General features: G+C 33.5%; 49 protein-coding genes and 1 pseudogene (1 of these 50 running past the window's edge). 35 read left to right on the top strand and 15 right to left on the bottom strand.

Features of this window, described 5'->3' with window-relative positions; translation table 11 throughout:
- The 5 genes from H3S73_RS12805 to H3S73_RS12785 form a co-directional block, all read left to right on the top strand.
- Positions 1–663, top strand: the 3' portion of a protein-coding gene (locus tag H3S73_RS12805) for a hypothetical protein (RefSeq protein ID WP_198236867.1). 318 nt of this gene lie to the left of the window's left edge; only the last 663 of its 981 coding nucleotides appear in the window; its start codon lies beyond the left edge, outside the window; its stop codon occupies positions 661–663.
- Between the two features lie 143 nt (positions 664–806).
- A complete protein-coding gene (locus H3S73_RS12800) occupies positions 807–1,814 on the top strand; it encodes a hypothetical protein (RefSeq protein ID WP_198236866.1) in 1,008 nt (335 codons plus the stop codon).
- Positions 1,815–1,900: 86 nt separating this feature from the next.
- Positions 1,901–3,052: a sel1 repeat family protein gene (locus H3S73_RS12795; protein WP_198236865.1), complete on the top strand. Its 1,152-nt coding sequence runs from the start codon at positions 1,901–1,903 to the stop codon at positions 3,050–3,052.
- A gap of 87 nt (positions 3,053–3,139) precedes the next feature.
- On the top strand, positions 3,140–4,291 hold the full coding sequence (locus H3S73_RS12790) for a hypothetical protein (protein WP_198236864.1): 1,152 nt from the start codon (positions 3,140–3,142) through the stop codon (positions 4,289–4,291).
- A gap of 413 nt (positions 4,292–4,704) precedes the next feature.
- Positions 4,705–6,237, top strand: a complete 1,533-nt coding sequence (locus H3S73_RS12785) for a tannase/feruloyl esterase family alpha/beta hydrolase (protein ID WP_198236863.1) — start codon at positions 4,705–4,707, stop codon at positions 6,235–6,237.
- Between the two features lie 285 nt (positions 6,238–6,522).
- Here the strand turns inward: H3S73_RS12785 and H3S73_RS14085 are convergent.
- Positions 6,523–6,738 (bottom strand): annotated as a pseudogene (locus H3S73_RS14085) (DUF4865 family protein); the annotation flags it as partial.
- Between the two features lie 266 nt (positions 6,739–7,004).
- Between H3S73_RS14085 and H3S73_RS12775 the strand changes: the two are divergent.
- Positions 7,005–7,241, top strand: a complete 237-nt coding sequence (locus H3S73_RS12775) for a hypothetical protein (protein ID WP_198236861.1) — start codon at positions 7,005–7,007, stop codon at positions 7,239–7,241.
- A gap of 17 nt (positions 7,242–7,258) precedes the next feature.
- On the opposite strand, the gene H3S73_RS12770 is transcribed toward H3S73_RS12775, so the two are convergent.
- The gene (locus tag H3S73_RS12770; protein ID WP_198228719.1) at positions 7,259–8,125 is read right to left on the bottom strand and encodes a helix-turn-helix transcriptional regulator; all 867 of its coding nucleotides are present in this window, start codon (positions 8,123–8,125) and stop codon (positions 7,259–7,261) included.
- A gap of 516 nt (positions 8,126–8,641) precedes the next feature.
- Here H3S73_RS12770 and fsa point away from each other — a divergent pair.
- From fsa to H3S73_RS12755, 3 genes are all read left to right on the top strand, one after another.
- Positions 8,642–9,304, top strand: coding sequence for a fructose-6-phosphate aldolase (gene fsa, locus H3S73_RS12765; protein WP_086327077.1), 663 nt, complete (start codon positions 8,642–8,644; stop codon positions 9,302–9,304).
- A 195-nt stretch (positions 9,305–9,499) separates the two neighbouring features.
- A complete protein-coding gene (locus tag H3S73_RS12760; protein WP_198236860.1) occupies positions 9,500–10,297 on the top strand; it encodes a siderophore-interacting protein in 798 nt (265 codons plus the stop codon).
- A gap of 18 nt (positions 10,298–10,315) precedes the next feature.
- Positions 10,316–10,903 (top strand): ACP phosphodiesterase, encoded by a 588-nt coding sequence (locus tag H3S73_RS12755; protein ID WP_198236859.1) that lies wholly within the window; start codon positions 10,316–10,318, stop codon positions 10,901–10,903.
- Positions 10,904–10,972: 69 nt separating this feature from the next.
- Here the strand turns inward: H3S73_RS12755 and H3S73_RS12750 are convergent, their stop codons facing one another.
- Together H3S73_RS12750 and ilvY are read right to left on the bottom strand one after the other, a co-directional pair.
- Positions 10,973–13,060, bottom strand: a complete 2,088-nt coding sequence (locus H3S73_RS12750; RefSeq protein WP_198236858.1) for a 3-hydroxybutyrate oligomer hydrolase family protein — start codon at positions 13,058–13,060, stop codon at positions 10,973–10,975.
- A 110-nt stretch (positions 13,061–13,170) separates the two neighbouring features.
- Complete coding sequence (gene ilvY / locus H3S73_RS12745) at positions 13,171–14,085, bottom strand: HTH-type transcriptional activator IlvY (protein ID WP_198236857.1); 915 nt, start codon at positions 14,083–14,085, stop codon at positions 13,171–13,173.
- Positions 14,086–14,291: 206 nt separating this feature from the next.
- On the opposite strand from ilvY, the gene prfC reads away from it, so the two are divergent.
- Positions 14,292–15,884: a peptide chain release factor 3 gene (gene prfC / locus H3S73_RS12740; RefSeq protein WP_086308798.1), complete on the top strand. Its 1,593-nt coding sequence runs from the start codon at positions 14,292–14,294 to the stop codon at positions 15,882–15,884.
- A gap of 83 nt (positions 15,885–15,967) precedes the next feature.
- Here the strand turns inward: prfC and H3S73_RS12735 are convergent, their stop codons facing one another.
- Genes H3S73_RS12735 through H3S73_RS12720 form a run of 4 tightly spaced genes read right to left on the bottom strand, consistent with a single transcriptional unit; the run spans position 15,968 to position 20,802 of the window.
- A complete protein-coding gene (locus H3S73_RS12735) occupies positions 15,968–17,269 on the bottom strand; it encodes a hypothetical protein (protein WP_198236856.1) in 1,302 nt (433 codons plus the stop codon).
- Positions 17,259–18,686, bottom strand: a complete 1,428-nt coding sequence (locus tag H3S73_RS12730; protein WP_198236855.1) for a glycosyltransferase — start codon at positions 18,684–18,686, stop codon at positions 17,259–17,261. Before H3S73_RS12730 ends, H3S73_RS12735 begins: the two co-directional genes overlap by 11 nt.
- A complete protein-coding gene (locus H3S73_RS12725) occupies positions 18,683–19,624 on the bottom strand; it encodes a hypothetical protein (protein ID WP_198236854.1) in 942 nt (313 codons plus the stop codon). Before H3S73_RS12725 ends, H3S73_RS12730 begins: the two co-directional genes overlap by 4 nt.
- Entirely contained in the window at positions 19,612–20,802 is a 1,191-nt protein-coding gene (locus H3S73_RS12720) for a YaiO family outer membrane beta-barrel protein (RefSeq protein WP_198236853.1), read from the bottom strand. Before H3S73_RS12720 ends, H3S73_RS12725 begins: the two co-directional genes overlap by 13 nt.
- 489 nt (positions 20,803–21,291) lie before the next feature.
- On the opposite strand from H3S73_RS12720, the gene ptrA reads away from it, so the two are divergent.
- From ptrA to H3S73_RS12665, 11 genes are all read left to right on the top strand, one after another.
- Positions 21,292–24,165: a pitrilysin gene (gene ptrA, locus H3S73_RS12715; RefSeq protein WP_198236852.1), complete on the top strand. Its 2,874-nt coding sequence runs from the start codon at positions 21,292–21,294 to the stop codon at positions 24,163–24,165.
- A 114-nt stretch (positions 24,166–24,279) separates the two neighbouring features.
- Complete coding sequence (locus tag H3S73_RS12710; protein ID WP_198236851.1) at positions 24,280–25,152, top strand: helix-turn-helix transcriptional regulator; 873 nt, start codon at positions 24,280–24,282, stop codon at positions 25,150–25,152.
- 29 nt (positions 25,153–25,181) lie between these two features.
- Positions 25,182–26,462: a 3-phosphoshikimate 1-carboxyvinyltransferase gene (aroA, locus tag H3S73_RS12705; RefSeq protein WP_198236850.1), complete on the top strand. Its 1,281-nt coding sequence runs from the start codon at positions 25,182–25,184 to the stop codon at positions 26,460–26,462.
- 1 nt (position 26,463) lies between these two features.
- On the top strand, positions 26,464–27,144 hold the full coding sequence (cmk, locus tag H3S73_RS12700) for a (d)CMP kinase (protein ID WP_198236849.1): 681 nt from the start codon (positions 26,464–26,466) through the stop codon (positions 27,142–27,144).
- A 112-nt stretch (positions 27,145–27,256) separates the two neighbouring features.
- Positions 27,257–28,939, top strand: coding sequence for a 30S ribosomal protein S1 (gene rpsA, locus H3S73_RS12695; RefSeq protein ID WP_086326142.1), 1,683 nt, complete (start codon positions 27,257–27,259; stop codon positions 28,937–28,939).
- A 100-nt stretch (positions 28,940–29,039) separates the two neighbouring features.
- Positions 29,040–29,330, top strand: coding sequence for an integration host factor subunit beta (gene ihfB / locus H3S73_RS12690; protein WP_025315113.1), 291 nt, complete (start codon positions 29,040–29,042; stop codon positions 29,328–29,330).
- Positions 29,331–29,660: 330 nt separating this feature from the next.
- Positions 29,661–31,967 (top strand): DNA internalization-related competence protein ComEC/Rec2, encoded by a 2,307-nt coding sequence (locus H3S73_RS12685; RefSeq protein WP_198236848.1) that lies wholly within the window; start codon positions 29,661–29,663, stop codon positions 31,965–31,967.
- A 96-nt stretch (positions 31,968–32,063) separates the two neighbouring features.
- Positions 32,064–33,071, top strand: a complete 1,008-nt coding sequence (lpxK, locus tag H3S73_RS12680; protein ID WP_198236847.1) for a tetraacyldisaccharide 4'-kinase — start codon at positions 32,064–32,066, stop codon at positions 33,069–33,071.
- A 3-nt stretch (positions 33,072–33,074) separates the two neighbouring features.
- Positions 33,075–33,260, top strand: coding sequence for a Trm112 family protein (locus H3S73_RS12675; protein WP_198236846.1), 186 nt, complete (start codon positions 33,075–33,077; stop codon positions 33,258–33,260).
- 21 nt (positions 33,261–33,281) lie between these two features.
- Positions 33,282–34,046, top strand: coding sequence for a 3-deoxy-manno-octulosonate cytidylyltransferase (kdsB, locus tag H3S73_RS12670; protein ID WP_198236845.1), 765 nt, complete (start codon positions 33,282–33,284; stop codon positions 34,044–34,046).
- A gap of 3 nt (positions 34,047–34,049) precedes the next feature.
- Complete coding sequence (locus H3S73_RS12665) at positions 34,050–34,742, top strand: DUF2461 domain-containing protein (RefSeq protein WP_198236844.1); 693 nt, start codon at positions 34,050–34,052, stop codon at positions 34,740–34,742.
- 18 nt (positions 34,743–34,760) lie between these two features.
- Here the strand turns inward: H3S73_RS12665 and H3S73_RS12660 are convergent, their stop codons facing one another.
- Positions 34,761–35,423: a MarC family NAAT transporter gene (locus H3S73_RS12660; RefSeq protein WP_039127685.1), complete on the bottom strand. Its 663-nt coding sequence runs from the start codon at positions 35,421–35,423 to the stop codon at positions 34,761–34,763.
- A gap of 105 nt (positions 35,424–35,528) precedes the next feature.
- On the bottom strand, positions 35,529–36,050 hold the full coding sequence (locus H3S73_RS12655) for a single-stranded DNA-binding protein (RefSeq protein ID WP_039127675.1): 522 nt from the start codon (positions 36,048–36,050) through the stop codon (positions 35,529–35,531).
- A 218-nt stretch (positions 36,051–36,268) separates the two neighbouring features.
- Here H3S73_RS12655 and corA point away from each other — a divergent pair, with 218 nt between their 5' ends.
- The 4 genes from corA to H3S73_RS12635 all read left to right on the top strand — a co-directional run bounded on the left by corA (position 36,269) and on the right by H3S73_RS12635 (position 39,052).
- On the top strand, positions 36,269–37,210 hold the full coding sequence (corA, locus tag H3S73_RS12650; protein ID WP_086308788.1) for a magnesium/cobalt transporter CorA: 942 nt from the start codon (positions 36,269–36,271) through the stop codon (positions 37,208–37,210).
- A 195-nt stretch (positions 37,211–37,405) separates the two neighbouring features.
- Positions 37,406–38,365, top strand: a complete 960-nt coding sequence (locus H3S73_RS12645) for a glucokinase (RefSeq protein ID WP_198236843.1) — start codon at positions 37,406–37,408, stop codon at positions 38,363–38,365.
- A gap of 19 nt (positions 38,366–38,384) precedes the next feature.
- A complete protein-coding gene (locus H3S73_RS12640) occupies positions 38,385–38,633 on the top strand; it encodes a YcgL domain-containing protein (protein ID WP_198236842.1) in 249 nt (82 codons plus the stop codon).
- Positions 38,630–39,052, top strand: a complete 423-nt coding sequence (locus H3S73_RS12635) for a YcgN family cysteine cluster protein (protein ID WP_065737359.1) — start codon at positions 38,630–38,632, stop codon at positions 39,050–39,052. The genes H3S73_RS12640 and H3S73_RS12635 overlap by 4 nt, the downstream gene beginning before the upstream one ends.
- 38 nt (positions 39,053–39,090) lie before the next feature.
- Here H3S73_RS12635 and H3S73_RS12630 read toward each other — a convergent pair whose 3' ends face one another.
- Both H3S73_RS12630 and H3S73_RS12625 read right to left on the bottom strand, forming a co-directional pair.
- Entirely contained in the window at positions 39,091–39,648 is a 558-nt protein-coding gene (locus tag H3S73_RS12630; RefSeq protein ID WP_198236841.1) for a YggT family protein, read from the bottom strand.
- Positions 39,649–39,685: 37 nt separating this feature from the next.
- The gene (locus H3S73_RS12625; protein WP_198236840.1) at positions 39,686–40,387 is read right to left on the bottom strand and encodes a YggS family pyridoxal phosphate-dependent enzyme; all 702 of its coding nucleotides are present in this window, start codon (positions 40,385–40,387) and stop codon (positions 39,686–39,688) included.
- Between the two features lie 36 nt (positions 40,388–40,423).
- Between H3S73_RS12625 and H3S73_RS12620 the strand changes: the two genes are divergently transcribed.
- The 4 genes from H3S73_RS12620 to H3S73_RS12605 all read left to right on the top strand — a co-directional run bounded on the left by H3S73_RS12620 (position 40,424) and on the right by H3S73_RS12605 (position 43,241).
- Positions 40,424–41,368, top strand: coding sequence for a type IV pilus twitching motility protein PilT (locus H3S73_RS12620; protein WP_198236839.1), 945 nt, complete (start codon positions 40,424–40,426; stop codon positions 41,366–41,368).
- Positions 41,369–41,494: 126 nt separating this feature from the next.
- Positions 41,495–42,298, top strand: coding sequence for a pyrroline-5-carboxylate reductase (proC, locus tag H3S73_RS12615; protein ID WP_198236838.1), 804 nt, complete (start codon positions 41,495–41,497; stop codon positions 42,296–42,298).
- A gap of 311 nt (positions 42,299–42,609) precedes the next feature.
- Positions 42,610–42,819: a cold shock domain-containing protein gene (locus H3S73_RS12610; RefSeq protein WP_039127656.1), complete on the top strand. Its 210-nt coding sequence runs from the start codon at positions 42,610–42,612 to the stop codon at positions 42,817–42,819.
- A gap of 158 nt (positions 42,820–42,977) precedes the next feature.
- Positions 42,978–43,241 carry a DUF5339 domain-containing protein gene (locus tag H3S73_RS12605; RefSeq protein WP_144093162.1) on the top strand — a complete coding sequence of 88 codons (264 nt, stop codon included), beginning with the start codon at positions 42,978–42,980 and terminating at the stop codon, positions 43,239–43,241.
- A 17-nt stretch (positions 43,242–43,258) separates the two neighbouring features.
- Here H3S73_RS12605 and H3S73_RS12600 read toward each other — a convergent pair whose 3' ends face one another.
- The 3 genes from H3S73_RS12600 to H3S73_RS12590 all read right to left on the bottom strand — a co-directional run bounded on the left by H3S73_RS12600 (position 43,259) and on the right by H3S73_RS12590 (position 46,276).
- Positions 43,259–43,657, bottom strand: coding sequence for a thermonuclease family protein (locus tag H3S73_RS12600; RefSeq protein ID WP_198228699.1), 399 nt, complete (start codon positions 43,655–43,657; stop codon positions 43,259–43,261).
- 363 nt (positions 43,658–44,020) lie between these two features.
- Positions 44,021–44,542 carry a bifunctional 3-hydroxydecanoyl-ACP dehydratase/trans-2-decenoyl-ACP isomerase gene (fabA, locus tag H3S73_RS12595; protein ID WP_039127647.1) on the bottom strand — a complete coding sequence of 174 codons (522 nt, stop codon included), beginning with the start codon at positions 44,540–44,542 and terminating at the stop codon, positions 44,021–44,023.
- Positions 44,543–44,695: 153 nt separating this feature from the next.
- Complete coding sequence (locus H3S73_RS12590) at positions 44,696–46,276, bottom strand: AAA family ATPase (RefSeq protein WP_370528809.1); 1,581 nt, start codon at positions 46,274–46,276, stop codon at positions 44,696–44,698.
- A 327-nt stretch (positions 46,277–46,603) separates the two neighbouring features.
- Here H3S73_RS12590 and H3S73_RS12585 point away from each other — a divergent pair, with 327 nt between their 5' ends.
- The 6 genes from H3S73_RS12585 (at position 46,604) to H3S73_RS12560 (ending at position 57,603) form a co-directional block, all read left to right on the top strand.
- Positions 46,604–48,430, top strand: coding sequence for a DUF3413 domain-containing protein (locus tag H3S73_RS12585; protein WP_198228697.1), 1,827 nt, complete (start codon positions 46,604–46,606; stop codon positions 48,428–48,430).
- 635 nt (positions 48,431–49,065) lie between these two features.
- Positions 49,066–51,432, top strand: coding sequence for a type VI secretion system Vgr family protein (locus H3S73_RS12580; RefSeq protein WP_198236836.1), 2,367 nt, complete (start codon positions 49,066–49,068; stop codon positions 51,430–51,432).
- On the top strand, positions 51,432–52,331 hold the full coding sequence (locus H3S73_RS12575) for a hypothetical protein (protein WP_198228695.1): 900 nt from the start codon (positions 51,432–51,434) through the stop codon (positions 52,329–52,331). The genes H3S73_RS12580 and H3S73_RS12575 overlap by 1 nt, the downstream gene beginning before the upstream one ends.
- 40 nt (positions 52,332–52,371) lie before the next feature.
- The gene (locus H3S73_RS12570) at positions 52,372–56,661 is read left to right on the top strand and encodes a toxin VasX (RefSeq protein ID WP_198248906.1); all 4,290 of its coding nucleotides are present in this window, start codon (positions 52,372–52,374) and stop codon (positions 56,659–56,661) included.
- Entirely contained in the window at positions 56,658–57,368 is a 711-nt protein-coding gene (locus H3S73_RS12565) for a hypothetical protein (RefSeq protein ID WP_198236973.1), read from the top strand. Before H3S73_RS12570 ends, H3S73_RS12565 begins: the two co-directional genes overlap by 4 nt.
- A gap of 58 nt (positions 57,369–57,426) precedes the next feature.
- Positions 57,427–57,603 (top strand): hypothetical protein, encoded by a 177-nt coding sequence (locus H3S73_RS12560; RefSeq protein ID WP_198236974.1) that lies wholly within the window; start codon positions 57,427–57,429, stop codon positions 57,601–57,603.
- Positions 57,604–57,671: the final 68 nt, after the last annotated feature.

Here is a 57,671-nt window from a genome sequence, read left to right as displayed (position 1 = left end):
GAAGTTCACTATTTTGGTCATGGAGGACCAGAAGCGCTTTATTTAAAAAAACAAAATGGAAAAAGTGAAATTTCTTTTAATAATGAGGATAATATGGAATGTTTACCTTGGCATCCGGAAAAAGGCATTTTTGTCTTGCACTCTTGCCGAGGAGCTGCTTATGAAGATACTTTCAATAAAAATAAGATTTCTGCAAAAAGTTGTTTAGCTAAAACTATCTCTCAGCAACAAAAAACACGTTGCTTAGGGCAAACTATCTATGCCAATTATGCTATTGATTTGATAAAAAGGAGTAATTTTTATCGTGAAGGATTTTCTTTTGAACAAAAAACAACTGCAGCAGAAGATGTGGAAAGACATAAATATCGACCCGCTCGTTTTTTTAATTTCATGGCTTCTCTAGATCCAATTGATCGTGTTTTGTGGGGGTATGCTTTATTGTCTGGTGATACATACGATAAAATGTTGATAAATAGAAACGATTATAAAAAAAATCTAAGTACACAAGGTGTTAAATCTCCTATCTACCCTATTTATAATGAAATAATGAAACTGGGGCCTAAAAATCAAATTATGCCTTGTCGAGTATTCAATAACGGAGACTTAGAAAATCGCATTGTAAAAGTTGACGTTTTTAATCAAAATGATTTGAAGTATATCTAATGAATAAGTCAACTAAAACAAAAAAGACAATACAAGAAAAATTAATAATTTTTAGTATTTGTTTGATTATCTGCATTTTGCTCTTTTATTTTTATAATTTAATAAATTCAGATAATAATTCAATTCAGCAGGACAATATAATTATGGACTATACTATTTACCCTTCAACCATTCCTGAAAACCAATTATTACGCATAGAAGAAGCTGAAAAACTATATCGTGGTGCATTTAACGATCAAGTATTTTATGCCGTTGTAGATCCCGATGACTTAGTTAAATTTATTAAACATGCCTGGCAGTGGGATAAAAATGCGATGCCCTATTATTATAATCTTCTTAATCGACATAACTTTTATAATGAATATGCAAAAGAAGAAGGTATGATGTCATTTACTGAGTTTATGAAAAAATATCGTGATCAGTTAGTTGATAATACTGGCAAACCGTTAGTTGAACCGGTGGTATTTAAAAATCCAGATATGGATATTTATTTATGGGATAAATTTGCTGATTTAAAATATCCAAAATTTGCTTTCCAAAAGGGATGGAAATTTAGTCCGTGTGAAAGTGATAATAATGAGAAATATCTTCCATGTTCTGATGAACAATTAGAAGAGAGTATTAAATATTTCAATTATGCTATGGAGGGAGGTTATCACTGTTATGAGGATTTAACAGCACGAATGCTGTTTCAACAAGGTGCTCATTATAAAGATAAAGAATTTAAAAAAATTAATAAATTAACTGAATATCGTAAATCATCAAAGCCAGAAAGATTAAAACTGGCAATTGATTATGCCGAAATAATGGCTGAGCACAGCTCAATTATTGGTATATTGAGAGTGACTGAAGCCTATTTATATAGTTTAGGGCGTGAGCAAGATCCTGTAAAAGCCTATGCATGGTCACTATTAAGTGATTACGCAAAACAAAAAATTATTGAAATCGATAATAATTTAGCATGGGATTATTATCAGCTTTCTCCAGTTTGGGAATATAATAAGCAAATTCAAACTCGTTTAGAACAAATTCTTACCCCAGTACAAAAACAAGCCGCTCAAAATGAGTTAGCAGAGTTAAAAACTAAAATTATTGATTGGAATTATAATCGTTGGCAAGAGCAAATTGATGATTTTCATCCTAAACCTTAATTTTTTGAAATATGCTCGTTATAAACTTAAAGCTAGCTAATTATAGCCTATTAAGATATTGCAAATTTAAGTGAATGGAATTGAACGTGAATAATAAAGTGAAACAATCAAAGTTCAAAATATTATTGGTAATCAGCATTATTATGGCTATTGGTGGTTATTTTTTATATTTTCATCATTTATCTAAGCAAGACAGAGATTTTGGTTTTGTTGATACAGAAAATATAACCATGGACTATACTATTTACCCTTCAACCATTCCTGAAAACCAACTATTACGCATAGAAGAAGCTGAGAAGCTATATAGTCGTGCATTTGACGATCAAGTATTTTATGCTGTCGTTAATCCAGAAGCGTTAGTGAAATTTATCAGACATGCTTGGCAATGGGATAAAAATGCAATGCCCTATTACTATGATCTTATTGTTTGGCAAAAGTATTATGATGATAACAAAAAAGAAAAAGGTATGATTTCATTTTCTGAGTTTATGAAAAAATATCGCGATCAATTAGTTGATAATACCGGTAAACCGCTAGTTGAACCGGTAGTATTTAAAGATCGTAAAATGCTTAGTTATTTATGGGATAAATTTGCTGATTTAAAATACCCAAAATTCGCTTACCATAAGGGTTGGAGATTTAGTCCTTGTGAAAGTGATAATAATGAGGAATATATTTCATGCTCTGATGAACAATTAGAAGAGAGTATTAAATATTTCAATTATGCTCTGGACGGAGGTTATCACTGTTATGAGGATTTAACAGCACGAATGCTGTTCCAACAAGGCGATCATTATAAAGATAATGAATTTAAAAAAATTAATAAATTAACCGAATATCGTAAATCATTAACACCAGAAGATTTAAAACTGGCAATTGATTATGCCGAAATAATGGCTGAGCACAGCTCAATTATTGGTATATTAAGGGTGACTGAAGCCTATTTATATGGTTTAGGGCGTGAGCAAGATCCTGTAAAAGCCTATGCATGGTTGCTATTAAGTGATTATGCAAAACAAAAAATTATTGAGATCGGTAATAATTTAGCATGGGATTATTATCAGCTTTCTCCAGTTTGGGAATATAATAAGGAAATTCAAACTCGTTTGGAACAAATTCTTACCCCAGAACAAAAACAAGCCGCACAAAATGAGTTAGCTGAGTTAAAAACCAAAATTATTGTTTGGGATTACAACGAATGGAAAGTGCAAATTGATGATTTTCATCCTAAACCTTAATTTTTTGAAATATGCTAGGTAATAAACTTAGAGCTAGCTAATTATAGCCTATTAGGATATTGCAAATTTAAGTGAATGGAATTGAGGGTGAATAATAAAGTGAAACAATCAAAGTTCAAAATATTATTGGTAATTAGCATTATTATGGCTATTGGTGGTTATTTTTTATATTTTCATCATTTATCTAAGCAAGACAGAGATTTTGGTTTTGTTGATACAGAAAATATAACTATGGACTATACTATTTACCCTTCAACCATTCCTGAAAACCAATTATTACGCATAGAAGAAGCTGAAAAACTATATCGTGGTGCATTTAACGATCAAGTATTTTATGCTGTTGTAGATCCTGAAGACTTAGTTAAATTTATTAAACATGCTTGGCAGTGGGATAAAAATGCAATGCCTTATTATTATGACCTTCTTTATTGGCATGAATTTTATAATGAATATGCGAAAGAAGAAGGTATGATGTCTTTTAAAGAATTTATGAAAAAATATCGCGATCAGTTGGTTGATAATACCGGAAAACCGTTAATTGAACCGGTGGTATTTAAAAATCCGGATATGGATATTTATTTATGGAATGAGTTTGCTGATTTAAAATATCCAAAATTTGCTTACCGAAAGGGTAGGAATTTTAGTCCTTGTGAAAGTGATAATAATGAGAAATATCTTCCATGCTCTGATGAACAATTAGAAGAGAGTATTAAATATTACAATTATGCTTTGGAAGGTGGTTATCACTGTTATGAGGATTTAACAGCACGAATGTTGTTTCAACAAGGATCTCATTATAAAGATAAAAAATATCTAAAAATTAATAAATTAACCGAATATCGTAAATCATTAATACCAGAAAGATTAGAACTGGCAATTGATTATGCCGAAATAATGGCTGAGCACAGCTCAATTATTGGTATATTAAGGGTGACTGAAGCCTATTTATATGGTTTAGGACGTGAGCAAGATCCAGTAAAAGCCTATGCATGGTCACTATTAAGTGATTATGCAAAACAAAAAATTATTGAAATCGATAATAATTTAGCATGGGATTATTATCAGCTTCCCCCAGTTTGGGAATATAATAAGCAAATTCAAACTCGTTTAGAACAAATTCTTACTCCAGAACAAAAACAAGCCGCACAAAATGAGTTAGCAGAGTTAAAAACCAAAATTATTGATTGGAATTATAATCGTTGGCAAAAGCAAATTGATGATTTTCATCCTAAACCTTAATTTTTTGAAATTTTTTATGGAACATTATAATACGTACTAATGTAAGCCCGATCTGGCTGTCATCTATTTCTTTAAATGATGGTCAGATTAAATAGTTTACTTTTTCTTTCCAAGTCATCTTATCAAATAAATTTTTATTACAATTCTATTAAAGCACATTACAATTTACAACCATCGGAAATATTTATAAATTTTTACAATAATTTAGATATTCAATGTCATGTTTTGATGGTAATTATCGTTTATAGACATTGTCATTTTTTATTTCTTAAGATTTCGAAGCAAAAAATACGATAGTGTGACATTTGCTGGTAGAAATTAATTATTATTTATGTTGTTATTTATGTAAGTAATGCATAATATTAATCTAAATAGTTTTAGAAAAGATATTTTTTGATGATAGGAATAGAGATATGATGAAATATAGTTTATTGTTTTTATCGGTTTTAAGTTGTCTGAGCGCTTCTGCTTATGCAAAACCACCTTCAATGTGGGATTCAGCCGAAAGCTGCAAAAGATTAAGTGATTTGACGTTAGATAATGCAAAAGTAGTAAATACTGAGTTAATTGAAGGAAATTTTACGCCACTTTCCAATTTAGCTGATACTCTACGGGGCGCTAAAGCAAAAGAAATCATTGGTTTACCACAGATTTGTCGAGTTGAATTAACTATTGAACCTGCTATTAATGTTGAAGTATGGTTGCCAAGCCAATGGAATCATCGTTTACAATCAATTGGTGGTGGTGGATATGCAGGGTTTATACCATTTGATAAGTTAGCTGTAGCGGCTAAAAATGGTTATGTCACAGCGGCGACCGATACTGGACATGTAGGGAATCTGGTTGATGGTAAATTTGTCTTTAAAGATGGCAAATTACAAACTGATGCGGTAAGAGATTTTGCACATCGTAGTGTACATGAAATGACGATAAAAACTAAACAAGTTATTGAATCATATTACGGTCAAGCTGCAGATTATTCATATTGGAATGGTTGTTCTACAGGTGGGCGTCAAGGACTAATGGAAGCGCAATGGTACCCAACTGATTATGATGGTTTATATATTGCAGCACCAGCAATCTATTGGGATAAATTTGTACCTGCAGAAATATGGCCACAAGTTGTAATGCAAGAAGAGTTAGGTAGACCTATTGGAAGTGATAAGCTAGATAAAGTTAGAAAAGCGATCATTGAATTTGCGGATGAAAAAGATGGCATTAAAGATGGAATAATTAATGACCCAACAACATTAGAAATCAGTGATGATCTACTCAATCAAGCAGGCCTAAATAAAGATGAGATTCGAACATTAAGAAAAATCTGGCAAGGTCCAACAGATCAAAATGGAAAGTCTTTATGGTTTAGTATTGAACCATCCGCGCCACTTGATGTATTAGCTGGTAATGAAGGACCTTTTCCTATACCAGTTGATTATTTGAAGTATTGGATTAAACAAGATCCTAATTTTGATTGGAAAAGTTTAGGATATAAAGGTTATGAAAAGTATTTCAATCAATCAGTCAAAATGTTTGCTCCAATAATGGGAACTGATGATACAGATTTAAGTCAGTTCAAAAAATTAGGTGGAAAAATGATTATTTGGCATGGTTTGGATGATCGTCTTATAGCACCAAAAGGATCAATTCAATACTATAACGATGTATTGAAAACCATGGGCGGCAAAGAGTATGTAGATAATTTTGCGAAACTTTATTTAGCACCTGGTGTTGATCATTGTAATGGTGGTGATGGCCCAGATAAAATTAATGGTTTTGAAACATTAGTTAATTGGGTTGAGAAAAAACAAACACCAACGACTCTAATAGCTAAAAAAATAAAAAATGGTCAAGTCACCATGCAACGACCTTTATGTCAATATCCTCAACAAACAATATATACAGGTAACGGTGATACCAATAACCCTGAAAATTTTGTATGTAAATAATTCAGTAACTAGCTAACCTAAATATTGGGTTAGCTAGCATTTTTAATGCTTAAAGCACACATTAGTTTCTTTTTTGCTGAAATTAGCCTTTTATATATGCGTAAGTAAAACTTTTGGCATCTTTCTATCTTTTATTTTAACCATTGGATTTACAATGAAATGATATAGACTTCTGAATATTTTTTACATGATATAGCAGTTATAAATTTAAAAATGCATATAATCTAAAAATTTTTGAAATACTTTAAGGCAAAATCAATCTATAAAATTAGCTCTAAAAAATTTTCAATAAATCCCTGGTACAATACCTTTTGCTAGATACAAAATTTGATAGATATTTTTTTGTTGGCTAGCGGGTTTTTCCTTGAAAAAAGTAAACGAAGTATATTGCCATTTGTCGGGATTATAGATGACGACATTGCCTACCTGACCTTGGTGTTTAGTCGTTTTGAAACTAAAATTTTTCAGTTTAGCTTGCACAGGTATAGCGTGATGTTCTTCTAATACATACTTTTAAAGGTAAACTTACATTATTAATTTCGGAACTTTTATTTCAGTTTCTGGTTATTGAAACGAAAAAATATTGCCTAGAATCCACAGAAATTATTATTAAACGAACCAGTGATATATCTAATGCAATTCATCATCATTATTATGATGAAGTAATTACTTTTGAAAAATTTAAACATCCTGATTATCTTTTAACAAAAACCGAAAATTTACCGATTGCTTTTTTACAAAGTCAATCAGTTGTGGTGTCCGATCTTTTGCCAATATTTATCAATAATGATGAACATTGCCCATTAAGAGCCAAAACACTTGCTTTAAATTATCCATCCGAAAATCTTATTACGGTTGATTCTTTAAGCCAAATATTAAATCTTGTCGAGAAAGGACAAGGTATAGCATTGTTGCCAATTTTTTTAATGAAAGATAAATTCAAAACCATTAATAATCATTGCGACTTTGTTAAATATTATGGTTATCAACATAATGGCGTTTAATTTTTACTAAAATCGCATTATTTTTGAGATAACTTACTGTGATATTGTCGGCGGTATTCGCTAGGTGAACGTTCGGTTTTTTTTCTAAAAATTCGACAAAAATAGTTACTGTCTTTAAAGCCTGAAGCATGGGCGATCTCTTTTACATTTAAATCATAGTTTTTAAGTAATGATTTGGCATATTCTAAACGGATTTGATTCAAATATTCATTCAGTCCAATCTTTCCTTCACGTTGGAAAAGATGTGATAAGTAATTAGGAGAGATGTAGAACATTTTCGCTAAAAAGTCGCGGGTCACATCTTCCCGAAAATGCGTATCAATATACTGGCGAATCGCTTCAAATAAACTGGTGGTTTTTGAGGCGGTTTCGATATCGGCGTTGAGCAAATCAAGCGTACTACTCAGCAAGCTATGAATAAGAAAATAAGCGGTTTGATTTTGTTCTGACGGTTGATTATGCCAAGTAAGTTCTGCAATTGCTTGAATAATAAAGGCACCAATACGAGGCCCACGTCTTGCAATATTGAGTTGACCTTTAGGAATTATCTGCGTGCCATCCCAATGTAATAAACTTAGACCAATTTGTTGTTTGCCAAATAAAATACTCAAAATGGTAACAGGTTTATGCCACAAAGGTTTATTCCAACTATTAGAGGTCACATAGAGAATATCATTGGCATACAGAGTATTACTGATTTGTTCACCTCTATCATTTGCCCATAATATTTCTTGTTGACCATTGATAATGATCTCTATACGAGGAAAATTAACTTGGTAAGCAAGAACAGGGGCGAGTAGAGCATTATTGGCAAAATATATTTTATTGATACTGTTAATCTTGCTTGTAAATTGTCTCAGTATTTGTTCAATAGATAAATCCATAAAAACGCTCCAACTAAATTAATTTATACTTGCCAAAATTTTTTATATAACCAGTGATTAAACTGCATAATTTGGATTGAGCACATGATGCGCAATAAAAAGTAAGTGTATAGTAGGGGAAAGTAACAATTTATTAGATTAATAATGGAAAAATTATCCTGATTCAATCGCTGTTTTACCATTAGTTTTATAGATGAAATAAAACCACAATTTATCATGTTTTATTTCTATTTTATAGTGTTAATGTTTTCACTATTTAATCGAAAATATACACAACATTACAATTAATGACATTTAAAAATATAAACTTAGCATTGTTTTGATATCTATAGTAATTAACTCTCTTATTTTCTGATTATGTGATCAGACTCTCATTTTTATTTACAGCATACAAAAATCCAGTAAATGACAGATTCGTCTTCTAGGTTTTTGCTTAAATATTCTTTATTATCAAACTATTATTTATGTACTACTTTTTTTATATAAAGATTAATTATCCAAGTTAGGGGGTTCAATATGGAACTATATTTAGATACAGCCGATATTGCGGCAATTAAGCGTTTAGCGCCCGTGTTGCCAATTAATGGGGTAACAACCAACCCAAGTATTGTGGCAAAGTCAGGTAAAAACATTTTTGAGTTGTTAGATGAACTGCAAAATGTGTTAGGTCCCGATAAGTTGCTCTTTGCACAAGTGCTGGCAAGTGATGCAAAAGGGATGATTAAAGAAGCCGAACAACTTAGAGAGGTCGTACCGTCAATTGTGACTAAAATTCCCGTTAATGCACAAGGTTTAATGGCTATTAAAGAGTTAACTCAACAGGGAATTACAACGTTAGGAACAGCAGTCTATGGTGCTGGGCAGGGATTTTTGGCAGCACTTGCTGGAGCAAAATATATAGCTCCCTATGTGAATCGTATTGATGCACAAGGTGGCAACAGCAAAGAAACGGTTTTAGAATTACAAAAATTGCTTGATTTGCATTGCCCTGAATCAGTGGTGTTAGCAGCAAGTTTTAGAACGCCAAGACAAGCATTAGATTGTATGTTAGCGGGTTGTAAAGCCATTACCTTGCCAGTTGATGTGGCCGAATTATTTATCTCTGACCCCGCAGTCGATGCGGCAGTAGCTAAGTTTGATCAAGATTGGTGTAGCGCATTTGGTTCATTAAAATATTAATTTTATCTTCTAGGCTATTTTTTAGGTTAAGTAATATTTTTATTTACATCGGTGAAATCTGTTCCATTAAATTTAAATGGAACAAGTGAGTTTTATTTTTGGACTAAAAAATAGCGTTTTTTTTTGATGTTTTGCTGTATGATAATCCAACATCCAAAGGCAATAATATCCATAAAAAATTTAAGGAGTTAACTAATGATAGATAAACCCCAAAAATCAAAAAAACTTATTGTTAATGCGCTATTGACAGTATTAAAAGTTGAGAAGATTTCACCGAGCTTTATACGTGTGCAGTTTAGTAGTAATAAACCGTTTGATGTTGATTCTGCGTGGGTTTGTCCTCATGTTAAATTGCTTTTTCCTGAGCCTATTACTGGTGAAATTTTATTTCCTAAACTAGACGAAGATAATAAGATTGTGGTAAGTGATAAAGTTCGTCAATTGGCGCGCAGTTATAGTGTACGTGAATTTGATAGTGTGACTAATCAGTTGTTTATTGATTTTGCGATTCATGAAAATGGGTTGGCTACAGTTTGGTCAAGACACGCTAAAGTTGGTGATCAGATTGGTTTAGTCGGTTCTGCCGGTAAACTGTCGTTCACCGATAATTGTTTGGTGTTGATGGGGGATATTTCAGCTGCACCAGCAATCTGTTATACGCTTGAACATTTACCTGAAAAACAAAAAGTTTATGCGTTTATTCTGGTTAATCATCCTAAAGATATTGTGCCACTACCAGATAATGAAAATGTGCAAGTTAGTTGGTTAATTCAAGATAATACAAAACCTAATCAATTGGTCGATGTAGTAATAAATACTGAATTTGCCGAACAAGATAAACTTATGTTTTGGGGCGGAATGGAAAGTTCATTAGCTCAACAATTACGACGAGCACTGAAAGATAAATATACTCAGCTCGCACCAGAAGCGATTCATATTACGAGCTATTGGCGTGAGGGGTTTGCTGAAGGTGAGTTTAAACATCGTGACTAATCAGTTATACTTGATTTTATGAATATTTTAGCGCATCTACATTTAGCTTCGCTAGTTAGTAGTTCATTAATTGGCAATACGGTAGCGGATTTTGTTAAAGGTGATCCTTATTTAACTTATCCTAACGATATTGCTGATGGAATTATGCTACATCGCAAAATCGATAGCATGACCGATAATCTGCCAGAAGTGAAACAAGCGAAATTATTGTTTCGCCAAACACATCGGCGTGTGGCGTCAATTGCATTGGATATCGTGTGGGATCACTTTTTATCAAAACAGTGGTTGACCTTTGGCGTTATGGGAACGGTTAGCGAATTTAATCAATATACCAAACAGCAAATTCAACCTTTTATTACTCAATATCCTATTGATTATCAAAATTTTATGCAAGCTATGTGGCAAGGTGAGTGGCTAGAAAACTATGCCTCAATTGATTTTGTTGAAAAGGTATTAAATGGTATGGCAAAAAGGAGACCTAAACTCTTTTTATTAAAAGAAAACATCATCGATATTCGGCAAAATTATTCTGAGTTAAAAGCATTATTTGCTGTTTTATATCCTAAAATACGCACAGCAGTGCTCTTGTCCAAATTTACTTTATAAAGATTTTAACTACCGGTATTAAGTCAGTTTAGAAACTTAACCCGATAGTTAAAGATGATTTCTTAATGATTAATTAGGAATAATCAGTTCGCCATTTTCTTTCTTGATGATATTGTTACTGTTAGGCGATTGTAATATAGGTACTAAATTTTGGGCTGTAGCATCGGGTGTAAATGCAATTTTTCCTGCACGGGGCTTAGCATCAATGACTTGGCTTTCTGGTAACGTTGCATTATTGGTCAAATTAGCCCATAACCATTCCATCGCATCTTCACCATAATAATCAATTGAGACGAGCGAATTATCAAATGGAGGTTTTCCTTCTAAATAACTACTATTTTTTACCTCAATGTAACGTAATTGTGAATTGTTACCTTCTACTTGACTGTTTAAGGCCACATAAGCGCGGGAAGTATAATCTGGTAGTTGTTTTACATTGTTGCGACCATGGATGATAAATGTCTTAATTCCATTTAAATTGGCTGAAGCGATAACTTGTTTCATACCTAACTCAACTCGAGGATCTTTTAATTTGTTATATAAACAAATTGCTCCTTTGCTGTTATAGTCAATTTGATCTTTATTATCGGAACTTGAATAGAAATCTCTTCTTGGCGAATAGATGTCTTTATTATTTACGAGAGCCAACATGGTTGATTCATCTCCTAGCCATATCGGTAGTTGTCCATTTGCCAATCCCCATAGTTTCTGGAAATCTGTCTCTGATAAAGGTTCAACTTTACCCATATAAAGTACAGGATTTTTTTGAGTGCTCGCGACCGAATAATTACACATTTTTTCCGTAACGTCATAATGGCCATAGGCACTAATATATTGATAAGGTAAACCTATTGTTTCTTTAAAATAAAAATAAGGGAGCTGCCTTTCCATTTCTTGAGTCCAGCCATATTGTCGTAATTTTTCAAGTGCTTCTTTTGGAGTTCCATAAATTAATAATTTTGCCTTTTTTAATGCATTACAACGATTTTGTGCATAAGTATAATTATCAGCAAAAGGTATATTGATATCTTTATTATTTCTAATAATCGCTGGAACGGCGCAAGGTATATATAGTGATGCATAAGTACTATATTCCGCTATTGAAAGATATTCAATTTTTGCTAGTGGTTTTTCACCGACTTTTACAGTTACAGGAATTGTTTCAGAGTAAGGTGCGATTTGTGGGTTAACTGCAACAATCCCTTTTATTATATTATTTTTATCTAACTCTCCAGCTTTTAGAGCGGCTCCTCCACCATCAGTTGCACCATAAACCAATACTAACGTATTATCTTTATCAAATATAACCTCTTTAGTAGGAGAAAATTGAGTGTTGATTTGGTAAAAAGCAAACTCAATGGATTTTAAAACAAATTCGCCCCAACGCTCTTCAGAATTCTGTTTTGAGTGCAGTTGTTTTATTGCATAGCGATTAGGGTAGTTTTTTACATAGCGTTTTCTATTTTCTATTTTTGGTTTAAAAAGTAAATTGTCTGTTTGAACCTTGCCATTGATCGCATAACCACGTTGATTGGTTATATCATAAATACCATTCCCTAAACCCTTATCATTATAAACGACTGCACAGTTATGACGAAGTCCCCATAGTCCTCGAATTTGTACATCATATGCATTAAATAATCCATCAGAATCAGTTGATGGTACTGCAACAATACATGGTTTATTTTTATCAAAATCCAATGGAATTTGTACTAATAACCCCACACTTTCATCGTTATTTTTAAAGGTTGCTAATATTTCAGTACCTGCTATTTTGCCATCAAACAGCGGTGTAAGATTTTTTCTTTGAAAACCAAAAAGTGATCCTTCTCCTGTCTTGATATCAATAAAACGATTCAATTTTAGTTGTCTAAGTTCTTGTGGGGTTGGTTTGGCAGGGTCAGCAATGGTTGGTTTAATCATGAGTGTTGATAAAGGTGAGAATCCCAAACCTGCTGTTACTAGGTCATCGGTATCACCGTTATAGTAAATCGAACTTTCTATTGTTATTCCGGCTGGATACTGGATGAGATTCATCTCTTCGCGAGATATACTTAATCTTGAATCACTTTTAGCTTGAACTGCAAAAGGAATGATAGCGGTGGTAAAACATATTAACGATACCAATGCTTTTATTTTTATATTTTTAATTCTCATTGTACGTATTTCCTTTCTTAACAACCAAATTATTTTAGATAGAACGATCAAGATATTATTTTGGTTATTTTAAACAAAATAATCTAAATTTTTAACTTGATGAATAAATATTATATTTTATTTTTTTGATTATTGGGTAGATTAAGAACACAAAGTGTCCAAAATGCCGCAATGATCCTTTCGGACAATCGTCTTTTTTGCACGCAAATGCCTACATCAAAGGGTTCCATTAAATTGGTTGACCATTCGGTTATTCGCTCTCTGATTCTTTCAGGACTGTTTTCCATTACAACTTTAGGTAACAATGCTACGCCACATCCTAATGCGACCATAGATACGATTGCTTCGTGCCCAGCTACAGTGGCATAAATTTTTGGACTGGTTATTTTTTGTTGTTTAAACCAAAGATCAATTCGGTGTCGACTTGGTCCATGTTCAGGTAAAATAAAAGGGATATTATGCCAATCAGGCTGTTTTTGATGAAGTTTATCACTAAATGAACTGTTAAGTTTTGGTATTAATAGTACCATTTCAATTTCACCAAATTTTAAGAATTCAACGCTGGCTGGTAACTGTTTAGGTTTACCGGCAATGGCTAAATCAGCAAGGTTTGATTGTACTTTCTCAACGGCATCGGCCGCATCGCCTGTGGAGAGCTTAATTTCAATCTGAGGATAATTTATACGGAATCTATCAAGTATTTCGGGTAGATGGCTATAAGCAGCGGTAACCGAGCAAAAAAGGGTAAGTTCACCGACTAATTGCTGATCTGATTGATCTAAATCTTGTCTTACTTGTTGATGTAGATTCACAACTTGTTGAGCAAAGCGCTTTACTTTTTCACCTTCCGATGTAATTTGTACTTGGCGATTATCTCGAATAAATAGAGTATGGCCAAAATGCTCTTCCATACGTTGGATCTGTCTGGATAACGTTGATGGACTTACGTGCATGGCATCGGCTGTCATTCCAAAATGACAAGTTTCACATAAATGTAAATACAACTTTAGATCACGGATATTCATAACAAGTTCCATTTTTATACTGAAACGTTAGTGTAATCTGAAATTTCTTGTCAAAAAGACAAATAACAGCTAACAATATTTAATGTAAACATTATGCATAGATACACAAATAAGGCAAATAGCATCGTTTATAACTTCAATGGCAAAACAGTTAGATACCTGTTAAAATACGCGATTATTTTGTATAGATTAAAACAGTTAATTTTATGACAGAACAAGCTTATTTAGATGAAGTGAATGCACGTCGCACTTTTGCTATCATCTCGCATCCCGATGCTGGTAAAACAACCATTACTGAAAAAGTACTATTATTTGGACAGGCGATTCAAACAGCGGGTACCGTTAAAGGTCGTGGTGCCAATGCCCAACATGCAAAATCTGACTGGATGGAGATGGAAAAACAGCGTGGTATTTCGATCACCACTTCGGTTATGCAGTTTCCTTATAACAATTGTTTAGTTAACTTACTCGATACTCCTGGGCATGAAGACTTCTCAGAAGATACTTACCGTACTTTAACCGCAGTAGATAGTTGCTTGATGGTTATTGACGCGGCAAAAGGGGTCGAAGATCGTACTCGCAAATTGATGGAAGTTACCCGTTTGCGTACGACGCCAATATTAACCTTTATGAATAAACTTGACCGTGATATTCGTGATCCAATGGAGTTGCTTGATGAAGTTGAAAATGAGCTCAATATCATGTGTGCGCCTATCACATGGCCAATTGGTTGCGGTAAGCTGTTTAAAGGTGTTTATCATTTAGCTAAGGACGAAACGTACTTATATCAATCAGGCAAAGGTCATACCATTCAAGAAGTGCGAATAATTAAAGGCCTAACAAATCCTGATTTAGATGCTGCTGTGGGAGATGATTTAGCACAACAACTGCGTGAAGAATTAGAATTAGTGCAAGGTGCATCAAATGAATTTGATTTAGAAGCGTTCTTATCAGGTGATTTAACCCCAGTGTTTTTTGGTACTGCATTAGGCAATTTTGGCGTTGATCATATGCTGGATGGTTTAACTGCTTGGGCTCCGACTCCGCAACCTCGTCAAACTGATAAACGTCAAGTTGAATCATCAGAAGAGAAATTCAGTGGCTTTGTATTTAAAATCCAAGCCAATATGGATCCAAAACATCGTGACCGTGTGGCATTTATGCGCATTGTTTCGGGTAAATACGAAAAAGGGATGAAGTTGCGTCATGTTCGTTTGGCAAAAGATGTAAATATTTCTGATGCATTAACCTTTATGGCTGGCGATCGGGAGCAAGTTGAAGAAGCTTACGCTGGCGATATTATTGGTTTACACAATCATGGCACAATTCAAATTGGTGATACTTTTACCCAAGGTGAAGATTTTAAATTTACAGGTATTCCTAACTTTGCACCAGAACTGTTCCGTCGCATTCGTTTAAAAGATCCTCTTAAGCAAAAACAGCTATTAAAAGGGTTAGTTCAGTTGTCAGAAGAGGGGGCTGTACAAGTATTTCGCCCAATCACCAACAACGATTTAATTGTCGGAGCGGTTGGGGTACTTCAGTTTGATGTGGTGGTGGCTCGATTGAAATCGGAATATAACGTCGAGGCAATTTATGAGCCAGTTAATGTCACTACAGCGCGTTGGGTTGAGTGCAATGATGTGAAAAAACTTGAAGAGTTCAAACGCAAATGCGAGCAAAATTTAGCATTAGATGGCGGTGATAACCTATCTTATATTGCGCCAAGTATGGTGAATTTGAATTTAACCCAAGAGCGATATCCCGATGTTGAATTTAGAAAGACACGTGAACATTAATCATTTTTTATGAGTACGTGTTGTGCTGATAATTAAAGAGCTGGTTTGTCAGCTCTTTTGCCTTGTTTTAAAGGGATTTATAGTTATAAAGTAAGACCATGTAGGGCAATACCGTCAAAAAAACGCCATTGAGTTAAGTCATTTTCCAACAAACTTACCGTTTCAAATAACTTTTCTTCATCCCCCATAAAACTAATTTCATTATTTCCTATTCTTGCTGATAAGTGTGAAGAGTTACTGTAAACATCATTATCGCCACGTGGGTTATTTTTATGGTGTAAAATAACATTGTTATCATTGGAGCCGAATTTTTCTATCTCGTCATTAGTCATAATCGGAATGTAAAAACTCTGAACTTCTTCATCAAGTAGACTATTTTCAAGCGCAATAATAATTTTTTTTTCGTTTTGATCACCCCAAGTTAACCAATCCTTGCTAATATTATAAATGTCTTCGTAATTAGTACGGTAAGCCATAATAATATATTTTGAGATATAGAAGGATTCAATGTTTTTTATAATTTGTTCGTCAATATCTTTATTGAGTAACCAAAAAGGGATAACGACATCAATTTTATCGCCCCATGACTGACTAAGCATTTCTATGGCATTATTCCAAAGTTGCCAAAAATGATTAGCATCTTGATTGTATTCTTTTAACACATAAGGTTCGATATCATATTGAATACCAGCAAGACAAGGTTTGTCTTCACGCATAGAACAGAACTGTTTAATTATTTTATTGCGCCTAATGGCATTTTTTAAACCTGAGCCTATGACCATATCGGGTGAACCTTCTACCGCAAAGATCTTTATCTGATTTTCATAGGCAATATCAAGGAGTTGATTTAACTGTTCTTTAAATTTTATTGTTTCATTTTCAATTGCTAATTGTAGATATATCTGATTGATCCCTTTAGACTTAATTTTTGTTATAAATTGTTCTGGAGAAGTATCCCAAGTACGAGTTTCCCAGTTCCACATTCCAAGATTAATCAATTTTTTTGTAACTTGTTGATTATTAATGACAGGAGGTTGGGTAGTAATTATTTGATTCTCAGAGATAGTATTATCATTTTGTATCGAAGCAACCATTTCAGTCGCAGTGGTGGATTTAACTTTATCGTTGTCAACGTAGCTAGATGAAATTAAATTGTTATTTTGTTCTTTTTCCGAGGAAATTGAGGTAAAGATCAGGTTTTGGGTTTTACTTGAAAATGCTTTTTTTTTATACTGATATGAATCTTCATTTGATTGCTCCTCTAACACATTATAAGTACCGTTTGGAGTTTTACATAAAAAAAGATCGACAGCAAAAGAAGGAGTTATAGTAAAAGCTAGTATAAGTAATAGGATAAATCGTATTGTAATCACATTATTTGTCAAATTTGACTCTCTCCATTTTTCCCCAAGATATTTTACCTTTTTTCAATCGAAGAAAACCTTTAAGTTTCCAGAACAAACAAATTTGCCGATAACCAAAATTTTCCAACAAAGATATTAAAAAAAGTGATAATAAATATTTTACTTTATCAAGTCCCTTTAGCAATAATCCATCTATAGCAATGGCTACTGAAGTAATTAATATATTGTAACAAATGACTAGCAAAAAATAGGATAAGACTAGATTACCATTCACAATCTCAAGAGACCAAAAGAGCGGTAGTAATATGTAACCTAAAAATTCAGACAACGGCCCTATAATATCGGTTAATATTGAAAAGGGTAAAATTAAAAAACTAATTCTGCGGTATTTTATATCAAAAGTTAAATTTTGGAAATGAAAAAATGTTTGTAATGCGCCAATATGCCAGCGAATACGTTGATTTCGTAAAACACTCCATTTTTCAGGAACCTGTGTCCAGCAAATGGCTGTTGGGACATATTTAATTTTATAATCAACCTTTGAATCATAAATATATTTATGTAATTTAACTGTAAAGTCATAATCTTCACCTACCGAACCAACGGAAAATCCACCAATGCGAATAGCAAAATCACGACGAAACAAGCCAAAAGCTCCTGATATAATTGGTAACGCGCTAATATGATTCCAAGCAACTTTTGCCATTAAAAAAGAACGCATATATTCGACAATTTGTAATTGAACAATGTATTTTTTAGATAACTTGATTTTTTTCACTACCCCATTTTTGATCAAACAACTATTGGCAACGCGTACTGTTCCGCCAACTGCAATCGTTTTTGGATCGTCAATGAAAGGAACCATAGCATTTGTGAGAGCATTAGGTGCTAAAATTGAATCAGCATCTAAAAGACAAATAATCGGTGAACGACTTAAATTAATTGCAGCGTTATGTGCATCAGCTTTGCCACCATTCACTTTATCGATAACACGTAATCGGTTATCTTTACGTGAAACATAAACCCCTTTTATTTGAGCATGTGAAAGATGATTTGGATTATTAGTATTGAGATTGTGTAAACTTTTTTCTAAATTAAAAAATTGATTAATTAACTCAAAAGTGTCATCAGTTGAGCCATCATTGACAACTATCACATCTGCATTAGGATATTCAGTAGCAAGAATAGACTTGATACTTTCAATTATGGTTACACTTTCATTATAAGCAGGCATAATAATTGTAATTGGATGTAACATACCGTCATTTTTTTGTATACTTTGTATTTTTCTTTCTTTATGTGGATTATCAAAAAACACATATAACGCTATGATAAGTTGTATAAAGTAAATGAAAATTTGTAACAGACCAATAAACATAATAATAAAAACGGTTGCTTGCATTGAAACAACTAAAGAGTTGTATATATAACTATTCATAATGTTGCCCACACTTTATTTTTATAAAAACCGTTATTGATATCATCCCAATAAACAAATAATTTAGTATCAAAATTAAAATTTTTTGTTATAAGTTCTTGAATATTGCATATTCTATTTTGATAACAAAGTTCATTAATGAAATTTAAAATATAACAACTGTGAATGATTCCTGATGCTTTACATTGCAAACCAAGTAAAGTTTCAAATAATTGTTGCATGTAATCTCGTTGATCTTCTCTGGCAAACATAACATAAGGAGTTATGTAGTTATTGGAAATTTCTCTTAACATGGTAAGTAACGTACTATTGAAATTACTTGATTCTTCGTCAATTACTTGTGATTCAAATTGTAATAAGTTATACGATGGAATAAGACGTAAAAAACAAAATAATCCTTTTTGTGGTATTGAATTGAACAGTTTAGTAATGAGTTCGACTAAGGATACATCGGGATTACTGATTACTAAACTTAATGCAGCAGCGATAGCAACTTCTTGCCTAGGGTCTGAACAGGCTTTTTCTAAAGCAATAAATGATTTTTGGCATGGGTAATAAGACAACATATTAGCTGCGTCAACACGTTGTTGAACAGTTCCTTTATGTAAAAGTGCACGTAATTTTGTTTGGAATGTTTCTTCTGCAAAAAAAGGTAGAAATTCTTGCACTTCATAGCGTTGCTTTTTGGCAAAAAAAGCTACAATCAGTACTAGTGAGCCCGATGATAATGTTTTATCGATGGTATTTTTAAAAATAATTTTATTGTTTTGTTTAATGCTTTGGTTGTAGGCTGTAATTAAGGTTACTTTTAATTTATTGAAGTGTCGCCGTTGGTTTCTTCTTTTAAAGTAAATTATCGAGGTTATGATTATTACAATGAAACCAAACAGCACAAAACTACCATTATAGATATTGATATAACGTATTAGAATTTCCATTTTATTCCGCACCCTATAGTATTTTTGTTATACAACTTACGGTTATGGGTTGTTTCTTTACGATCTTCGTTCGTATAGTTGATATTTATGGCAACGATTTCAGATATGTCATAAGAAAACCCAACAAAACGAGCAGACACCTTAATTAATGAACGACTAAAATTACTTGACCGATCCGATGTTTCTTGAGAATTAGAATAACCAGCAAATAAGTGTAGTTTTTCGGTAGGCGAACCGGTTATTTTAAGTAAAAAACCGCTCATATGTTTATTATCTTGATCAAAGGTATTATTCCATTTTCCTGATAAAGACAGTCGTTCACCAAAAAAATATTGGATTATACCTGGATCGATACTTTTAATGTTCCCATCATCGTAATGATCTAACTTCATATCCAAAGTAACATGAAAAGAGTTAATATTTTGATTTATTGAGTTAAATAATGTGTAATCGATTCCATTAATTAGCGTGTATTTGGCAAATAATTTATTTGAGGAAGAGATAAATCCTGTTAAATAACCATACGCTCTGTCGTTAAAAGTGTGCCAAAGTGTTCCCCCATATTTTTGATCGTTCATATGAAAACGGTGTGATTGTGCAAAATATCCCGTTATCGTATCTGTTTTAGATAATTTATAAGATAGAGCCATTTCCATTTCGTTCCAATCGGCATAAGACTTTGATAAATGGCTGTGGGTACCTCCTAAATTAAAATCCCAATTATGAATAGAATTTTTTATGGCTTCGATGGTTTTGCTAATTGTTAACAATTGAACATCATTAGGTGATTGTTCTATATATTGATTTAGCAATTTTTCCGCTTCATCTAGGTCATCAGGATTTTGCGCTAAAATAACGCTTACCAGACCATATTGTGCATCAACATAGTTAGGTGAAATGGATAAAGCCTTTTGAAATGATTGTTTGGCTTGGTCTAATTTGCCTAATGCATAATAATTGAACCCCAACTGAACCAAGACATCAGAATTAGTTGGTGATAGTTGATTTGCAATTTGCAGTTTTGACAATGCGAGTTCAAAATTCTGAAACTTTTTAGCCTCTATACTCTCTTTAAGCAGTCGATCGGCTTTAATAGCGTTATCAAAATCGTTGTTGTCGGCTATAGCGGTGGAGCTATAAGTTAAAATACTAATAATTAAGACGATTCTATAGAACATATAAATCCTTAATCCATTATATTTTTGTTTGGTATTTTTTATGTACTTAATTTACCAATCACAAAGCTGCTATTCCGACCATAATGCTGGCGGAATCAATATAGGGAGTGTTAGAAATATAGTCGAACGAAGTACTCCCTTCCTTTTTGAATCAATGCATTTTCGATAAAAATCTAAACTACTTTAAATCAATTGGAGCTACTGCATAATTGTGTTAATTTGTACTGATATTGACTTTGATACTGATAAGATAGCATCATTTTTGTGACATAAAATTGTAAACAATTTATAAAGTTACTGAACTGACCGTATAATTGTAAGACTGCTTCTTCAACGGTAGTGATTGAATTATAGTATAATTTTTATGCAAAAGATATTTATCACTGGTCATTTTTTGTAAAGAAACTTTAACGTTCAAACATTGTGTTTTTCTCCCTAATTCATTAAAAAAAGACTATAATGTTGTTTTTTTTGTTAGGCGAAGATTATATGGATAAGATAAAAATTATTTTTTTTATAGTATCAGTATTTTTAATTTTTAATTCATCTTTTGCAATTGAAAACAAAATTTCCTTCCCTGTGCTTTTAGAAAAGATACAACAAAGTGATCGCGATAATCGCCAATATGAGGTAATTGAATTGGCAAATCAGATGCGCGTACTGTTAGTTTCCGATCCTAAAGCGGCAAAATCGTTAGGATCTTTAGCATTACCAGTAGGTTCACTGCAAGATCCCAAAGATCAGCAAGGATTAGCTCATTACACTGAACATATGGTACTGATGGGATCGAAAAAGTACCCTGAACCCTCCAGTTTCTCCGAATTTTTAAACCGCCATGCAGGAAGTTATAATGCCAGTACTGCTGCGCATCGCACCGCTTTTTATTTTGAAGTTGAAAACAGTGCGTTAGATACTGCGATAGATTATTTAGCCGATGCGATAGCGGAACCTAAATTAGATTCTAATTTTGCAGATAAAGAACGCAATGCGGTTAATGCTGAAATGACTATGGCGAGATCAACCGATGGTTTTAGAATAAGGCAAGTTAATGCAGAAACCATTAATTCTGATCATCCAGCAGCACAATTTGCAGGTGGTAACTTAGAAACATTAAGTGATAAACCAACGAGTAAACTTCAAGATGCTTTAGTGGCTTTTCATAAAGATTATTATTCATCCAATATTATGGTGGGGGTGATTTATAGTAATCAACCTATCAATAAATTGGCAAAATTAGCAGAAACAACCTTTGGCAGAATCCCGAACAAAAATATTACTGCTCCAAAAGTGGATAAATCCGCATTAACGCCAAATGTACTCAGTAAACAAATTGCTATGGTGCCGGCCCAGCCCAAAAAAATGCTGTTTTTACAATTTCCAATGGAAAATAATTTGGCTAAATTTGCCGATAAAACGGATGAATATATCAATTATTTGATCAGCAATAGCAGTCAAAATACTTTATCAGATCAATTGAAAAAACAAGGTTTAATTGAAGGTATAAGTTCAACTTATGATTCTATTCGTTACGGTAATAGTGGTACGTTTAGTATAAATGTGAGTTTAACTGATGAAGGTCTTGCTCAGAAAGATAAAGTAATTGGTGCTATTTTCAATTATTTACATTTAATTCAAAAGCAAGGTGTTTCAGATGCCTATTATGAAGAACTCAGAAAAGTTTTAGCATTACAATTTAAGTATGAAGATGTAGAACGAGATATGTCTTATGTAGAATGGCTATCTGATCAAATGTTGTTATATCCAGTGCAAAACGTTTTAAATTCCGATTATGTTGCCACTAATTTTGATAAAGCGGCAATAATTGCTCGCTTAAAAAGTTTAACGCCGGATAATATTCGAGTTTGGGTGATTTCACCAGATCAAACTACTGATAAAACTGCTTATTTTGTCGAGGCTCCTTACAAAATTGAAAATATCACCAGTGAACAAAAAGCCAGCTGGTCAACATTGGGTAAAAGTTTTACTTTTACTTTACCTGAATTGAATCCTTATATCCCCGATGATTTTTCGATAGCAAAACAAAATTATGATCAAGCTCAACCCACCGAGCTTAGCAAACGTGGTAATCATATCCATTTTGTTAGTCAATATTTTAAAAATGAGCCTAAAGCTGCAATTGTGGTTTCATTGCGTAACAATCAAGCTTTCAACTCAGCTAAAGCAGATGTCGAATTTGAGTTACTTGACTATATTGCAAACCGAAATTTAAGTAATTTGCAATTTCAAGCTGCAGTAGCGGGGATTTCGTTATCCACTCAAAGTGACAATGGTTTAATGATCTCAGCAAGTGGTTTTAGTCAACATTTACCAAAAATGGTTACATCAATTCTTGATAATTATCGAAATGTAACTATTGATGAACAAACTTTAGCTTTGGCAAAATCTTGGTATCTACAAAAACTTGATAATGCCGATCATGCTAAAAGTTACTGGCTAGCTGTCCAACCAATCAATGCGTTATCGGTGTTACCTCATTATTATGAACGAAATGAACGACGCCAAATTACTGCCAATATTACCATTGAAGATATTGTCAATTATCGTGATAACTTACTTTCTCGTTCTGTGCCATATATGATTAGTTTGGGCAATTTATCTAACGAGGACTCTTTAGATCTTTATCACTCAATCCAAAAAACGTTAGAAAAGGATGTTGAATATACACCGAATGAAAATATTAATATCAAAAATTCACTGGATGCCAAAATTACTCAACAAGCTAAAAGTACTGATAATGCTTTAATAATGGGTTATATTCCAACAGGCTATGATCGGATTAGTAGTGGGATGTTGAGTTATACCTTGACTAAAATCATATCCCCATGGTTTTATGATCAAATACGTACTAATGAACAATTAGGTTATGCGGTATTTGCGGCTCCTATGACAATAGGTGATTCCATAGGAATGAGCTTTATTGTGCAAAGTAACCAGTATGATCCAGCTTATTTATTTAAACGTTATAAAGAATTTTATCCTGTAATATCAAGTAAATTGCATGCATTATCTAAAGATGATATTGATCAATATAAAAAAGCGGTACTTGATGAATTAACTATGCCACCGCAAACTTTAGATGAAGAATTAAACCGGTATTTACCTGATTATCGCAATAACCGTTTAACGTTTGATTCATTAAGAAAAAAAATTGAGCAAGTGAAGAAAATCACCAAGCAAGATCTTATTGATTTTTATCATCGTTCAGTTATGGAACCAAAAGGCTTGGTGTTAGCGTCACAAGTTTTAGGTAAACGCGAAGCTGATGCAACACAACCCGAAGCCATTTCAGAATTTACTGAATATAAAAATGTAACATCTTTACAAAAAGTTCTTTTAAACTAATTTATGTTTTAAAAATAAACATAAAAACGGGTTAAGCCTGAAAGATATTCACAAAAATTGGCATTGTTATCACCATGTGATACACTGCCAAAATCCCAATGTTTTGAGTGTATTATGATTACTGGAACGATTGATTATTGTGCTATAGGTCAGCGATTGCGCGCATATCGAATTGCTGCTTCGCTAAAAGCGGAAGATGTTGCAAAAAATCTTAAAATTTCACGAGCAGCTGTCTATCGGTTAGAGAAAGGTGAAATTGTTAAGATAGAAACTTTAGAGCGGTTGGCCTCTTTACTCAATACTTCTTTTGCGAGTTTACTTGGAATCGATACTGAATATTATTCAAGTGGTGAAGGATTTTTTGAAAGAATGCGACAGCTTGAAGAGCAATCAACTCATATTTATTCTCATTTCGATCCTTTCTCATTTTTATTAACTTCACCGAATTATCTTAACCATTTAGCTATGATGCTAGCAGAGTCTAGCGAGTCAATCGATCCGCAAAAATATGCAATGATTTTGTCAATTTTAAGACACCGTAAAACACAGTTTCACCAATCAATTCCTAAAGTTATTAATTTAATTAGCTTACGTAATGTTGAACGTTTTTTACATATCGGCTTAGTAGGCAACTTAACTATTTCGCCAGGTAAAAAGTCTGAAAGAATGTTGCTTGCTCGTAAAGAAGTTTATCATTTGATTGAACTTATTGAGCAACAATCTTATGCGCCAACCATTGCTATCACCCAAGAAGCTATTCCATCAATTGCTTTTCAAATTTTTTATCAAAATGGTGAGCCAATTTCACTTGCAATGAGTCCTTTTCGTTTGGGTGAATTGCCAAATGTGACGACGGGTATTGCTTCAATTACTTCTTCGCATGATGCCATTAAACATCATCGTTCCTTATTTGATAAATTATGGCAAAATAGTGCCAAAGATGAGCATGCAATTGATTTGCTAAAAACAACACTAGATAAATTCTAAAGAATACAAAAATATTTAAGAGAGCCATTATGCTATCCCTAACATTACAACCAATAAAAAAATTTAACGGTACCATTAATTTACCCGGTTCTAAAAGTGTGTCTAATCGTGCATTACTATTATCCGCTCTAAGTAAGGGGAATACACGTTTAACCAACTTACTTGATAGTGACGATGTTCGCTACATGCTTGATGCTTTGGCGGCTTTGGGGGTGAAATATCAGTTATCGCATGATCGAACCATTTGTGATGTTGAAGGTGTAGGCGGTATGTTACATTCGACGCATGCCTTAGAACTTTTTCTTGGGAATGCAGGTACAGCAATGCGACCACTCGCTGCGGCTTTATCTTTAGGCAATAATAATATTGTACTAACGGGCGAGCCACGCATGAAAGAGCGTCCAATTGGTCATTTAGTTGATTCGCTCCGTCAAGGTGGTGCTAAAATTGATTATCTTGAAAATGAAGGTTATCCACCACTTCATATTCAAGGCGGTTTTGCTGGCGGTAATATTCAGGTTGATGGTTCGGTTTCTAGCCAATTTTTAACCGCTTTATTAATGGCTTCACCATTGGCGCCAAATGATACTGAAATCACAATAGTTGGAGATTTAGTTTCTAAGCCTTATATTGATATTACGATTAAGATGATGGCAATTTTTGGTGTCACAGTGACCAATCATCATTATCAAAAATTTACAATTAAAGCTAACCAAAGTTATCAATCTCCAGTTAATTATTTAGTTGAAGGCGATGCTTCGTCCGCTTCTTATTTTTTAGCCGCTGCTGCAATTAAAGGCGGTACGGTGCGTGTTACAGGTATTGGTAAAAAGAGTTTACAAGGCGATACTCAATTTGCCCATGTACTTGAAAAAATGGGCGCTAAAATCACTTGGGCTGATGACTATATTGAATGTACTCGTTGTGAGTTAAATGGTATTGATATGGATATGAATCATATTCCTGATGCAGCAATGACTATTGCAACAACGGCACTGTTTGCGAAAGGACCAACAACAATTCGCAATATTTATAATTGGCGAGTTAAAGAAACCGATCGTTTATATGCGATGGCAACTGAATTAAGAAAAGTTGGTGCTACGGTTGAAGAGGGTAAAGATTATATTACTATCGAACCACCTGCTAAATTAACTCATGCTGAGATAAAAACTTATAACGATCACCGCATTGCAATGTGTTTTTCATTAGTTGCATTATCTGATACGCCAGTAACCATATTAGATCCTAAATGTACAATGAAAACTTTTCCTGATTATTTTGAACAATTTAAACGATTAAGTGTAGAATAAAATGAATGAATCTGTTCCTGTTATTGCAGTTGATGGGCCAAGTGGTGTTGGTAAGGGCACATTATGTCAAGCATTGGCAAATCATTTTAAATGGCATCTTTTGGATTCTGGAGCAATTTATCGTGTACTTGCGCTTTCGGCGCTCAAGCAAAATATTGCTCTTGATGACGAACAAAAGCTTGCCCAATTAGCGCTTAATTTACCATTGACATTTGATACGACTGGCATTGAAGTAAAAGTTTTGTTAAACAATATTGATGTGTCAAAAGATATTCGCACAGAACTTACAGGGGGCGCTGCCTCAAAAGTTGCTGCAATAAATAGTGTTCGAACTGCTTTATTACAACGCCAACGAGACTTTAGACAAGCACCGGGACTGATCGCTGACGGTCGAGATATGGGTACTATAGTGTTTAAAGATGCGCCAGTTAAGATATTTCTGGATGCGAGTGCAGAGTCCCGCGCAGAAAGAAGAATGAAACAGTTGCAAGATAAGCAAAATCATGTTAAATTCGCCGAAATTTTGCAGGAGATAACTGCGCGTGATGAGCGCGATCGAAATCGAACTGTTGCGCCACTTAAACCTGCGAATGATGCTTTAATAATTGATACCACATCCCTATCTATTCAAGATGTTTTCAATCAATCTATTAAGTATATAAATAAAGAACTTGCGTTGTAAGTTTGCTTACAGCGTGGAACTCGCTCCAATATAAGGATGTATGGAGTATCACCAACAACCCCACAAGACATGATGTAATGTGGACGTTAATTTTAACTTAAAGTATATAAATATGACTGAATCTTTTGCTCAACTCTTTGAAGAGTCTTTAAATCAACTAGACACTCGTTCTGGTAATATGATCCGTGGTACTGTCGTTGCAATCGACAAAGATGTTGTTTTAGTTGATGCTGGTTTAAAATCTGAATCAGCCATTCCAGTAGAGCAGTTTAAAAATGCCCAAGGCGAATTAGAAGTTCAAGTTGGCGACGTAGTTGATGTCGTTCTTGACTCAATTGAAGATGGCTTTGGCGAAACAATCTTATCTCGTGAAAAAGCTAAACGTCACGAAGCGTGGCTAACACTAGAAAAAGCAGTTGAAGATGCTGCAACAGTTTTAGGTGTTATCAATGGTAAAGTTAAAGGTGGCTTTACGGTTGATCTTAATGGCGTTCGCGCGTTCCTACCAGGTTCGCTTGTTGATGTTCGTCCATTACGCGATACTTCTCATATTGAAAACAGAGAAATCGAATTAAAAGTTATCAAATTAGACCAAAAACGTAACAACGTAGTTGTTTCACGTCGTGCTGTTATTGAATCTGAAAACAGTGCAGAAAGAGAACAACTTCTTGAAAATCTACAAGAAGGTTCAGAAGTTAAAGGTATTATCAAAAACCTTACTGACTATGGTGCATTCGTTGATCTTGGTGGTGTTGATGGTTTACTTCATATCACTGATATGGCTTGGAAACGTGTTAAACATCCAAGCGAAGTGGTTGAAGTGGGTCAAGAATTACTTGTTAAAGTACTTAAATTTGACAAAGATCGTTCACGTGTATCTCTAGGCTTAAAACAATTAGGCGAAGATCCATGGGTATCAATTGCTAAACGTTATCCAGAAGGTACTAAAGTAACTGGTAAAGTAACTAACTTAACTGATTACGGTTGTTTTGTTGAAATCGAAACTGGTGTTGAAGGGTTAGTACACGTTTCTGAAATGGATTGGACAAACAAAAACATTCACCCATCTAAAGTTGTTAGCTTAGGTGACGTGGTTGAAGTTGTTGTTCTTGAAATTGATGAAGAACGTCGTCGTATCTCTCTAGGTCTTAAACAATGTAAACCAAATCCATGGTTACAATTTGCTGAGTCACACAATAAAGGTGATAAAGTTAGCGGTAAGATCAAATCAATCACTGATTTCGGTATCTTCATCGGTTTAGATGGCGGTATTGATGGTTTAGTTCATCTTTCAGATATTTCTTGGAATATGCCTGGCGAAGAAGCAGTTAAATCTTACAAGAAAGGTGATGATATCGAAGCGGTTGTGTTACAAGTTGACGCAGAACGTGAACGTATCTCTTTAGGTATTAAACAACTTGAAGACGATCCATTCAGTAGCTTTGCAGCTAACTACAAAAAAGGCACAATCGTTAAAGGTACTGTTACTGCAGTTGATGCTAAAGGTGCAACTATCGAAATCGCAGAAGGTATTGAAGGCTACTTAAAAGCACAAGATATCTCTCGTGAACGTATCGAAGATGCTACTACTGCATTAAAAGCTGGTGATGAAGTTGAAGCTAAGATTGTTAATATCGATCGTAAAACTCGTGCTATTTCGTTATCAATTCGTGCTAAAGATGAAGCTGACGAAAAAGAAGCACTTGCAGCGGTAAATAACACAACTACTCAAGAAGATGCATCATTTACTAACGCAATGGCGGAAGCATTTAAAGCAGCATCAAAAACTGAGTAAAAAATGTTTATGTAAAGAGTAAAGAGGGCTTGCCCTCTTTTTCTTTTGTAGTATAAAATGAATTGATTTTATGCCGCGCAAAAATTAATTAGGAGTGACCATGAACAGATCAGATTTAGCAGAAAAAATAGCCAACTGGCGGGCACACCTTCCCGTGCAGCTAGTTGATGATGCTGTGAGAGATATTATCGAACAGATCGCGTTGGCTATGGAAAGTAATGATCGTGTTGAAATTCGAGGTTTTGGTAGTTTCAGTTTGAATTACCGAGCCCCACGTAAAGCAAGAAATCCTAGAACTGGTGGTAATGTTGAAGTTAAACACAAATATATTCCACACTTTAAACCAGGTAAAGAGTTACGTGAAAGAGTAAATAATGCTGCTAAAGCATAATATTTAAATATTATCATTCATAAAGCCTTTGATTTCGATCAAAGGCTTTTTATTTCACTGCGATTTAATCTTGGCATCAATAATTTACTTACCTTACTACTAAAAATCTTTTCTTAAGATTGCAATTCGCTGGTTTATCAAGTCAACGTCACTGTTGCTCTGATAAATAACAATATTCCACAATAAACTATCAAATAAACTTATTATCCTAAAATTATTCTCACCTTATTAATAAATTGGAAGCTAACTTCAAAATTTCAAGATAGATTATTCTGATCAATTAATCATATGATAAGTTGACTGCTCTATAAAATGAATCTTGTTAGGTTTATGCGACGATTATCACTTGATTTATTGGCAATCATATTTTCGTTAGGCTGTTTGCCATTGATGTTTTTACCTTCACTGCTCTGTGACGATCAATGGTATATGATAACGTTGATATTGATTATTGTGATTTTAATTGCTCCATCTAAATTTCAAAACTATATTACTGTTATTACTGTATTTTCTATTAGTTTTTTATGGTCCGTAGCGTATTCTAAACAATATTTAATAAAAATTGAGCCATATATCGACAAAACGATTGTGGTAAAAGCAAGAGTTGAAAGTATAAACACTCGTTTTTCTACTTCGCCAACCGATCTTTATTATGTAAAAATTGCAATCAATGACGATTCTCAATCTTTTTTATATCCTAAGGTAACAATATCGGTATATTGGGATCAACAAATTAAACCAAAAGCAGGACAAATTTGGCAATTAACCTTAAAAACAAAAGTAGTACATAGTTATTTAAATGAAGGGGGATTTGATAGCCAACGTTATGCCATAGCTAATCGTAGCCTTCTATCAGCAAAATTAATTCAAGCTGAGTTACTTGAAGATAATTTAAATATTCGGCAGCTAATCGCTGATCATTCGTTACCTTACATTGATCGATTTACTTATCGAGGTATTTTACTCGCATTAGCTTTTGGTGATCGTAGTCAAATGGTTGATGAGCATCGAATTATTATGATGCAAACAGGTGTTGCCCATCTAATGGCTATATCAGGTATGCACATTTTATTGGTTTTTGGACTTTGTTGTACTCTATTAAAAATTTTGATGTTTTTTATTCCTCAGCGTTTTATCTACTTTTTCATCCCAATCATAATAGCATGGCTAGCTGCACTATTTTATGCATGGTTAACAGGACTTAATCCTCCTGCATTAAGAGCCATGTTAGCATTATCTATTTGGGTATATTTACGTTTTAAAAACAGTCAAATCAGTGCTTGGCAAAAATTAAACCGTATCATTGCGTTATTATTACTTTTTGATCCGCTAATGATTTTATCAGAGAGTTTTTGGCTATCCTGTTATGCGGTAACAAGCTTAATTTTTTTATCTGACTGGCTACCTCTACCTAAAGTTATAAATAATAAGAAACGCTGGTATTGGATAAGATTGTTGCATTTACAATTTGGTTTAATCTTATTAATGTTACCTATCCAATTGATTATCTTCCAAGGTATCAGTTTGGTATCTTTATTAACAAACTTAATTGCTATTCCTGTTATTACCTTATTGACTTTACCCTTGATTATTTTTGCCCTGTTCTTTAGTGTTAGCCATTGTACTCATCTTGCTTCATGGTGTTGGTTTATCGTTAACAAATCGCTTGAATGGCTATTTGTTTGTTTAGATAAATTAAATCTGGTATGGCTTGATATTTCCTCAGATTTTTATCTATTAAGTATTTTCGGTTGGCTAGCTTTTGTTATTGTACGTACCGAATTATGGCGACGTTTTGGGTTCACCTTATTAATCATTTTAATGATACTTTGCACCCCCCTTTTTAAACAGCAGGAGGATTATTGGCGTTTAGATATGCTTGATGTTGGGCATGGATTAGCAATTGTAATTCATAATGGTAAATCAGCAATTTTGTTTGACACGGGGGCTAAATGGGAAAGAAACTCCGCAGCAGAGCGGATTATTCTCCCTTTTTTACGATGGCATAATTTGAATTTGGAAGGAATCATCATCAGCCACCAGCATAATGACCATATAGGTGGTTTAGATTTACTGCAAAGTCGTTATCCTAATGCTTGGCTAATGAGTTCATCTTTAGCATTAGATAATCATTACCAATGTGTAGCGGGTAACACTATTCTATGGAATAGTTTGTCTGTTAATGTGCTATGGCCAACTCAATTAGTTAAATATGCTCAAAATGCAGATTCGTGTGTGGTTCAGGTGACCGATGGACATTTTTCTGTACTTTTGACAGGTGATTTAGAGCGCAATCAAGAATATCAATTAGTCACTAAATATCGAAATCAGTTAGCATCAACCATATTGCAAATTCCTCATCATGGTAGTAGTACTTCATCTAGTTATGCTTTTTTAAATCATGTAAAACCAGTAAAAGCATTAATTTCAACTTCTCGATATAATCCATGGAAGTTACCATCACATAAAGTCATAGCACGATATCAAGATTTACACATAGATTACTATGTTACCGCTAAAACAGGTCAAATCAGTCTGATTTTTGATAATCAACAGTGGAGATTAAAAACCATGCGCAGTGAAATTAATCCAAGATGGTATCATGATTGGTTTGGTAGTTTACCGATTTATGAGTAAAATAGCTTATCTTTTGCTATAAGCAATTAATCTTGTAAATGCTATATCTAACAGGTATAAAAACAAGACTAAACATAATTGAGTGATATTAACGTGATGATTGAAAAACTTTGGTATGGTAAAAATCGGTTATTTTGGTTACTAATACCATTTTCTCTATTATATGGTTTAATTGCGTTTGTTCGTCGTTTTTTATATAAAATTGGTATTTTCAAATCTTGGCAGTCACCGGTACCAATCATTATTATTGGTAATTTATCTGTAGGCGGTAATGGTAAAACACCATTGGCTATTAGTTTGATTGAAGCTTTACAGGCAAAAGGATTGAAAGTTGGTCTTGTCTCACGTGGATATGGAGGTAAGGCTGAAAACTATCCGCTTATTTTAGATGACACAACAACAACCGACCAAGCAGGCGATGAACCCGTACTTATTTACCAACGAACCCATGCCCCTGTAGCAGTCTCGCCAAATCGATGCCAAGCTGTTAAAGCATTATTGGAACAAAATCAATTAGATGTAATTTTAACGGATGATGGTTTGCAACATTACGCATTAGCAAGAGATATTGAAGTTGTTGTCGTGGATGGTAAACGATTATTTGGTAATGGTTGGTGGATGCCAGCCGGCCCAATGAGAGAGAGACAAAATCGGTTAAAATCAGTTGATTTAATCATTGTAAATGGTGATAGTATCAATAATTTGACCCAGCAATATCCTGATAAAACTTACACTATGCAATTAGTACCGAAATATGTGATAAATTTACTCACCAAAGAAAAAAAAGAGTTATCTTCGTTATCAAATATTTGTGCCGTTGCGGGTATTAGTAATCCGAAAAGATTTTTTGATATGCTGATTAATATGAAGGCTGATTTAAACAAAACCGTCGCATTTGCTGATCATCAAAAATTTACCTTACCATTATTAAATAATGTTGTTAGTGGTGAGCAGACACTTTTAATGACTGAAAAAGATGCTGTTAAATGTCAGCTGTTTGCTCAACCCAATTGGTGGTATTTGCCTATAGATGCTGTGATACCCAAACCAGCCATTGATCAGATCTGTGTATTATTAGATAAAACCAAATCTCAAAGAGAATAAAAAATGAAACAAATTCTATTAAGTGCGCTTGCTTGCCCTAAATGTCATGGACAATTGCAGTATGATGCAGAACATCATCAATTAATCTGCCAAGCCGATAATCTTGTTTTTGCAATTAAAGATAAGATTCCTGTGTTGCTTGAATCAGAAGCTCAACCAATCAAACAAACACAATCTATTGAAGAATAAAAAAGATATAAGGCTTTAGTTATGAAATTTTCAGTTATTATTCCTGCTAGGTATGCTTCAAGTCGTTTACCCGCTAAGCCGCTGGCAGATATCCATGGTAAACCAATGATTGTGCGCGTAATGGAGCAAGCACAAAAATCTTCAGCCCATCGTGTAATTATTGCGACTGATCATCAGCAAGTATTTGATGCTGTCAAAGCCTATAAGGGTGAAGTGATTCTTACTAGTGATAAACATAATTCTGGCACTGAACGTTTAGCTGAGGTGATTAATCGTTATCAATTCGCTGACGATGAAATAATTGTTAATGTGCAGGGCGATGAACCATTAATTCCACCCGTTATTATCGATCAGGTGGCTAAAAACCTAGTGCAATATAAAACCGGCATGGCAACATTAGCCGTACCTATTGATTCAGCTGAAGAGGCTTTTAATCCTGGAGCAGTAAAAGTTGTAACTGATAAAGATGGTTATGCGTTGTATTTTTCTCGTGCAACGATACCTTGGGAGCGAGATCGATTTGCTAAATCAACCGATTTACTGAAACAATCAAGCATTGGTGATTTTTATCTTCGACATATCGGTATTTATGCTTATCGTGCTGGTTTTATCCGCCAATATATCAACTGGGCGCCATCATCACTTGAGCAGATTGAAATGTTAGAACAATTGCGGGTACTTTGGTATGGTGAAAAAATTCATGTGGCAGTTGCAAAACAATCTCCTGCAATTGGTGTAGATACACAAGAAGATTTAGAAAAAGTAAGAGCATTATTTAAGGAGTAAGCTATGGCAGACTTTACTGGTTTTACGCAAGCAGGGCTTAATTTTCTACAAGATGCTTGGATCAATAATAGCAAACCTTGGTTTGAAGAGCACCGAGCAATTTATGATAACGATTTAGTTAAACCTTTTCGCTTATTGGTCGAACAACTGACGCCAGATATGCTTAAAATTGATGAATGGTTTGAAACGCGTCCAGCGATTGGTAAAACAATATCACGTATTCATCGTGATACGCGGTTTTCCAATGACAAATCGCTTTATCGAAGCCGTTTATGGCTAACATTTAAACGCCCCAATCGTGATTGGAAAGAAGCGCCTGCTTACTTTTTTGAAATAAGTCCAAGCAGTTATCAATATGGACTTGGTTATTACTGTCCTTCCAAACAAACAATGGATATCTTCCGAGAAGAAATTCTTAATGATACGAATAAATTTCTTGAAATGACACGCTGCGTTAAAAAGCCATTTGAATTGGTTGGTGAAAGCTATAAACGTCCGTTAATTAAAGAGCAAGATGAAAAGATAGCGACATGGTATAATCGAAGAAATTTAGCTGTGATGGTAACAAGCAACCATATTGAAGATGTGCTGAATGGTGAACTACCTAAAAAATTGGCAAAAGGATTTAAACAGTTAGTTCCACTTTATGATTTTCTAATGCGTATAGAAATGATTAAAAATATCCCAAAACTATGAATTCTATTTGTCGATAAACTATATATTTGGGAAATTTATCACTAATTCTTTAATGCCATTAATAATAAATTGTGTACCTACACAAACCAACAAAAATCCCATTATTCTTGAGGTGGCTTCGATGCCACTTTTTCCCATAAATCGCATGATGCTGCCAGCACTACGCATACAAAACCAAAGAATAATGCATAATGATAAAGGAACCAAAATCGACGCTGTATAAACAACCCACGTTGAAATATCATAGCCACCACTTTTAACTGTTGAAGACATACTGATGATCATCGCTATGGTACCTGGACCTGCAGTACTTGGCATAGCCAGTGGCACAAAGGCAATATTATTGGAAACTTCTTTCTTTTTAGCATCTGCTTCAACGGTTTTATGCGATGGTTGTTGAGGAAATAGCATTCTAAAACCTATCACACCAACAATCATTCCTCCGGCAATACGTAATCCGGGAATAGATATTCCAAAAGTGTTCATCACTAGTTGCCCACAATAAAATGAAACAACCATAATCAAAAACACATAAATACAAGTTAACTTTGATTGGTAATTACGTTCTTCATTGGTCATATCGCCAGATAGACCCAATAAAAGAACAACGGTGGTTAATGGGTTCGTTAATGGGAGAAAGAGAATTAAGCCAAAGCCAACAGTCTGTATGAGTTCCAACATAGTTATATCTTGAATCCATTAAAATTATAACTAAGTATAATAGAAATAAACAAAAAAAGATATAAGGGCGCAGATTAACGCCCAAATATAACAGAGGTGATAGTTTTAGAATGGAATGTCGTCATCAAAATCCATTGGTGGTTCTGGTGCTTTAGGTTGTGGTGCAGGCGCATTTTTATTTGGTTGACGAGATGGTGCAGCCGGTGCCGATGAAATATTATTGGCACTTTGCCCCCAATTTTGAGAACCATCATCATAACTATCATTATTGTTTGCACGTGAGCCTAGAATTTGTAAAGTTCCACCGATAGGATTAATGACTACTTCTGTCGTGTAACGATCTTGCCCTGATTGATCTTGCCATTTTCGAGTTTGTAGCTGCCCTTCAAGATAAACTTGAGTACCTTTTTTAATGTATTCACCAGCAATTTCGGCTAATTTACCAAAAACGACAACTCGATGCCATTCAGTGCGATCACGGGTTTCACCAGTTTGTTTATCTTTCCATGATTCTGAGGTTGCTACACTAAAATTAGCTACAGCATTTCCATTTGGCATGTAACGGACTTCAGGATCTTGTCCTAAATTACCAACTAAAATGACTTTATTTATTCCTCGGTTTGCCATTATAAACTCCTAAAAATTGCATAAGTATTTAAGTGGCGTATTGTAGCATGAGACAGTAGTAATATCAGCGAATTTAATTTAATAATGGAATTTTTATCCCATTTTGTAAATGTGTAGAAAGATTGGCTTAGACATAGGAATTTGTAGCTATAACGAGTATAATGCCTACCATTTGTTAACGTATTGTAATAAAACGTTCCCCCACTACAGGAGTCCTTATGATTAATGCGTTTGGATTAAAAAACAAACAATTAGTAAAAATTAATGAAAGCGATATAAGTAATGCGACATGGATTGATTTAATTGAACCAGAAGAAGCCGATCGCGATTTTGTTTTAACACATTTAGGACAAAACTTAGCAACGAGTATTGAATTGGATGATATCGAAGCGTCAGCCCGTTTTTTTGAAGACAATGAAGGCTTACACGTTCACTCATTCTTCTTTTATGAAGATGCAGAAGATCGCGCCGGTAACTCGACGGTTGCATTTACTGTACATAATGGTCGACTGTTTACTTTACGTGAGCGTGATTTACCTGCATTTCGTTTGTATCGAATGCGCTCACGTTATCAGGGGATGAACGATGGGAACCCGTATGAAGTATTACTTGACCTATTTGAAGTTAAAGTTGAACAATTAGCTGACCAAATCGAGAATATTTATAGTGAACTGGAAGAATTAAGCTTAATTATCATGGATCGTTCATCTCAAGAACATTATGATGAAGCAATTACATCATTAGCCGAACTTGAAGACACTGCATGGAAAGTAAGACTCTGTTTAATGGATAGTCAACGTGCCGTTAATTATGTAGTACGCCGTGCTAAGATGCCAGCAGATCAATTAGAACAAGCTCGAGAGGTTATTCGCGATATTGAGTCACTTGTTCCACATAATGAATCATTATTTCAGAAAGTAAATTTTTTAATGCAAGCAGCAACTAGCTTCATCAATATTGAGCAAAGCCGAATTATTAAAATATTTTCGGTTGTGTCTGTTGTATTTTTACCTCCGACAGTGGTGGCATCAGCTTATGGTATGAACTTTGAAAATATGCCAGAATTGAAATGGGAATATGGTTATCCATTTTCGTTATTATTGATGTTACTTGCAGGGGTTGCACCTTATATTTATTTTAAACTTAAGAAGTGGCTATAATTGTTATTTACTTACAATATTTAAAATATTTATCTGCTGACTGAGTTAGCACAAGTGTTTATTGGAGTAATAATCAGTTAACGGAATTAACTTAATGTAACTAGTTAATCACATTGACCGTTTTACTTTCTTCAACAAATAAATGTAATGCTTGCTATTTAAAGAAAAGAATTAATTTTTACAGAAGGGAATAACATGAATCAACATGCACTAGTTACGGATATTGGTGGAACCAATGCCAGATTTGCACTTTATAATTTAGCAACTAACGAACTGTCAGGGGTTACTAAGGTTGTTCTTTCAAAAAATGATGTTTTATTAAATTTAATCAAGGATTACTTGCAAACACAAGCAGTCAAAATTAGTATGGCTTGCATCGCAATTGCTTGTCCAATTGATAATGAAGATATCATCAATATGACAAATAATCATTTGTCATTTTCACGTTCAGAACTGATTAAAGAATTAAATCTGACTAAACTTGAAGTAATTAATGATTTTACGGCTGTATCGACTTCAATTCCTAAATTAACTAAACAAGATTTAATAAAAATTGGTGGTGATGAACCTGATTTAAATTATCCAATTGCGATTTATGGAGCGGGCACCGGACTTGGTGTATCGCATTTAATCAAAGTTAATGAGCGGTGGATTAGTCTGCCAGGAGAGGGGGGGCATACTGAATTACCGATGACCAGTGAAGATGAAGATCAGATTTTAGCCCAATTACGTAAAAAATTTGGTCGTGTTTCAACAGAACGCTTTTTATCCGGTAATGGCATTGTCAATATTTATCAAGCTTTATTACAAATTAATAATCAACCACAACAAGATATTACACCTGATGTTATTGTTAAAAAAGCATTAGATAATAGTTGCCCAATTTGTTTACAGACGCTTACCTATTTTTGTACTTTTATGGGGCGTTTTGGTGGTAATTTAGCTTTAACGCTTAATACCCAAGGTGGTGTTTATATTGCTGGTGGTATCGTACCGCGATTTATTGAATTTTTTAAAGCATCCCCATTTAGAGCGGCTTTTGAACATAAAGGCCGTATGTCATTTTTAGTCAAAAAAGTTCCTGTTTATGTGATAACACATGAAGATCCAGGTCTATTTGGCGCTGGTGTTTATTTACAAAATAGTCTTAAATAATTGAGTAAGGTTCTATTCTATGATGTGGTGTTATATTTACCGAAGTACTAAAAAAGAAAATTGTTATTTATACATGGAAAATGAAAATGATTTTTCTACGATTCCGGAAAAAATAATGTCTATTTTTGGTGCTCCAGTGTTTGTAATGAAAGTACTTCTTGATGGTAAACGTCAATTTGTGGTGGGTACTGCACAAGAAATAGAAGAAAGAATTAAAACGGATGGATTTTTCTTACAAATGTTAAAAGAAGACGATTTCAAAGTATGATTGAGCCATTTTGGGAACACAAAACCTTAGAACAAATGAGTGATGATGAGTGGGAACAACTTTGTGACGGTTGTGGTCAGTGTTGCTTAAACAAATTACAGGACGAAGATACTGGCGAAATATTATATACCAATGTTGCATGCAATTTGCTTGATTCTAAAACTTGCCAATGCAGGCATTATCATAACCGTTTTGCCTATGAGCCTGATTGCATTAAATTGACGCGAGAAAATCTTTTAACCATTGAATGGTTACCGTTAACCTGTACTTATCGTTATTTTTCAGAAACAGGGCAGTTACCTGAATGGCATCCTCTTATAATGGGAAATAAAAAGCTTATGCACAAGCTAAAAATTTCAGTTAAAAATCGCATTGTGTATGAAAAAGATGTGATTTGTTGGGAAGATCATATTCTATAAAAAAGGGAGCATTTGCTCCCTTTCTTAGTTTTAAAAACTTAAAGTAAAATCCATAGATAGCCCACAATATCAAAAGCGAGCATATTTAAAAACATTAAAATAAACACAAAAATCATGAACGAGATATCAATTATACCAAGAGGCGGTACAATACGACGGATAGGAGCTATAAACGGTTCAGTTAATTGAGCTAGTAACTCATCGGCTCCAGATTGCCCTCTACTTACCCAACTTAAAATCGCGCGAAATAGCAATAACCAAAATAAAAGATTCCCGGCATCATGAACTATTGCGGCGATAGCATATAACAGATATTCAATAGAAAATATTGGACTGTTAGTTAAATTAAAGTACAAAACAAAAATAATTTTAATAACTGCAAATAGATATAAAAGGATCCATGTAGCAGTATCAATTCGACCAATTGATGGAATAACTTTACGTAATGGACCAATGATAGGTTGCGTTATTTTGACGATAAATTGGGTAAAAGGATTATAAAAATTCACGCGCACACGTTGCATCCATAACCTTAAAATCAAAACATATAAACAAAAGGTTAATACGGTTTTCCCTAAAAAGAGAATCGATGTCATTTAAAATTCCTCAGAATAAAGATATTTAGCCAATATATCACAAATACTGCCGTGCACCAAAGATAGCTGTACCAATGCGAACCATAGTACTACCTGCACTAATGGCAGCCGGCATATCGCCACTCATGCCCATAGATAATGTATCCATAAATGGATAATCTTTCTGTAATGAATGCAAGAGTTGTTGCATCTTAGTAAATACGTTAAGTTGTTTATCATAGTCATTTTCAATTTCAGGGATTGCCATTAATCCTCGTAGATTCAGATTAGGTAAGGCAACAATCTGCTTGACCAAATCCGTAACTTCTTCAGGTTTTACTCCAGATTTACTGGCTTCTTGACTAATATTAACTTGAATCAACACATTCAATTTAGCCATATGGTTTGGACGTTGATCACTTAATCTTTGTGCTATTTTGAATCGATCGATGGTGTGCATCCAATCAAAGTGTTCAGCAACTAATTTACTTTTATTTGATTGTAATGGACCTATGAAATGCCATATTAAGTCATTATTTGGCATGTTCTTTTCGAAATACTGAATCTTTTCAATTCCTTCTTGCACATAATTTTCCCCAAAAGCTAATTGACCAGCATTAATTGCTTCCGTAATTTGCTCGACAGGTTTGGTTTTACTAACTGCAATAAGTTGTATTGTATTGGGATCTCTTCCGCATTCTTTAGCAATTTTTTTAATTTCATTTTTAATATTAAGTAAATTGTCTTGTACTGTATTCATGTTAATTCCCAAAGGATAATTAATAGGTAGAATTTAATGTTAAACTCAATGTTGGCTCTTAGTGTAACGCAAAATGCTTCGGATTTGCACCTTTCAAGCGGTGAAGCGCCTTACGTTCGTATTAATGGGCAATTACAGTTTTTAAATGCTGATAAACTAATACCAAACACCCTTGAAATAGCGTTATTTGGTTTATTGAATGAATCCCAAAAAAAAGTTCTACAGCAACATAGGCAAATAGATTTTGCTTATGATTTGGCTAAAATAGGGCGATTTAGAGTTAATATTTTTTATCAACACCGTGGTATTTCAGCCGTGTTTCGGGTGATTAATCATCGTATTCCTACATTGTCTGATATTGGTGCTCCCGCTATTTTTAGCGAACTTATAAAAAATGAATCAGGCATCATCCTTGTGACAGGAGCAACCGGTAGTGGTAAATCCACTACTTTAGCCGCATTGATTCAGCACATTAATACGACAATTGCCAAACATATTGTTACGCTTGAAGATCCTATAGAATATATTTATAAAAATGATAAATCGTTAATTCAGCAACGTGAAATAGCCGATTTTGGTCAAGCTATTGATAGTTTATTAAGGCAAGATCCAGATATAATTTTATTGGGTGAGTTGCGCAATAAATTATCTATTCAAGCTGCATTGACTGCCGCAGAAACAGGTCATTTGGTTTTTGCCACTTTGCATACGAACTCTGCTGTGCAAAGTATCAATCGCATTATCGATGTCTTTGAAGATAATTGTCGTGATTTTATTCGTAGCCAACTCTCTAACTGTTTGAAAGCTATCATAAATCAAAAGCTAATACGTCATAATAATGAACGTAAAGCGCTATTTGAAATATTGATTAATACACCAGCAATCAGTAATTTAATTAATGAAGGCAAGATGAAACAAATTTTATCACTTATGCAAACTGGACAACAATATGGCATGCAAGTAATGCCAAAAAGTTTTTAATAAAGCTTAAAAGTTATATTGTGAAAGATTTTATTTAAGAGTCAGAATTAATAGAAAGATAAATTTTGGGTTTTATTAAAAAAATAATCTATAATCAATTTAACTTACATTCATAGGAGTATACAAATGGAACAGCGTATTGGTTTGATTGGTTTAGGTAATATGGGGAATGCTATATTACAAGGTATTTTAGGGAGTAATATTGTACCAGGCACACAAATTTATGTTTATGATACTCATCCAGAAAAAGGTGAAGATTTAAATAAATCTCACGGAGTGAATAATTTAACATCAGCAAAAGATGTAGCTCGAGAGTCAGATATCGTTTTTGTTGCTGTAAAACCTAATGTTATTGTTGATGTTCTTAGTGATATTCAAAAAGAATTAAAAAAGAATACGATAGTTGTCTCAATCGCTGCAGGAGTGACAATTAAAACAATTGCGAAAAGCATTGGTTATGAGCAAAAAATTATCCGAGTAATGCCAAATACACCAGCATTAGTTAACGCCGCCATGTGCTCTATCACACCCAATACCGAAGTTACCAATGAGGAGTTAACAATAGTACAAGAACTTTTAAATTGTATTGGTGAAACTGAAGTTGTGCCAGAATATTTAATTGATGCGGTTATTGGTGCAAGTGGTTCTTCACCTGCATTTGTTTTTATGTTCATTGAAGCTTTAGCTGATGGCGCAGTTAAAGGCGGATTATCAAGAAAACAAGCCTATAAATTTGCTGCTCAAGCGGTTATGGGATCTGCAAAATTGTTGCTTGAAACAGGTAAACATCCTGGCGAGCTTAAGGACATGGTTTGTTCTCCTGCTGGTACAACCATTGAAGGCGTCCATGCATTAGAAGAAAAAGGTTTTAGAGCGGCGGTTATTGATGCAGTAGAAGCAACAATAAAAAAATCTCAATCAATGGCATAGAGCTAATTTATGATATTAATTATATGGTTATATGATTAATGCCAAGTTGTGATTTAGTTTGTTTTGCTATTATTAACAATTATTATAAAAGATTGCTTGCATTAGTTTACTAATTATGAGTAAATAGTTGCCAGCATATGACATGCGGATTTATTTTGTAACATTTAGATATATGTAGTTGTAGTTTACTTTAACTCAGGTATTGGTTTTCTTCAGTCTCTTCTTATCAGTGTTAATAAGTAGTCTAAGTTTTATGTTTTATGAGTATAGCCTTAAGTGGCTGAGATTAATTTATTTATAGGAAGATTATTATGTCTAAGATTACTGGTCAAGTAAAATGGTTCAACGAAAGTAAAGGTTTTGGTTTTATTTCCCCTGCTGACGGTAGCAAAGATGTGTTTGTACATTTCTCTGCAATCTCTGGTGACGGATTTAAAACACTAGGTGAAGGTCAACAAGTAGAATTCACTATTCAAGATAGCCCACGCGGTCCTGCTGCTGCAGACGTTACTGTGATCTAATCTTCATCTGCTTATCTTATCAGTAAATTATTACTGGTAAGATAGATATCACCCATCAACGTTATATTCCAAATCTTACCTTGTTTTCCGCTAGAAATCATAAAGTATCATTTTCAACAAAAATTTTAATAACTATTAGAAGATCACAAAGGTAAACAATGAAAAAGTTAATATTAACTGTGGTAATGTTGGGTTTCTGTTCTGTTGCAACAGCAGATATACCAGAATCATGTAAAGTATATTTTGATAAAGTAGAAAATATTTATAAAAATATGCCTGAAAATACCTTTAATCAAGAAATACTCGACATAATAAAACAAAACCTTGAACAAGCAAAACAAGAAATTATTGCTTTGCCGGAAGATAAACAAGTTGCTGCTTGTGCTCAAGGTTTAGAGTTACTTAAACAAATCGATAAATAGAATACCGATAGAAAAAGTTAACGTTTATTATTACGTCGAAAATCCCAAGGGGCTATAGGTTTTTTATCTTTCCATAGTCCTTTTTTGCTTTGCTTAGCCTTTGCTTCAATTTTAACCATCAATTTATTATTAGCCACGCCCTTATAACGATAAGCCCAAGCATAGCCACTTTCAACCATTTTGGCATTTATATTTACCTTATTTAAGAAAATAGTGCCTAATGTTCTTTTATAAATATCTTTTTTGCTCGACTTTACAAAAACTTTTTTACCTGCGATAAGTGAGGCTAAATATTGCTTCGACTTATTGCCATAAGCTTGATTGCTTTCTGGTGCATCGATATCAAGTAGACGAACACGAATTTTTTGCTTCTTGATGGTTAATATATCAACTGTATCGCCATCGATAACTTTCACTACTTTGCCACTGAAATCAGCGTAAACGAAACTATTTAAAAAAAAAGATAAAAGAATAAAAATAAAAAAACGTTTTAAGAAAATCATAAATTATACTAAATTAAAAATGTTAATTATTAAGAATAGACGGGTAGAGTGATGAGTTAGCGATATGATTTATTGAAAACTGCAAGGCGTTTTGCATTATTGTGAATCTATCTTTAAATTTTTTTTTATAAAAAAACACTAACATAATAAAAAATATTATTAAATTACATAAGTAAAGCATAACCAGTATGACAATCGCTTATAAAGCTAACTGAATAAATTCGGTATTCTATTCTTATATTTTAAGCAAATATAAGAATAGAAAGTCAAAAAAATTTAAAATTCACTTGTATCTTTAAAAAGACCCACTTTTAAATCAGTTGCTTCGTAAATTAATTTACCATCGACAAAAACTTCACCATCACCAATACCCATAATTAATTTACGGTTAATAACACGTTTGAAATGAATTTTGTAAGTAACTTTTTTATTGATTGGAAGTATTTGACCTTTAAATTTAACTTCGCCTACACCTAAAGCGCGACCTTTACCTTTACCGCCAATCCAGCCTAAATAAAACCCAACTAATTGCCACATAGCGTCAAGTCCAAGACAACCAGGCATTACCGGATCATTTTTGAAATGACATTTAAAAAACCATAAATCGGGATTAATATCAAGTTCTGCCTCAACATAACCTTTACCAAAATTACCACCATCCTCATTCATTTCGATAACGCGATCCATCATCAACATTAAATCAGACGGTAATGGAGGACCATCATGACCAAATAGTTCACTATTGCCTGATTTAATCAGATCTGCTTTATCATACGAAGATTTACGTTCAAATGTCATAGGAAAACCTTTTATCTAATGTAATTACATGCATGGCAAATATAATTAAATTATTAAGAGCCATGCTTTAAAACCCTAAAAGCGAGTAACGCACTTCATTTTAATTTATTAATCAATCAATCAATCAAATGCTAAGATAAAGTTTATTGGGTATTACTGTTTTTTGCAATATTTTTGCCATTTACTAAGCCAGCTATCATGCTTTTTGTCTTGTATTAATACTGATTGCATACGAGCATGTATCAGTTTGTACAAGTTGATGCTACTATTATCTTTATAAGGTACTCCTGTAAGCAGATAAAGTGCATCAGCGATATGCTCGACAGTCCAAATTGAAAACTGCTCTTTTTCAATGGCCTCAATAACTTCATCATTTAAACTTAAATGACGTTGATTGGTCGCAGGGATAATCACACCTTGTTTTCCAGTTAAGCCTTGATGTTTGCAAACAGCAAAAAAACCTTCAATTTTTTCATTTACACCGCCAATAGATTGCACATGACCAAACTGATCAACTGAACCAGTGACTGCAAGTTGCTGATCGATGGCTTGCTCTGATAATGCGCTTATTATTGCGCAAAGTCCAGCAAGAGATGCACTATCTCCATCAATTTCATTATAAGACTGCTCAAACACTAATGATGTGGAAAAAGGGAGCTGGTGATTAATAGCAAATTCAGACATTATAAAAGCCTGCATAATCATCATGCCTTTAGAATGGATACTGCCCGCTAAATCAGTTTTCCGCTCAATATCAATAAATTCTCCATCCCCAAAATGAATAAGGCAGCTTAAGCGTGTTGGCTCGCCAATTGCTTTTGGGTATCCAGGATATTCAATCACCGATAATCCATTAACTTGACCCACAACTTGATCTTTTGTGTTAATCATAATTTGATTAGTAAAGATTTCATCATGTAGTCTTTCTTGCAAATAAGCTTCATGCCAAGATTTTTGTTTTATTGCTTGGGTAACAGCAAATTCATTTATAGCATTATTTTGTGAAAAATGTGTCGCATTCACCAAAACAGAATTAATCCAATCTACTGAAAGGGGTAAATAATATTGATCGCCTGTATAGCGGGTCGCTTCTTTATAAAGTTTACCAATCGCTGAATTATCAATATTAGGCAACTGTTGCTTATCAGTAATAAATTTTAAGTAATCAACCCATTGTTCAATATCTTCTATTGATTTTACTGGTAATTCATTTTCAAACTCAGTATAGATTGAGGTTGCATAAAACTCTGGTTCAAAATCTTGCAACTCAGCTAAACTTAATCTATCACCAACAAAAATAACACGTAAATCTAGAGGCATTTTAGGAATTGACAAGGGTAACGGGTGTGATTCATCAGACGAAAACCATTCAAATTCTTGTTTAATGACCATCTGTTTTAACTTTATCCAAAGCTCTGGTTGGCTTAGTAATGAGCGTAGCCCTAAAATTAAAATGCCACCATTAATTTGATGAACTAAACCTGCTTGTAGCTTAATCTGACCATTTTCAGGTTGTCTGACGCATCCAAAAAGCTTTTCAGAATCGACAGCGGAAACAGCTAAACAACTATTTTGAGTGGCAAAATTATCTTGTTTACTTTTTGCTTTATTCAGTGTGATTTTATTTTCATTGAAAAAATAGCTGTAGCCTAATTCTGATGATGAGAAATCGGATTTAACCGCTTGCTCAAGTAAAGAGAATAAAAGCTCACTTTCAGGCGCTTTTAGTAGCATAAATCGCGGACTATAATTTGCTCTTGTATGCGGGCATAACAAAGATAAAGCCGAAGCAATGCGTGGTTGCCATTTAAGTAAATGGGCTGATTTATCTGACACCAATCTGGCTGTATCTACTTGAGTATTAAATGCAGAAATTTTTGTTAAATCAGGTTGGATGTGTTGTGATTTGAGTTGTGTAATTGCCAAAGTTATAGTCTTTATTGTTAGCTAAATAGATCCGAGAATTATAACAAGTATCGATTATAACGCCAACAAATTACCTAAATCTTTATGCTAACGAATAAAAAAATTACAGAAAGATTTTTTAAAATCAGGTAAACTATGCCACAAATTAATTTGTACTTACCATCTCATCATTACCAACGATTAAATATGCTCAAACTTAAAAGTAACCACTTCAAAGATGAACAGACCACACAAATTGTCAGTTGGGGTCATTGGTTTACATTGTTTAATGTATTTGTCGTGATTGCTTTGGGAAGTCAATATTTATTTATTGCTGATTGGCCTCGTACTTTTATGGGGCGATTTTATGCAATTATTAGCGCAATTGGTCACTTCAGTTTTTTAACATTTATTGTTTATCTGATCTTACTTTTTCCGTTAAGCTTTTTTATTCGTTCGGCTTGTTGGCAACGAATGATTGCCATAATCATTGCAACATTGGGTATTGCACTACTTCTAATTGATATTGAAGTGTTTACGCAATTTAGGATGCATCTTAATTTATCGATTTGGCAACTGTTAACAACGCAAAAAGCCTCATTTTTAAGTACTAACCTGATTATTATTCCATTCATTCTACTTTTAGAAATATTGTTTGCAACATGGAGTTGGAAAAAATTACGCAGTTTAAGTAAGCGAAAATGTTTTGCTAGGCCTATAGTCATTCTTTTTATGCTAAGTTTTGTCTCTTCCCACTTAATTCATATTTGGGCTGATGCCAACTTTTATAGGCCAATAACCATGCAACGGTCAAGTTTGCCTCTTTCTTACCCGTTGACGGCTCGGCATTTTCTTGAACGTTATGGTTTTATAGAAGAAAATGACTATCGCAATCGTATTACTCAAGAAGGTAATCCGTTTGCACTTGCGATTGAATATCCGTTAGATCGCATTACTTTTGACGATACACAAGTATCGAAAAAAAATGTGCTTATGATAGTGATCGATGGTTGGAACTATAGTTTACTGACGGAAAATATGCCGTGGTTAAATGACTTTGCAAAAAGTAATATTTACTTTGGTAATAATTATGCTTCAAGCAATCAATCTTATTTAAACGACTTTTCACTGTTTTATGGTTTAGATCCAAATTATTACAACAGTATTTTAACCAGTCATAAAACGTCTACTTTATTTGAGGTAGTTAATCAGCAGCACTATAACTTAGGTTTATTTTCAACAGAAGGATTTTCGGAACCTCTTTATCGTTATGCATTATTGTCTAACTTTACCTTGCCTGATCCTATAAAAAAGAATAACAAACAGACAACAGATAATTGGATCACATGGTATGCTAAACAAAATGAGTTAAATAACCATGCGCCACTGTTTTCTGTTATCCAATACTCTTTGGCTAACAAAAATAAAAAAATGTCAATATCTGCATTAGAATCTAATGCGGCAAAACTCGATCAATATTTAAAATCGATAATTGATCATTTAAAACAGTCAAATCTATTTGATAATACTATTATTATTATTGCGGGAACTAACGACATAAAAGTTGATAAAGTTAAAAAGACAGCTTTACGTAATGATATTAATAATTTTAATCGGGAATATCTAAAAGTACCATTAATTATTTCTTGGCCAGGTAAAGAAAATCTTAAATTTAATCATGTTACCTCGCAAATAGATATATTGCCGACATTGATGCAAGATGCATTTTATGTAACAACATCTCCACAAAAGTATAGCCAGGGTAATAATTTATTTAATCAAATTTCGAAACAATGGGTTATTGCAGGTAATGAAAATAAAATTGCCGCGCTTTATAAAGATAAAACTATTGTCATCGACGAATATGGTCGTTCTAAAGTTTATGATTTAACGGGTAAACAACTGAAAAATGAAAAAATCAGCTTACCTATCTTTTTACAAATTGTTACCGAGAATCGACGTTTTATGGTAGTGGACAATTAACAGTTTAGATTAAAGAAAACGGATTTATTTAAGTTAAAAAAATAATTAATCACTTCTTTATTAAAAAAATTGTTCCCCAAATTTCAGATTTAATTTTGTCAAAAACGTGAACACAAATAAAATATTTAATATCCATCCATACAAATCATTTATAAAGATCTGTTTAATTACGGTTCTTTTTCACAAATAAACAATAAGCTAATCAAAAATTCTGAATAAGAATTTCATTCAAAAACCGATAAAATTGACAATTAAAGACTCAATAATGCGCATTGATAGATAGAAAAATTATTTATTAAAGCAAATTGTTGAATTTTTAATTGATAAAATTAATAAATCAGATATAAGTGGCTGAAATTAGAGCTTTCGATGTTCATAAAGATTGTAACTTTATTAATTTTATAAATTAAAAGCTCAATTCGTTTACTCAAATAACGTCATGATCACAGGAATTATTTTTAATATTAGCTATCAAATAATTAACAAAACATAAAAAAAATTTACAAAACCATTGACCGTCCAATTTGAGGTTGTGTATTATTTATATCTTCTGTTTGTTTTTTGATTAAATAATAATTCAATAATATTTAATTGGACTATATCAACCGTTTTTTGAGTTAACCAAGGATCCCAACATGGATATAAAGGAGATAAAAGGAGTAGTTGCCGATAGCTTTTCTTCTTTAGTTAGTAATTTTTCACATAATAACTATTCTCTATCAATTGAAAATATTGAAACTTCTCAAATTTCAATATTATCGATAGAAGGTCATGAACATCTAAATCAACCTTGGCAGTATACCATACATTTTACTAGCCAAAATAAACAAATCGCTATTGCATCTGTGCTTAGTCAATTTGCCTCATTGACTTTTCACCCTGCCAACTTACCTAGTGAATTGATTAACATCGGTTCATCAATAGCAAGTGACAAACCCAAAACCATCTATGGTGTTATCACTGAGTTTAGTTTAATTTCAATTAGTAATGACGAAGCACATTATCAAGTCATACTTGAACCACGAATAGCATTACTGGCTAACAACCATCAAAGCGCAATATTCCAAAATAAAAGTGTGATCGATGTTGTGGAAGAGGTTTTGCGTAATCATAATTTTACAGGTGTTGATTTTCGCTTCGAATTAAACCAAACCTATCCTATTCGAGAATTTATTACTCAGTGGCAAGAAAGTGATTTAGCTTTCATTCAACGACTACTGGCAGACATAGGTGCTTATTTTTATATTAGTACTCATTTAGAACATAATTGCGATACTATCGTCATCAGTGATTATGAACAAGGATACCAAGATGCTGGAAGTACTATTATTAAGCAACCAAATGGTTTAAATGACAGTCAGCGTTATAGTGTATGGGATTTACAATTCAGTAGTAAAACAAAACCTAACCAAGTTAGTGTTAATGATTACAATTATCGTATGGCTGACAGTTCACTTTATGGCAGTGATAACAGTCAACCAAATGATACTACTACCCGTGGTGAAGATTATCGTTACGAAGAGCATCATAAATCGCTCGGTGATGCACAGACAGTTGAAAGTGGTAGTTGGTATGCACACATAAGACATCAACATTACATGAGCGAACAACTCATTATTTCAGGAAAATGTAATGACTATAAACTCATTCCTGGTCAACATATCACTATTGAAGATTGTCCAATTGCAGATATAAAAGACGGTATTATTATTGTTTCGACCAATTGTACGGGTAATCGAACTGATTCTTATCAAACACAATTCACGGCTATACCTTATGATGGCCTTAAACCGTATCGTCCTGCACCATTGCCATGGCCACAAGTAAGTGGCACCTTACCTGCAAGGGTAACAAGTCCTAATGATGATACTTATGGTTATATTGATACCCAAGGCCGCTATCGTATTAAATTCAATTTTGATTTAAAAAATTGGAAAAAAGGTGAGGAAAGTTTATGGGTCAGATTGGCAAAACCGTATGCTGGTGATACATATGGCTTTCATTTTCCCCTTATCGATTCTACTGAAGTCGCCGTAGCGTTCACTAATGGTAATCCAGATCGTCCTTATATTGCTCATGCTATGCATGACAGTAGCCATCCAGACCATGTTACCACTATCAACAAACATCGCAATGTGATACGCACTCCAGCTAATAATAAACTGCGAATGGATGACAAACGCGGACAAGAGCATATAAAGCTGGCAACAGAATTCGGCAAAACTCAACTTAACCTTGGTCATCTGGTTAATGAAAAAAAAGAACAGCGAGGTAGTGGGTTAGAGCTACGTACCGATGAATGGGGGGCGATAAGAGCAGGTAAAGGGTTATACATAACCAGTGAAGAACAAGTAAAAGCGGGTAATAAACAGTTACAAATGGATAGTGCCATTAGTGAGCTTGCACAAGCCAGTGAAATGGTGAAAAGGCTCAATGAATTGGCACAAGCGGCTCAAGCCGAACTTTCTGATTTACAAACACAAAAACAGCTATTTGAACAAAGCTTAAAAGAATTAAAACAACCAGGAATATTAACTTACTCACCTTCTGGGATAGCTGATGTGACTCCAAGTTCAATCCAGCAAACTGCGGGTGAAAACATTATTCAAACAGCGCAAAGCAGTATTGATGTTAACGCCTTTAAACGTTTTATGGTAACCGCTGGCAATATGATTAGCCTTTTTGCCAATGCTATGGGTATAAAAATATTTGCATCAAAAGGTAATGTAGATATCCAAGCACAAAATGAAGAAATGTTATTAACTTCTAAGCAAGATATGAAAATTACAAGTACTGACAGTGAAGTCATTATCTCAGCAAAGAAAAAACTTACTCTTGCGTGTGACGGTGTTGCTATTGTATTGGAAAACGGCACTATAAAATTTATGGCTCCTGGTGATATTGAAGCGCATGTTGCTAGCTTTGGTGTGATAAGTCCATTAAGTTACAATGGCAGTTTACCTGAATTACCAGCAGGTAGTACATGTAAGGAGAAAGGATAATGAAGCAACAATTAATTGCTCTGCTGGATAATGAAAATAACCAAAAATATTATCGTTACTTATTGCTTGATCCACTCACATCGGTAAGTGAACTTGATTTTGTTGGGTTAAATAATATAAAAGATTTATATGGTGAACAAGCCGTTACACCAGTTGTCAGAAAAGATTTAGCTTATGACTTAGACGCTTGCCCGCAATTAGTAACGCTTGGTAAACCAAACCAAGAGCTTGAAAACCGATTACTACATTTTAGTTTGATTGAAGCAAAAGGTGAGATATTGCAAAGCAAACGTTATGTATGTTGCTGGCTAGTGAGTCAATATGAGCCCAAAATTGTGGCTAAAATTTTATCTGAAATTGGTATGCATTTAACCCAGTTTTTAGGATCAATATTTGTCCCTTTTTATGAGCCGTTTCGGATGCAATTGTTGCATCAAGGTAATCTAATCTGCCCGGAATTTTTGGCTGATTTATTGAGCAGTTTTGTGAGTTACAGTTATTTAACAGTTAATAAAACTATCGAAACTATTAATAATTTAGGTTACAAACCGAATCCATCAACTATCTTTTTGAGTGAAGATGCAAAATTTTATAATCAACATATCAAAAAGATTTTTGATATCTATTTATCACAAGCAAATATTTATATAAAGCTTGATAAAGAAACTACCCAAATTAATTTACTCGATTTGGCCAGAGCCTATCACAGAGCTTGCTCTTACGGTTTAACCAATTTAAATGATCAACGAACTTTCACAATAATGACACTTCGTTATGGTAATCTACTGAGTAATAGCACATTAAAAATGGCTATAGATCAAGCTAAGTTAAATGAAGGAAGCTTATCAGAAAGATTTCAAGCGATAGATAGACAAGAGTTTTTATCGATAAAAAAGTAAAATAAATAAGAATAAATAAGAATGAATAATGGAAGAAACAATGACCGGTAATTTAGAAAATACAGAACAAACAATAAGCAAAGAAAAACAAAAAAAAGCAGAAGATTTAGAAGATAGAATAATTTATGGTGAACTGGATAAAGGAAAGGATTCCCATTCACCTTTAGCCAATGGCAACTGTGGTGTATGTGAACGTAAAGGTTTTCCGATTTTTTTAGTCCGAAAAGCACCGGTTAGTGCAACTTTTATATCAAAACATAATATTGGTATCGCTGAGAAAAAACTCTCTGAGGACAATCGTGAACCGGAAGTGGATTTAATTACTCATAAATATGTGTATCGAACCTTACGGGTAGGTTATGTTTATATTCTAGTTAAACATAAACAAAAAGGTTGGGAATTCATGGGATATGAAGTCACTCCATCAGGAGTATTTCGTCATAAAAGCATTACCGATGTTAAAGAACGCAATGTTAAAGAAATTCCAACAGGCTGTACTAAAGATGGCAATAATCACCATATACCCGGTTCTTTTATTAATATAGATACCAGTGTGTATGAAGGCGAAGCCTATATAGCCTATACTCGCAGAGCTTGGTCACAAGGAAAAAACAGTACTATTGAAAAATACCTTAAATTGATGAACGAATCTTCCCTTACCATCGATTTACCCTCAAAGAAAGAGCAAGATTCATCTGAATCGCAAGATCAAGCAGCTCAAGTCGTTGAACGAAACACAAAAACGATTGACTTAGATACTGCATTAAAACGCTTTACCAAAATAAATTTGAGTGAAGAGTCTTACAAAGATCCTGATAAGCTTACTGAAGGGGGTAAACGCAGTTTTAGATTTAGTCAGTTAAAATCTGCAAATTCATTATTAGAATTAGCCGTTGATCCAAAAATGATAGTGCATAATGATAATGAAAATAATGATGAGGACAATCAAAAAGAGTTAATCCAAGACGAAAACACCTTTATAACTGCCCATAAATTCAATTCACTACGCGACCGTAAAGGATACGGCGTAGAAAAAGGAAATGGCGTAGAATATGAATATGAGGCTGAATCTAGTAAATTGAGAGACCAGATTGAAAAATTTCAACAATCAGGCAAATATGTTGTACCGGTCGTTATTGTTGAAGATCCATTTGGTATTGCTGAAGAATTAAGTCTACAGCGTCAGTTAAAAATTGAACCGATAACACAAATTATTATTAAATCGGAAGAGATTTATTCAAAAAAAATAAATGAACACTATAATCAAATAATTAAATCCAATAAGCGATTGGATAAACAAATAAATGCACATATAAATCAACAAGAGCCAAAGCCAGAAAGTTTGTCTTCTAGCCAAGTTGACAAATACCAATATCAGGAAATTTTCAATAGATTGGGCTTGGAAAAAAATAATTATTTTAGTGAAGAAAGACTGCATAAACGTAAAACATTATCTTTAATAAATGAATATCGCAACCAAATCGTATCATCTGAAACAGCAAAAGCAGAAGATAAAATATATTATGATTTTGCTTTGATTAATAACGTCTCTGAACCCCCAGGCGAGATTAGTGATTTTCCTTTAACGAAGAGATATCTAGAAAAAGGTTATGAAGAAGTCGAGATGACTTTAGAAGAAAAACAAAAGAAGTTGAAAGAAATGAATGATCAATTTCGTCCGTTATATGAATATATAGATGTCAAAAAGTTTAGAGAAAATAACACTGCTGAGCAGAATGCTAAGAACAATATTGCCAAGGAGTTAGCGAAATATAATGAATTGTTAGATCAAAAAGAAGAATTAGATTTTATACATCAAGAAAAAAACGATTATGATAAATTCCTTAAGACAATAGCTACACATTCGCAAGATTATTTTTATTACCTTAGTTGGTTATTTGGATTCAAAGACTATTCGAAATATGCACCAACAGCGATCACCAAGTTTAATGATTGTGAATTTTGGTTGTTAGAATGTGATACAAATTGCTCGAACAATCATGTTGGTTATTTAACAGATTTTTTAAAACTGATCGATTTTACTTGTTTAGGTGGGATAAAAACAGAAGTACAATCCGCAGTATGGGATGCATTGCTTACTAATTTAAATAGTCTATTTTTTCATCTAATTGATGGTCAAAAGGGTAGTTTTTGGGAATTACTTTTAAATAAACGTCTTGGAATTTTGCAGCAAGAGTTAGCCACATACCCAAGCTTTCAACCGCAATTGGCTAATAAAAATAAAGAGGAATTAAAAAAATATATTGCAGAGTGTGCAGAAAAAGAAAAAACTGCTAAAGAAAAGCGCCAACAACAAACAAAACAAATTTTACAAGAATTTGAAGAAAGCCAAGGTGATGGAAAACTTGCTGATGACTTTTTCTGTGAAAAAGGCGAATTAATGTTAACTCTTTATACAATGCTAATATCGCGGGTTATGTCGGGATTAGCCAACAGACCACTTGAATGTCCACAAAATGAACAACTATCGCCAGAACAAGAAAAGTCATTAGTAACTAAACAAGCCGAAGAAATTAAACATCAAATTATGCCGTTAATGTTCCAAAGTGCGATGGTGATGCAAGGTAATTTAATGTTCAATTTTCAGTTACAAAATATACCAGGCGTTGAATTAAGCTCTATACTGAATTATATGGAATCATTAGCAACTACTGGTAAAGAGTTATCTTATGATAAACATCCAATAACAAACTCAAATCAAAACGATACCATTAATTGGAGTTTTTTTTCAGAGGGAGCTGATTATGTAAGCCAGATTATCAAAATTGCCGAAATTGTCAGTAATGGTGACATGGTACTCAGAGGTCAGAATTTATTTCGGGCAATTAGAGCATGTTTAACCATGCCAATGATGCGAAACTGGAGTGACTTTACGATAAGACTAAATTTTGTAAAGAATAATTTGTTGGATGTATTCAATGAAGTAAAAGTACAGTTTTGTGAAAGTCTATCTGGTTCGATAACAAATACTAGATTAAATACTAATACCCCTCCTAAAAAAGAAGTTATGTTTAGTGTCGGTAAAATTGTCTTAGCGGGTATACAAGCCGAGGCTTCTCGACATCTTTATTACCAAAATATGGAAGCATTACAAGACCTTTCCATCAGTCAAACTTTACGTTTTCAACTTGAACGTGACGCTAAGTTTGGATATTGTAAAATGCTGGCAAATTATTCCTCCTTAATTAATGAAGTTATGGTCTTTCTCAATAACACTCTAGCACCGATATTTAGAGGGATTTTAGATGCAAGTAGAACTCTAAGAATGTTTAGTAATGGCGTACTTAAAACATCAGTAGCCGTTTCAGGCGTTTTTGGCATAGTAACCTCAGTGATCACAGTTATCGAAGGTGGTATGCTAATGATGAAAGGGTGGTCAAAAGGCGGTAAAGTAGGGACAGCATATATGATAGCTGGCGGTTTACAAATGTTTTCCGGTTTTATTACCTTGATGCAATCTGTGGGATTGTTAAGTTTATTAGGTGGACCAATTGCTGGTGTATTATTTGTTTTAGGAGTAGTTGCCACTTTTGTATCAATGATTATCTTAAGCATATTTAAAGATGAATCCGATGATTGGAACAGCATGCAAATCTGGTTTAATTACTGTTTATTTGGATTAAAAAAGCCAACCGATAAAGGTAAGGCCTATTTATCAAGTTTTGATAGTATGGCAATGGCAATTAATGACTACATGGTGGCAAGAAGTGGAGTTTATGCCGTAATACAATTAGAAAATTCAACCTTTTATTCAAATAAAACACGAGCAAGAAAAGATGCAATGGAGGCCACTTCCGGAATTGTGACCACATTCCCAATTTCTACGGCAGTTGACTTATCGAGTAAAGAGGTTTATATGTCGCTTGGTTTACCGAATTATGATTCAGATATAAGTGATTATGAAGGTATGCTTCGTTTTTATGATGCTGAAAGCAACGAAGTCGCTACAGTTAAAATTAGTAATGGTAAAAAATACCCAATACTGGAATTTGTTGATAATTCGCCAACGGATATTTTGGTCAAACGACCCGAGCCTCTAGAACCAGTGATGGCAGAAGAAAATTTGAAAATAAATAAAGTTGGAAAAGTTGAATCCTATCAATTTGCGAAAGATGAGAAAAGTAATAAACTAAATTTTTTCCAAATTTATTATAAAACAGGTGAATGTTATTTCTCTTTTGATAGTGAAATCTATATGCAAGTCCTATATTGGCCTAAAGGAAAAACGATCAAAAATAACCAAAATAAAAGTGTTGAAACTCATCCAATAGTGATACACGATACTGTAAAAAGCGAGATATTCTCATGAAATTAAATTTAATTAAAATAAGCCAATTAATAATTATGGTTTTAACTATTAGTACTTTATTAGGTTGTTATAACAAAGAAGAGTTTAAGCAAAGAATTCAAGATGTTTATGAAAATGTACACGCTAATACTAAACTAAGAGGTGATTTTTGCTACTTTTTAGGTGATGTTAAATTCCCTTATACTGACGAACCCATATTAGAAGATGATAGTAAACAGCGTAAGTGGAATAAAGAAGATCTTGCTAAAACATTACCTTTATTTGCCGAGATTGGTTTATTAACTCGTGAGCCCGTAGAAGGACACCCCGAACTTTATCATTATGAAGTGACCGAATTAGGGGAAAAATACCGATATCAAGATATTGATAGAAGTGGAAGCCGAACGAGATATGAAAATTCTTTTTGTTATGGTCAGATAGTGGTAGAAAGTGTAACAGATGTTAATAAAAACGAATATACACGCGCGCAAGGTTATAGTTACAATGAAACCAATTTTGAGGTTTATTATAATTATCATGTAATTAATATACCGGATTGGGTATTAAATTCAGAAAATAAACTCAATGCTCTCTATAAACAAATAAAAGTAAGATTACCTGAAAAAACTTACCGAGATGTCGTAAAATTCTATGTAGGTAAGGGAGATAAATTATATCAAAATACTTTAGGTTATAAATTGATTAATCCTGTTACTGATAGCGATTAAATTATGGAAAATTAATCTCAATTATCAGCCATTGGTCATGTATGAATGCAAAAACTATATGGCTGAGTTTTTTTTAGGAAGGCAACAAAAATTAATGAAATTAAATTTAATTAAAATAAGCCAATTAATAATTATGGTTTTAACTATTAGTACTTTATTAGGTTGTTATAACAAAGAAGAGTTTAAGCAAAGAATTAAAGATGGTTGGGACGAAGTGCTGGATAGGCTACACTAATTAGTACCAATTTTATAAGGTCATTGTTATGATAAACCAACAATAAAAAAAGGTAACAATAATGACAA

The organism is Gilliamella sp. B14384G12, assembly GCF_016101825.1.
Lineage (GTDB): Bacteria > Pseudomonadota > Gammaproteobacteria > Enterobacterales > Orbaceae > Gilliamella > Gilliamella apicola_N.
Note: the sequence above shows the minus strand (reverse complement) of the source record. Positions and strands in the feature narration are given on the sequence as shown.

What these genes read in the sequence shown, in the direction of transcription:
- ilvY (WP_198236857.1), bottom strand. Translation starts at nt 14,085, where the DNA reads ATGAATATCCGTGATCTAAAGTTGTATTTACATTTATGTGAAACTTGT.
- H3S73_RS12660 (WP_039127685.1), bottom strand. Translation starts at nt 35,423, where the DNA reads ATGTTGGAACTCATACAGACTGTTGGCTTTGGCTTAATTCTCTTTCTC.
- H3S73_RS12655 (WP_039127675.1), bottom strand. Translation starts at nt 36,050, where the DNA reads ATGGCAAACCGAGGAATAAATAAAGTCATTTTAGTTGGTAATTTAGGA.
- kdsB (WP_198236845.1), top strand. Translation starts at nt 33,282, where the DNA reads ATGAAATTTTCAGTTATTATTCCTGCTAGGTATGCTTCAAGTCGTTTA.
- H3S73_RS12630 (WP_198236841.1), bottom strand. Translation starts at nt 39,648, where the DNA reads ATGACATCGATTCTCTTTTTAGGGAAAACCGTATTAACCTTTTGTTTA.
- H3S73_RS12720 (WP_198236853.1), bottom strand. Translation starts at nt 20,802, where the DNA reads ATGTTCTATAGAATCGTCTTAATTATTAGTATTTTAACTTATAGCTCC.
- H3S73_RS12565 (WP_198236973.1), top strand. Translation starts at nt 56,658, where the DNA reads ATGAAATTAAATTTAATTAAAATAAGCCAATTAATAATTATGGTTTTA.
- H3S73_RS12710 (WP_198236851.1), top strand. Translation starts at nt 24,280, where the DNA reads ATGATTACTGGAACGATTGATTATTGTGCTATAGGTCAGCGATTGCGC.
- H3S73_RS12760 (WP_198236860.1), top strand. Translation starts at nt 9,500, where the DNA reads ATGATAGATAAACCCCAAAAATCAAAAAAACTTATTGTTAATGCGCTA.
- aroA (WP_198236850.1), top strand. Translation starts at nt 25,182, where the DNA reads ATGCTATCCCTAACATTACAACCAATAAAAAAATTTAACGGTACCATT.
- fabA (WP_039127647.1), bottom strand. Translation starts at nt 44,542, where the DNA reads ATGACATTTGAACGTAAATCTTCGTATGATAAAGCAGATCTGATTAAA.
- H3S73_RS12620 (WP_198236839.1), top strand. Translation starts at nt 40,424, where the DNA reads ATGTTAAACTCAATGTTGGCTCTTAGTGTAACGCAAAATGCTTCGGAT.
- H3S73_RS12640 (WP_198236842.1), top strand. Translation starts at nt 38,385, where the DNA reads ATGATGTGGTGTTATATTTACCGAAGTACTAAAAAAGAAAATTGTTAT.
- H3S73_RS12675 (WP_198236846.1), top strand. Translation starts at nt 33,075, where the DNA reads ATGAAACAAATTCTATTAAGTGCGCTTGCTTGCCCTAAATGTCATGGA.
- prfC (WP_086308798.1), top strand. Translation starts at nt 14,292, where the DNA reads ATGACAGAACAAGCTTATTTAGATGAAGTGAATGCACGTCGCACTTTT.
- H3S73_RS12635 (WP_065737359.1), top strand. Translation starts at nt 38,630, where the DNA reads ATGATTGAGCCATTTTGGGAACACAAAACCTTAGAACAAATGAGTGAT.
- H3S73_RS12750 (WP_198236858.1), bottom strand. Translation starts at nt 13,060, where the DNA reads ATGAGAATTAAAAATATAAAAATAAAAGCATTGGTATCGTTAATATGT.
- H3S73_RS12645 (WP_198236843.1), top strand. Translation starts at nt 37,406, where the DNA reads ATGAATCAACATGCACTAGTTACGGATATTGGTGGAACCAATGCCAGA.
- H3S73_RS12755 (WP_198236859.1), top strand. Translation starts at nt 10,316, where the DNA reads ATGAATATTTTAGCGCATCTACATTTAGCTTCGCTAGTTAGTAGTTCA.
- H3S73_RS12580 (WP_198236836.1), top strand. Translation starts at nt 49,066, where the DNA reads ATGGATATAAAGGAGATAAAAGGAGTAGTTGCCGATAGCTTTTCTTCT.
- cmk (WP_198236849.1), top strand. Translation starts at nt 26,464, where the DNA reads ATGAATGAATCTGTTCCTGTTATTGCAGTTGATGGGCCAAGTGGTGTT.
- corA (WP_086308788.1), top strand. Translation starts at nt 36,269, where the DNA reads ATGATTAATGCGTTTGGATTAAAAAACAAACAATTAGTAAAAATTAAT.
- ptrA (WP_198236852.1), top strand. Translation starts at nt 21,292, where the DNA reads ATGGATAAGATAAAAATTATTTTTTTTATAGTATCAGTATTTTTAATT.
- H3S73_RS12730 (WP_198236855.1), bottom strand. Translation starts at nt 18,686, where the DNA reads ATGAATAGTTATATATACAACTCTTTAGTTGTTTCAATGCAAGCAACC.
- H3S73_RS12590 (WP_370528809.1), bottom strand. Translation starts at nt 46,276, where the DNA reads ATGCTACTAAAAGCGCCTGAAAGTGAGCTTTTATTCTCTTTACTTGAG.
- H3S73_RS12770 (WP_198228719.1), bottom strand. Translation starts at nt 8,125, where the DNA reads ATGGATTTATCTATTGAACAAATACTGAGACAATTTACAAGCAAGATT.
- H3S73_RS12785 (WP_198236863.1), top strand. Translation starts at nt 4,705, where the DNA reads ATGATGAAATATAGTTTATTGTTTTTATCGGTTTTAAGTTGTCTGAGC.
- proC (WP_198236838.1), top strand. Translation starts at nt 41,495, where the DNA reads ATGGAACAGCGTATTGGTTTGATTGGTTTAGGTAATATGGGGAATGCT.
- lpxK (WP_198236847.1), top strand. Translation starts at nt 32,064, where the DNA reads ATGATTGAAAAACTTTGGTATGGTAAAAATCGGTTATTTTGGTTACTA.
- H3S73_RS12560 (WP_198236974.1), top strand. Translation starts at nt 57,427, where the DNA reads ATGGCTGAGTTTTTTTTAGGAAGGCAACAAAAATTAATGAAATTAAAT.
- ihfB (WP_025315113.1), top strand. Translation starts at nt 29,040, where the DNA reads ATGAACAGATCAGATTTAGCAGAAAAAATAGCCAACTGGCGGGCACAC.
- H3S73_RS12610 (WP_039127656.1), top strand. Translation starts at nt 42,610, where the DNA reads ATGTCTAAGATTACTGGTCAAGTAAAATGGTTCAACGAAAGTAAAGGT.
- H3S73_RS12585 (WP_198228697.1), top strand. Translation starts at nt 46,604, where the DNA reads ATGCCACAAATTAATTTGTACTTACCATCTCATCATTACCAACGATTA.
- fsa (WP_086327077.1), top strand. Translation starts at nt 8,642, where the DNA reads ATGGAACTATATTTAGATACAGCCGATATTGCGGCAATTAAGCGTTTA.
- H3S73_RS12665 (WP_198236844.1), top strand. Translation starts at nt 34,050, where the DNA reads ATGGCAGACTTTACTGGTTTTACGCAAGCAGGGCTTAATTTTCTACAA.
- rpsA (WP_086326142.1), top strand. Translation starts at nt 27,257, where the DNA reads ATGACTGAATCTTTTGCTCAACTCTTTGAAGAGTCTTTAAATCAACTA.
- H3S73_RS12685 (WP_198236848.1), top strand. Translation starts at nt 29,661, where the DNA reads ATGCGACGATTATCACTTGATTTATTGGCAATCATATTTTCGTTAGGC.
- H3S73_RS12570 (WP_198248906.1), top strand. Translation starts at nt 52,372, where the DNA reads ATGACCGGTAATTTAGAAAATACAGAACAAACAATAAGCAAAGAAAAA.
- H3S73_RS12725 (WP_198236854.1), bottom strand. Translation starts at nt 19,624, where the DNA reads ATGGAAATTCTAATACGTTATATCAATATCTATAATGGTAGTTTTGTG.
- H3S73_RS12605 (WP_144093162.1), top strand. Translation starts at nt 42,978, where the DNA reads ATGAAAAAGTTAATATTAACTGTGGTAATGTTGGGTTTCTGTTCTGTT.
- H3S73_RS12575 (WP_198228695.1), top strand. Translation starts at nt 51,432, where the DNA reads ATGAAGCAACAATTAATTGCTCTGCTGGATAATGAAAATAACCAAAAA.
- H3S73_RS12800 (WP_198236866.1), top strand. Translation starts at nt 807, where the DNA reads ATGGACTATACTATTTACCCTTCAACCATTCCTGAAAACCAATTATTA.
- H3S73_RS12625 (WP_198236840.1), bottom strand. Translation starts at nt 40,387, where the DNA reads ATGAATACAGTACAAGACAATTTACTTAATATTAAAAATGAAATTAAA.